Genomic DNA, 44,143 nt, shown 5'->3' with positions numbered 1-44,143 from the left:
CCCCCCCCCCCCCCCCCCCCCCCCCCCCCCCCCCCCCCCCCCCCCCCCCCCCCCCCCCCCCCCCCCCCCCCCCCCCCAAAACTCTAAAAGGAGCTCAAACATGCCGCTCAATCAGGGCTAAATCGGTCAAAAATATCTACTTTTGTCCCATGTTAGAAATTCTTTATCGTGACGAGCATCTTATTGCCATCAATAAACCAAGCGGATTACTGGTTCATAAATCGTATTATGCAGGAGAGGCAGATACCTATGCCATTCAGGAATTGAGAGATCAGATTGGGCAATATGTTTATCCTGTACATCGTTTAGACCGGAAAACGTCGGGTGTTCTGTTGTTTACTTTAGATAAAGATTCTTTGAGAATAATGAGTGATCAGTTTGCAGCGCGGACGGTGGAGAAAAAATATTTAGCCATTCTTCGCGGTTGGGCAAAAGAAGAAGAAACGATTGATTATGATCTGACTAACGAAGACGAAATTCAGCAGAATGCCATTACTTATTATCATCGTTTACAGACTTCGGAAATAGATCTGGCTTTTGGAAAACATCAGACTTCCCGCTACTGTTTGGTAGAAGCTATTCCGGAAACAGGCAGAATGCATCAGCTGAGAAAACATTTTAAACATATTTTACACCCTATTTTGGGATGCCGTCCTTATGGCTGTAATAAACAAAATAAACTGTGGCTGGAAACTTTCAATATGAGTAAACTGATGCTTCATGCTCATCAATTGGTGTTTAATCATCCCATTACAAACGAAAGAATTACAGTAAACGCTACGGTAAATGAAGAATTTAAAAGAGTAGGAGCTATTTTGAATTTCGATTTGAGTTCCTATTTGTAATAATTTCACGCAAAGATTTCTATGATGTTGCGTTTATTTTAGGAAAGCAAAGGAAAGAATCAATTTTTAATTGATTTGATGAAGCTTGTGGATAAAGCCTTCGCTTATTCAGTGGCGTAGCCACGACTCTTTGCTCACCTTGAAGCTAGGAGATTTAGTATGAAACTTTGCGTGAAAAACACTCACAGATTAGCAGTTTGTGCTATTCGTGAAAAACATTAGTGCAATTTGTGTTTAAAACTATCTTACATCAAGATTCATTTAATTTAAAATGAGTATTTTTGTAAAACTTTTTTTCAATGTACAAAAGTATCATCAGACCCATTCTCTTCAAATTTGATCCCGAAGAAGTTCATCATTTTACATTTTCAATGCTTAAAAATTTTGGATTTCTCACCCAACTATTTTTTCCAAAACCTATTGAAGACAAACGTTTGGAAAGAGAAGTTTTCGGATTAAAATTTAAAAATCCTGTAGGATTGGCAGCCGGCTTTGATAAAAATGCCGTCCTGTTCAACGAGTTGGGAGATCTTGGTTTCGGATTTGTAGAAATCGGAACCGTAACACCAAAAGCTCAGGCAGGAAATCCTAAGAAAAGACTGTTCCGCTTAATTGAAGATGGTGGAATTATCAACAGAATGGGATTCAATAATGATGGTCTTGAAGCAGCGATCGAAAAACTGAAATCCAACAAAGGAAAAATAATCATCGGAGGAAATATTGGAAAAAACACCGATACAACCCCGGAAAATTATACCCAGGATTATCTGGATTGTTTTGAAGGACTTCATCCCCATGTAGATTATTTTGTACTGAATGTAAGCTGCCCGAATGTGGGAAGCCATGCCAAGCTGGAAGATGTAGACTATCTGCGCGAGCTGATTACGGAAGTAAAGAAAATCAATCAGTCAAAATCGGTACGGAAACCTATACTACTTAAAATTGCCCCGGATCTTAATAACGATCAGTTAGATGAAATTGTCGAGCTGATTGCAGAAACAAAAATTGATGGAGTGATTGTTTCCAATACCTCTGTCAATCGGGAAGGTCTGGAAACCTCTCCTGAAGTTTTAGAACAGATAGGAAATGGCGGACTGAGTGGAAAACCCATCCGTGAAAGAAGTACAAAAATGATCAAATACCTTTCTGATAAAAGCAACAGAGCTTTCCCGATCATTGGAGTAGGAGGAATTCATTCGGCTAAAGATGCGATCGAGAAACTGGATGCAGGAGCAAGTCTGATACAGCTTTACACCGGATTTATTTATGAAGGCCCGGAACTGATCAATGAGATCAACAAAGAAATTTTAAAGAGAGCCAGCAGGCTTCCAAGATAATGTAAAAAGAGAGCTTAAGGTTCTCTTTTTTATTTTGCCCTTATTACAGAGGCATTTTTTATATCTACGGTAAGACTGTACGCTGCTGTAGATGAGGACTTTTTAATTTTATACTTTAAAATTTTCCGGTCCTGGGATTTTGTTTCTGTGGTGTCGTAAATGTTTTCCAGGCAGCTTTCAGTGAGGAATTCTTCGTAGGTTTTATAATTCCAGTCTTTGGTAAAGTACAGAATTCTGTAGCCTTTTTCCCCTTCACTGGCCCCGCATCTTCCGCATGCATTGAAATTGGAGGAATGCTCAAAGTATAGTAAAATACGGTTCCCACTGTCTCCCGATGCATAGGAAATCAATTGATTTCCTCCATGTTTATTAATGAAATCAAACGTATTGATCTTTTTGTTGTTGGGTAAAGTCAGATAATTGTTATAACGGTAAATCATATCATTCCCGGTAAACAGTTTTGCCGGTTGGTTTTTTTTATCCGCATAAAAGTTCCCAGTGATAGAATTTTCTTTAGGATTATCTGTCATAAAAATAATAGACTCTTTGGGATTCAGAGCTTCCGCAATTTCTGCAGTTTTTTCCACTTTCTGAGGAGAAGTGATCTGATCTTTCAACAGTTGGGAATTCTGCTTCTGTTTGTTTCCAAAATGATATAAAGACAGTTTCCCATAATCATAAATGCCTGTCAGAGGGATCTTTTTCTGATATTTATCGTAATAATACCAGCCATCTACAAAATACTGATACAGGCTGCAATCTGCAATTCCCGCGAAATGAAGCTGCATAGTAATGGGAACTCCTGCAATCTCGCCTTTGAAAACCTGTGAAGAATCTGTTACGGCCTTGAGTTCAACTTTCTGGCAGAAACAGAGGACAAAAAGAGGGAGGAATAATGTAATAAAGAGTTTTTTCATGGTTTGGTAGTGAATAGTTTTTTAAATGAAGAAGTTGGCAATGGTGTAGATGATCAGTCCTACCAATCCGCCGACGAGTGTTCCGTTGACCCGGATAAACTGCAGGTCTTTTCCCACTTCCAGTTCCAGTTTTTCGCTCAGTTCTTTTCCCTGCCAGTTTCCAACGGTTGAGCTGATGAGGTTTCCGAACTGATGGGTGTTTTTAAGGATATATTTGTATGCGGTGACTCTTACCCAATGATCGATTTTATTCTGAAGATTTTCGTCCGTTTTCAAATTTTGGGAAAATTCATTCAGGTTTTTAGTAAGATACCCTTTTAATGAAGACTGATCGTCCTGAAGCTCTTTCATTAATGTTTTCTTGATGGAAATCCAGATATCACTGGAATATTCGTCCAGTTTATCACTTTTCAGAAGACCATTTTTGATGGTTTTAAATTCATCATCCCATTTCGGATCTTCTTTCAGATCGGCAGAGAATTCATGGATTTTTTGAGTAATCAGATTACGGATTTCATGTTCCGGATTTTCTTCAATTTCTTTGAAAAAATCAGAAAGTCCGCTGGCAATTTTATCAGCAATTTTATTGTCAACAAAAGAAGGAATAAATGAATAGCTTCCCTTTTCAACGCGCTCTTTGATCATTTCATCATTCTCGATAATATATTCTTTGATCTGTTTGGAAAGATTGGTGATGATTCTCTGATGATCATTTTTCTCCAGAATATAGGTGATCCCGTTTCCAACCACTTTATTCAGCTTGATGTCATCCGTCATTTCAGAAACTTTCTTGCTGATAAACTGACTTACCGAAGTATCATCAAGCTTATTGAGAATGTCCAGAACAATGTCTGAAAGATTCCTGATCAGGATGTCCTGGCTTTTTTCCTTCGCGAGCCATTCGCCAACAAAGTTTGAAATTTTAAGTTTCTGGATGTAAGGACGGATATTCTGTGGCGAAAGAAAATTACTTACCACAAAGCTTCCGAGATTATCACCTAATCTCTGTTTACTGTTTTCAATAAGATTCGTATGTGGAATCGGAAGACCCAGCGGATGCCGGAATAAAGCGGTTACAGCGAACCAGTCTGCCAGAGCCCCTACCATTGCAGCCTCAGAAAAAGCCCTTACATAACCTAACCAATGCGAAGGGTTCGATTTCTGAAGGAGGCTGGCGACAATGAAAATAACGGCCATCAGGACAAATAATCCCGTGGCAAATGCTTTATATTTTCTCAGCTGTTTTCTTTTGGCTTCATCATTCATATTCTCAAATTTACTAAATTTGGTCATGAGATGAGTTTAATTGAAAGTAAAACTCATCATGAAATGTTTAACTTTCATTATATTATTAATCATTCTGCAGGCGTGTCCGCAGAAGTTTCAGCCTGTTAAAACTGTTCCTATGGAAAATAAAGAAGCAAAAAACAATCCATACTACTCCAGAACCGATACTTCAAAACTGGATATTCCCAACGAAGAATGGAAAAAAATCCTTGCTCCCGACTTATATGCAATATCCAGAGAAGCTGCCACGGAAAGAGCTTTTACCGGGAAATACAATGAATTTGATGAGATCGGAGACTATTATTGTGCCGTTTGCGGTAATCATCTGTTTCGTTCCACTTCTAAATTCAGCAGCAGCTGCGGATGGCCAAGCTTTTTTGAAGCCGATAAAAAAGGCGTTTATTATAAAAGAGATACAGCCTACGGAATGGAAAGGGTAGAAGTGCTCTGCAAACGTTGTGATTCCCATCTGGGACATGTTTTCGATGATGGTCCAAAACCTACGGGACTGCGGTATTGTATGAATTCTGTGAGTCTGGAATTTATTGGAGATTCAGAGAAATAAACCCTTTTAATTCACGAAATCAGGAAGTTAAAGTTTCTTAAATTCAGTTAAACTTTCCGGATTTATAACAGGCTGGTAGTTATGTTTTTATAATTTTGCCTCACTAATTTGGAATTTAATATTATTGAATGAGAGGAATTTATAGTGTATTAGGCCTTGTTTATATGGTCACGACTTCATTCTATCTTTCGCCGGGTAAGGCAGCAAAGAGCGAGAATGTCAATACAGCAAAAATTGAAAAAGTAGCTGATACGAAATCTGAGAAGACTGCCGCTAAAGCATCTTCATCAGAAGAATTGTACAAATCAATTCCATTTGATCCTGAACATGAATTGAATTATGAAGTATTCTCAAAAGCATTAACAGGATTTGAAAATTTAAAAAAAGCAGGATTGCTGAATCAGGACTCGCATTTATTGACTATCTGCGATTTTTCTATGTCTTCGAATACAAAAAGACTTTGGGTTATCGATACCAACGAGAAAAAGGTACTGTTCAATTCACTGGTAGCACACGGAAAAAATACAGGCGAAGAATTTGCTGCGAATTTTTCTAACACGGAAAGTTCGCTGCAGAGCAGTTTGGGATTTTATATCACGGATGCCACTTATCAGGGAGACAACGGATATTCTTTGAAACTGCTGGGAATGGATAAAGGGTTTAATGATGCCGCATACAGAAGAGCTATCGTAATGCACGGAGCGGATTATGTAAGTGATGAATTTGCATCAATGCACAAAAGAATCGGAAGAAGCTGGGGATGTCCCGCCGTACCGAAAGCATTGACACAGCCTATCATTAATACCATAAAAGGGCGTAACTGTCTTTTCATCTATTACCCCGATCAGAAATACCTTTCTTCTTCGGAATGGCTGAGATCTTAATTCAGAGTAATCATAGTATAAAAAAATAGTATAATTTGAAAAGCACAAGTGATTCTATACCTGCCATAAGGTTACTTAATAATCCCGATGGGACCAGTAATTTCGAAATAGGAAAAATTCCTACTTTGAAGCAGATGAACACAAAGACTTTTTGGATAAGTACTACTACTGAAGAGTGGGAAAAAGAGGTGCACACTGCCCCGCGAAAGCAATATGTAGTAACGCTGAAAGGCAAGATCAGGTTTAAGGTAAGTAATGGTTCCACATTTCATATCGAACCGGGAATTATCCTTTTAGCGGAAGATGTAGAAGGCGAGGGGCATAGTTGGGAAATAGAAGAAGGAGAACAATGGGAACGGTTATATATTCCAATGGCAGACAATGCGGAGGAATTTTTTATACAGGATTCTGAGTAAGAATCTGCCATCTAAAGTAAGAAAGATAAAAGCAAAAAGCAGTCAGTTTTGACTGCTTTTTGTTGTTTTATTGAGTTTCTATTTTGATGATTTTCTTTCCATTTTCTCCCAGGTAGTGAGGAAGTAGTTTGTCGAATACTTTATAACCGTCATCTGCATTGGTGAAAATCAGAAGTCCCTGTTTGGTTTTCGGAAAAATGATCGTAATACAAAATGTTCCTGAATCAGAACCACCATGTGACAATGCATATTCTCCATTACCCAGGTCATAAATGACAAAACCTAATCCATAGTATTTGTTTTTCCTTGTTTGAACCTGTCTTTTTATCAGCTGCAGATAAAGATCATTGTTAAGATGTCCTCCGTTAAGAATATCAGCGAGAAAGTTTCCATAATCTTCTACTGTTGTATGAAGATCATCAGCTGCATTTGCTAATTTATTTTCCTCTGTTTTATACGGTTTCCCATTTTTGTCATAGCCTGCGGCAAACCTGTTTTTATCTGTATTTTCATCCCAAATATAATTGGTGTCCTTCATTTTTAGAGGCTGAAATATCAGTTCTGTTGCTAATTGTTCCAGTGGTTTTTTGAACTTGTTTTCAATTGCTTTTCTCAAATATTCGAAACCTTCTCCTGAATATTGAAATTTTGTTCCCGGATCAAAATCAAAACTTAATTTTTTGTTTTCTTTCATGTATCTCCAGTTGGGAAAGCCTGTTTGATGACTTAAAATTATTCTTGTCGTCAACTGTTTGTTCCTTGGGTCATTGGCTATATCCGGATCGGTCCAATATGTATAAACCGGTTCATCAAGATCCCATTTTCCCATATTCACAAGATGTAATGCTACCATTGCCGTAATTGGTTTGGTAAGTGATGCTACATTAAAAATTGTATTGTAAGGGGCTGAGATATCGTCTTTAATTTTTCCGAATACCTTAATCTGTTTTAATGCGCCGCCTTCTATAATGCCGAGCCCAAGAATGGGAATTTTAAGTTCGTGGAGCCAGTTTTCAATTTCTTTATCACGATCAAAAATTGAATCTGTAATGTAATGGCGGTTTACTTTTTCTGCCTGAGCATTGGTATTCGTGGAAAACAGAAGGAGAAATAATAGTGTAAAATAAAAGAGTTTTGTCATTGTCTTATTTTTTTTGACAAAGATTAGGTTTCTTATTTTTAGCACAAAAAATAGAACCTGACAAAAACCCGACAATCATCTGACAAGGTTATATGAGGCTGAAATTCAGTTTGTAAAGAAGTTCTTTGTTTCTGTCTATTTCAGCTGAGTTTCTAAGGATAATAAATATATTGGCCAAGAAAATCAATATGATAATGATAATCGTAAGCGCAGGTCCGGGTTTTAAAAAGATTCCCAATAGAAATGTAACGGGTGCGAATATGGTCCAAATGATCTGAACAGAAATTATTTGCTTTACTATGGTGTTTTTCTGTTTTAGTTTAAACATCAGAAGAAGAGGAACCAAAATATTTAATGGCGGTAGCAACATACAAGGGATAGAAGAAAGATTGATCACTTTTATTAAAGAATAATTCGCAGGAATTTGATCTTCTTTAATTTCAAGATCTTTTGTTTCGGTTTCTATGTTTTGAAGCTCGCTTTCTGTTGTTTCTAAAGCTTTAGCCAAAACCCGAAGCGTATGACCTTTTGGTTGAGTTCCTGCTTCTATCCGTTGTATTGTCCTGACAGAAATACCAGAGCTCTCGGCCAACTCTTCCTGAGTCAGATTTTTTCTCTCTCTTATTTCTTTCAATTTGGACATGTTACTGTATTTGTAGTACGAAATTAATTAAATTTCTTGAAAACCAAAGTCGCATTGTGTCCCCCGAATCCAAAGGCATTGCTTAGCGCGAAATTGATGTTCTTTTCTTTAGCTTCTCCAAAAACGATATTCACATCCTTCGGAATGCTTTCGTCGATATTGTGAAGATTAATGGTAGGAGGAATAATTCCTTTTTCTATCGCTTTAATAGAAAAAATAGCTTCAGCCGCACCTGCCGCACCCAGTAAGTGTCCGGTCATGGATTTTGTAGCACTGATATCAAGGTTTTTATTTCCTCCGAATAATTTGCTGATCGCTTTTAATTCGACCAAATCTCCAAGTGGAGTAGATGTAGCATGAGGGTTAAGATAATCAAGATCTTCTAAATTAGCTCCAGCTTCTTTCATGGCCAGCTGCATCGCTTTGATGGCACTCACTCCATCCGGATGAGGTGCTGTCATGTGATAAGCATCTGCGGTCATGGCAGCACCTGCTAGTTCAGCGTAAATTTTAGCGCCTCTGGCTTTGGCGTGCTCATATTCTTCAAGGACCAGAGCTCCGGCACCTTCGCCCATGACAAAGCCATCTCTGTCTGTATCATAAGGACGGCTTGCGGTGGCAAAATCATCATTTCTGGTAGACATGGCCTTCATAATAGAGAAACCGCCTACAGAAGCCGGTGTGACAGCCGCTTCAGAACCACCACTGATGATTACTTTTGCTTTTCCAAGACGGATATAGTTGAAAGCATCCATCAATGCTGTATTTCCCGTTGCACAAGCTGAAATAGTGGTATAGTTGATTCCCTGAAGACCAAACTTCATAGAAATCATTCCCGAAGCCATATTGGCGATGAACTTAGGAACAAAGAAAGGATTAAACCTCGGGGTTCCGTCGCCTTCTGCAAAATTCATGACCTCGGTTTCAAAGGTGAGCATGCCGCCCTGTCCGGTTCCCCAGATCACTCCGGTATCGAACGGGTCCATTTTTTCCAGCTCCAGTCCGGAATCCTGGATAGCTTCTGTGGAAGCATACATGGCATATTGTGAAAACCGGTCGCTTCTTTTTATTTCGTTGTGGGTCAGATGAATTTTCGGATCAAAGTTTTTCACTTCACAGGCGAAGTGTACCTTAAATTTTTCTGAATCAAAATGGGTAATTAAACCTGCTCCGCTCACCCCGTTAATGCTATTTTGCCAAAAATCTTCGACATTGTTCCCCAAAGGCGTCACAGCGCCCAGTCCTGTAATGACAACTCTTTTCATATCTAGTTATTAATTTTGAATAGATTAGAGGTTCCTCTGGCAATCAGTCTTGTTTTGTCTGCGTTCCATATTTCGCATTGCGCATTGACAAACTGCCGGCCTCTTTTTATAATTTTCGTTTCGGCTACAATATTATCATTTTCTTTTGCAGTTGAAAAATAATCAATCACATTATTGATGGTTGTTATGAAAGAATTTTCGTTCAGGGAGAACATGGTGGCCCCAATAATGTCATCAACGATGGCAGCGGTTACTCCGCCATGAAGATTTCCGATCGGGTTCAGCCATTCCGGTCTTACCGTATATTGAAACTCAAGATGTCCTTCTTCTACAGAAAGTACAATAGGATTGAGCCATTTCATAAACGGTGATGGTGACTGGTCAAACTCCTTTCCGATGAATTGCTGCAGTTGTGCTAATCTGTCCATATTTTTTGTTTTATTTTTCTAAAATCATAGTAACCCCCTGTCCGCGTGCTGCGCAGATAGAGATAAAGCCTTTTCCGCTTCCTTTTTCGTGGAGCAGTTTGGCCAGAGTACCGATAATTCTTCCGCCTGTAGCTGCGAAAGGATGTGCTACGGCAAGACTTCCGCCTTTTACATTCAGTTTATTCCTGTCAATTTTCCCCAATGCTTTTTCTAAACCGAATTTTTTAGCCAGATCATCATTTTCCCAGATCTTGATGGTGGCAAGAACCTGTGCAGCAAATGCTTCATGAATTTCATAATAGTCAAAATCTTCGAGACTCATTCCTGCTTTCTTAAGCATTCTATCGGCTGCAAAAACAGGAGCCAAAAGTAGATTCTGTTTGTTTTCGACATATTCTATTCCCGCGACTTCAGAAAAAGTTACGTAGGCTAAAATAGGAAGGCCATTGGCGTTCGCCCATTCTTCGCTGCCCATTAAAACGGCTGAAGCTCCATCTGTAAAAGGGGTGGAATTTCCGGCAGTTAATGTTCCGTTCTCTTTATCAAAGGCGGGTTTCAGCTGCGAAAGTTTTTCAATACTGGTGTCTCTTCGGAGATTATTGTCTTTATCCAGACCGAAAGCAGGAATGATCATATCGTCAAAAAATCCTTCATCATACGCTTTAGACATATTCTGATGACTTTTTAAGGCCAATTCATCCTGTTCTTCGCGGGAGATATTGTAATATTTGGCGGTGATTTCTGTGTGTCCGCCCATTACCAGACCTGTTTTAGGCTCCTGTCCTTTGTAGGGAATCGGCATCCAGTCTTTCAGTTTTGGGCTTAAAAGCTGTTTTAATTTTCCAAATGCTGATTTTTCTTTATTAGCCTTTAACAGAGCTTTTCTTAATCTTGGAGCAGATTCAAACGGGATGTTACTCATGGCTTCAACACCACAGGCAATTCCGCTTTCTATCTGTCCTAATGCAATTTTATTTCCAATATAAACCGCAGCTTCAATTCCTGTATCACAGGCTTGCTGAAGATCGCATGCAGGAGTTGCGGGATCCAATGCTGTATTCATCACAGATTCCCTGATGAGGTTACTCTCGGAAATGTGTTTGATAACGGCTCCTCCAGCTACTTCACCCAGGAGTTTCCCCTGTAAATGGTATTTATTGATCAATCCGTTGAGCGCAGCTTCCAAAAGTTCCTGATTATCCAGGTCCGCATAGGCTGTATTGATTCTTGCGAAAGGAATTCTGCTGTATCCTACGATAGCCACTTTTTTTGTTTCCATATTGAAAAATTTATGAGGGAAGTATTTTTAATTCTTTGTCGATCATGAATAATATCCTGTCTAAAGCCAGATGCAGATATTTTTCGTCCTCTGTAGTTTTAGCAAGCAGGATTCCGCCTTCTACCATCATGATGAATAAGGATCCATATTCGTCTGAATCTATTGTATGATGGATCTCTCCGTTATCTTGCCCATCTTTAATAACGGACGCTATCTTTTTGATCCAGCCTTCAAAAGATTGGGTAACCTGCTTTTTCAAGCTGGGAAAAGTATCATCAGCTTCTGTAGCTGCATTCATCAAAGGGCAGCCTCCGTTTTCAAAGACCGTTTTCCAGTTTTTCCGGTAAAAATTGACAAATGCATATAATTTATCAATCGTAGTTGGAAACTCTTCTCCTAAAGATCTGGCCATGTTTTTGGATAAAAGGCTGGAATTATATTTGTAAACTTCCAGTGCCACTTCATCTTTGTTGCCGAAGTTTCCATAGATGCTTCCTTTGGTCAAACCAGTAGCTTCCGTGATGTCCGATAAAGACGTAGACGTATAGCCTTTTGTATTGAACAAAGACGCTGTTTTCTCAATGATAAACTGTTTGGTCTTTTCTGCTTTTGACATTTAAGTGTTTAATTTCAATGCAAATATACAAAAATATACCGATTGGTATATTTTATTTTAAAACTACCTGAGTTCGAAATAAGAAGTTAAGATTAAAAGATTGGAAGACGGAAGTAACTATTGGACATTAAGTATTTAACAACTCCTTTTAAATGTATTGAAGTCGTCTTAAAAAGATCTAAGGAAAATTCTAGTGCTAAGTTTCGGCTAAAGCCTTTTCCGATGCGTATAACTTGTAAGCGGGCTTAAGCCCGCCCCTATTGAATATAAATGACATCTTTATTCATCATTTTTACCTCGAACTCAGATTAAAACTGTTTTTTAACCATAAAGACGAGAGTTTTTAACATTTAAGATTTCTAATAAAATCTGTGTAATCCGAGTGATCTGCGGGAAAAAAGTAAACCATTAAGAATCTTTTAAGTAGATAAGAAGAATTAAGAAGAAGGCATTCTGCTTAAAAATATCGTTTGATATTCCCTTAATCTTCCTTAAAAGCTTAACATAGAATCTTAATGGTTCAAAAAGAATTTTGCTGTCATTAAGCTAAAGTAGCATTCAAAGTAATTTCAAAATTAAAAGCTGCACTCACCGGGCATCCTTCCTCAGCAATTTTAGCGAATTTCTGGAATTCTTCTTCTGAAATTCCCGGAACTTTTGCCGTTAAAGTCAGTTCAGATTTTGTAATTTTCCCTACGCTTGGATCAAGAGTGATCACAGAAGTTGTTTTTAATTCTTCAGGAGTGAAGCCGGCCTGAGAAAGTTCAGCACTTAGTTTCATCGTGAAACATCCCGCGTGCGCTGCAGCCAGCAATTCTTCAGGATTGGTTCCCACTCCGTCTGCGAAACGGCTGTTGAAAGAATACTGAGTTTCGTTTAAAGTTGTACTTTGAGTAGTTAAATGTCCTTTACCTTCTTTGATGTTACCGTTCCAAACGGCTGTTGCGTTACGTCTCATAATGTTTGCTTTTTGTTGTTTTTAATATATTGATTTTGATGATACAAAGATAGGGTGGTTGAAAGCCAGATTCAATAGATAAAAAGGCTTAAATATTGTACTTTTTTCCCGACGAGTAGTTTTTCTTGAAATTGGCAGGTGTATTTCCTGTTTTATTGGTGAAAAGCCGGTTGAAATAAGCCGGATCCTCATAGCCAAGATCATACGCGATTTCTTTTACGGGCTTGTCCGTATAAAAAAGAAGTCTTTTGGCTTCCAGTAAAATTCTGTTGATGATCAACTGGTTTGGAGATTCTATATTCAGGTTTTTAAATTTATGCGTTAATGTTTTCGGAGCGATATGAAGGAGTTCTGCATAATCTGCTACATTATGTTTTTCCCTGAAATGAATTTCGAGATACCTGCTGAAATCTCTGAAAACATCCAATTCACTTCCTGGAATTTTCACAGTATCACTATTAAGATGCTGTTTTTTCCAGTTTCTGGTCGCACGGATGATGATTTGTTTTACATAGGTACGGATCATTTCTTCGGCGGAAGAATCTTTCCATTCAAGCTCGTTTTTTATATGTTGGAATAAATTTTTAATATCAGAAGTTTCCGCCTCGGTAAGCTCTACGAAAGGAATTTCAAATACATTGTGGAAAAGGAGTCCGTCACAGGCGACTTCTTTGTCATGAATCTGAATACAATAAAAATCACGGTTATAATAGAGAAGCATAGATTCCTCTTTTCCTTTTTCTATTTTCAGATGTTGGCTGGTGAGAAAAAAAAGACTAGGTTTTGATACCTGATAATGATTGAAATCTACGGTTAGTTCATAGCCTTCCGGAATGAAAAGGATTTTGATGTCATATCTGAATTGAGTTCCATTGACCTTCTCCAGATTTTCCTGGGAGAATAGTTCGAGCCCGAGTTTTTTGTAGTGATCTTCAAAAATAAGCTGCTGCTGCATACAATTACTTTAGCTTAAAGATACAAAAAAGAAGGTTTTCACGGTATTAATAAATAGGAACCTCTTTTCATGATGACCCGATTTTCCAGAATCTACATGATTTTTATTATCTATTATGGACCTCATTTTCATTTTTCGTGTTGCTTTTAAATTAAAAACAGAAAAAAAATAAAAATTATATATTAGTTGATTGGTTTTTTATCAATTTTGTAAAAACGTACTGTATTGAATGATAACTTTAATTTCTTCGAAGATTAGATGAGCAAGCTAGAAAATATTTTGAGAGAAATAACCCCATTATCTCCCGAGGACAGTTTTCTTGTGTTTGACAGGATAAAAGCATCTTTCGACTTTCCGTACCATTACCACCCGGAGATCGAGATCAATTTTATCAGCAAGGGAAAGGGATACCGCCGGATGATCGGCGACCACACAGGAGAGATTGGTGACATTGAACTGGTGTTGGTGGGTCCGAATCTCCCACACTGCTGGGCTAACCATAAGTGTAAAAACCGGAAAACGCATGAAATCACCGTGCAGTTCAATCAGGATTTTTTTAATCAGTCGATGATGGACAAAAATATTCTGAAACCCATCAGCAACCTGATGAAGGACTCCATCCGGGGCATTCTTTTTTCTCAGGAAACGGCAGAAAAGCTTAAAGATTCCTTTTTCAATTTATCCAAAATGAACAGTTTTGAATCTTTCATTGAGATCATGAAAATTCTGAATGAACTCGCAATTGCTGAAGATAAAACGCTTTTGTCCTCGTACAGTATAGAATCGGAAACCTTTGCAGATAATGATAAAATGAAGATCGTTCACGATTTTGTGCATAAAAATTTTGAAAGTAAAATAACACTTCATGACGCGGCTTCACTGATCAATATGAGCAGTGTCACTTTTAACAGGTTCATCAAAAAAAGAACAGGTAAGACTTTTGTGAATTATCTGAATGAAATCAGGATAAGCTATGCCGCCCGATGGCTTATGGAGAAGAATCTGACAGTTTTTGAGACTGCTTTTGAAGCCGGTTTTAATAATATCGCCAATTTCAACAAGGTTTTTAAATCCATTAAAAAAGCAACACCTACAGAGTTTAAAGAACTTTTTAAAGGGGTGAAGAAAATTGAGTAACTCATTTTGAATTAAAGAAATACATTATATATTCTCAAAATCCGGATACTTTTATCCGGATTTTTTTATGAATATCAGATGCATTTTAATCAAAAAGTGTTAAAAAAATGTCACATCAAGGACTGAAAAAGAATAAGTTGTAAAATGGTCTATTTTACTGCAAATCAGGATGTAAATAGAACGTTGAAAAAAGACCTGAATAAATAATATCGTTTTATGATAAAATAACATTATATCCAGCTGTCAACAAAATTTAGATTTGCTAATATGAATTAAATCTTAACAAAACTTTAATTATTTGATGTGCGTAGAACATAATCTTGCGAAAAGAATAAGATAAATATTGTTTTATCCAGTAAATAACATTTAAAGGGATGTGATTGATTCTCAAATAAATCTTAATAAAACTAACCTTATGAGAAAAACTGTTATACCGGTTTTATTAGCTATTTCTTTATCTGCCCATGCACAGGAGGCTAAAAAGGCAGATACTGCTAAAACAACCAACATCGAAGAGGTGGTTGTGACCTCTTTGGGGATAAAAAGGCAGGCCCGTTCTTTAACGTACTCCAGCCAACAGATAGGTGGGGATGAACTGACGGAAGTGAAAACGCCCAATTTTTTAAACTCTATCAGTGGAAAAGTTTCCAACGTACAGATCAATAGAACTAATGGTGTAGGAAGTTCGGTGAGGGTTTTAATGAGAGGAAATAAATCAGCCAACAGTAGCCAGCCACTTTATGTGATAGATGGCATACCAATTATTAACGGGGTTGGAAAGTCCGCGGAAGCCAGCCAGTATTCTACAATGCCGGATGCAGGAGATGTTTTAAGCTCCATCAATCCGGATGACATTGAAAGCATGAACTTCTTAAAAGGGGCTTCTGCTTCTGCTCTTTATGGCTCTATGGGAGGCAACGGGGTTATACTGATCACCACTAAAAAAGGGAAATTAGGGAGAAGCTCTATAACTTACAATACCAGTCTGACGGTAGATCAGGCATATAGTCTTCCCAAGCTGCAGCATAGCTATCTTTCTTATGATCCTGCAGTTTCTGGTCAAGCTCCTGGTATTTCCAATGAAAGCTGGGGCGCAAAAGGTGCTTCTAAGGATCACCTGAAAGATTTCCTGCAAAATGGAACGACATGGGTGAACAGCCTTTCTTTCCAGTCAGGAACTGAAAAATCAACGAATTATTTCTCGATAGGAAATACCACGAATAAAGGGATTATTCCTTCTTCTTATTTCGATCAATACAATGTTTCTTTTAGAAATTCCAGCAAATATCTGAATGATAAGTTAACGTTGGATGCTAATTTTATTGGCTCTTTACAGAATAGTGTCAACAGACAAACTCCCGGTATTTCTTTTTCACCTTTAGTGAGTTTATATTGGCTGCCAAGAGGAGTAGATTTTGACCAATACAATAATAGCAACTACTATTATATAGACAAATCGAGATTATTACCTGGTCAAAACTGGTGGGCTGTAGGACCAGACGGGAAATTCAACGGAAATCCTGCAACACAAAATCCTTACTGGATATTAAACAGAAATAGAGTTACTGTTAATAACAAAAACACGTATACCGCTGTATCCCTGGCCTATCAGATCAATCCGTGGTTATCTGCAAGGGTAAGAGGAAACTATAGCTGGAATATTACAGACAGTCAGAGAGGGGTCGCAGCATATTCAGATCCGAATCTTATAACTAGCAACGGAATTAATGGAAGACTTCTTCAAAACAAATACGAAAACTCTTCTACTTATGGTGATGTTTTATTAATAGGTAGCCCAAAACTGAGCGAAGATATTTCATTAGACTTTACAGTTGGGGGAAGTATTAATACCTCACGAAATAGAGTAACTGAAATTGATAATGCTTATTTGGCGATTCCGAATTTGTTTACCAACAGTAATCTGCTGTGGAATGTAGACAGGAGCGTAGGAGATGGGTTTCACAATATAAGCTACAGTACCAAAAAACAAATACAGTCGATTTTTGCAAGTGCATCATTAGGCTATAAGAATATGGTGTATGTAGACATGACCTTTAGAAATGATTGGGACTCCACATTGGCTTTAACAGGAACTAACGGGTACGATTATGAATCTGTAGGGGTTAATGCTGTATTATCCTCCATCTTCAAACTGCCTGAAACCATTAATTTTTGGAAAATAAGAGGGTCTTATGCTACAGTAGGATTAGGATTGCCTGCCAATTTAACAACTGCAACAAATCCATATGATACTGTTTACGGATATAACGTGGATGCCGGTCAGATTGTAAAACCTAAATACTCACTTGTGACAGATCCTGCTTTCAAGGAATTATTTGTAAAGCCGGAACTTAATAAAACTTTTGAAGCCGGAACTGAGTTAAGATTGTTCAAAAACCGTTTAAGTTTTGACATTACGTATTACAATTCAAATGCTTCCAACCAGCTTTTGGCGCTTGATATTTCTTCTAACTTAGGAGGTTTACCATCCGGTTCCTATTATGTAAACGCTGGAAAAATACAAAATAAAGGTTTTGAATCTTCTCTGTCCTATAAAATATTTGATTCGGAAAAATTCGGTTGGACGGCTAATTTAAATGGGTCTACCAACAAAAATAAAATTGTAGAATTATTTCCATCCAGCATAAGTGTTCCGGAAAATCAACTTCTTGCACTTACAGGTGGTGGCGCTTATACGAAACTTAAATTGGGCGGATCATTCGGAGACATATATGGTATTAAATTTCTAAGAGATGACCAGGGGAGGATTTTAGTTGATGCTGATGGAAAACCTATGGCAGATAAAAACCTTGGGTATTTAGGTAATCCGAATCCTAAATTTATGTTAGGGTTTGGCAACTCTTTCAACATAGGGAAATTAGGGATTTCTTTCCTGATTGATGGGAAATTCGGAGGTAAAGTTCTGTCTCTTACAGAAAAAGCAAATGATCTGCTTGGGGTAAGCCAGAACAGTGCTTCTGCCAGAGATGCAGGCGGAGTAGCTATCCCGAACGCTGTATATGCACCGGGAACTCCGAATGCAGGAGCTGCATACACAGGGCTAACCGATGCTAAGGCTTATTACAAAACTGTAGGAGCGAACCAGGAAGGAGCAGGAATTGATGAAGCTTATATGTACAGTGCAACCACTGTAAGGCTGCGTCAGGCGTCTATATCATATACTTTTGATATTAAATCCAGTTATCTGAAAAATGCAACTGTAAGTATCGTGGGAACAAATCTATTTTTCTTTTATAAAAAAGCACCGTTTGATCCTGAACAGGTTTCAGGAAATACACCTGGTGGTGTAGGAGTGGATTCTTTTGGTATACCAATTACCAGATCTATCGGATTATCATTAAAAGCTAACTTCTAAATATACAATACTAAAATGAAAATAATTAATATTAAAACATATATACTTGGAGTAGCCGTGCTTTTTTCTGCCTCCAGTTGTATCGGAGACTTTGAAGAGTTTAATCAGCAAAAAGTGGGAGGGCCGGAAAATTTTTATGCAGATTTTACAGCTATTACAGATCCTATGAAAGCCATACAAAGAGGTTTTCAGGCAGATTATCAGTTAGCGACCAACCTCAATGCAGATATGTTTAGTGGAATGTTCAGTACAGCATCACAATTTAATGGGGGAACAAATAATCTTACTTATTTAATGATGGATGGCTGGAACAATAGAATCATCGCAAGACAGAGGGATGCTTTTAATAATTCTATTGTCATTGATGATGCTGCAAAATCCTACTATGCCGGGATAGATTTCACAGCAACTTTTGCGATGAAAAAAGTATTAAAAGTTCTTATGGCAGCAAGAGTTTCAGATCGTCACGGACCCGTGGTGTACAGCAAGTATGACACCCCTAATTCAAACGGTATTACGGATTTCGATTCTCAGCAGGACGCTTACAACAATTTCATTCATGATCTTACCATTGCCATTGCTGATTTGCAAAAAGTACAAAATACTCCAGCAACGCAGAATGTAGAAGATAAAGCTGTTGTGAAAAAATCAGACTTGATTTATGGTGGAGATATAGCCAAATGGGCAAAATTGGCCAACTCTCTTAAACTGAGATTTGCATTGCGTATGAGCTATGCCGATCCCGCAAAATCAAAACAGTATGCTGAAGAAGCGCTGGCCTCATCCGCTGGATTGATATCTGATAATGCAGACAATGCTTTGATCAGTGTTGGGCAGCACGAATTAAGTTTTATTATCTATTCGTGGGGTGATTGCTCTATAGGAGCACCCATCATGGCTTATATGAATGGATTCAAAGATCCCAGACTTCCTGCGTATGCCAACCCGGCAACTGATCCGGCAACCTATATCAATGGTAAACCTCAATATATAGGAATACGTCAAGGGATTAATTTAATAAATGGACAGCCTACCTATGGCGGTTATTCTCAACCGGCAGCAAGAGCTGCCAGCGGTGATTACTTTTCCGGCGTAAGCGGAAAGTTCAAATTGTTTACTGCTGCTGAAACCTGGTTTTTAAAAGCTGAGGCAGCCTTGAGAGGTTATTCAGGGGCAGGTGATGCACAAGCCAATTATCAGGCTGGTATCAGTCAGTCTTTTGGGGAATGGGGTAAAAGTTCTGATGTAGCTACTTATCTTGCGGATGGTGTTTCTACAGAAGCTCCTTATATTGACCCTAAAAATGCAGATAATAATGTACCTGCCGGAAATTCACAATTAAGTACAATTACAATTGCCTGGAACAGCAGCGATTCTAACGAAAAGAAATTGGAAAGAATTATCACTCAAAAGTGGTTAGCTCTTTACCCTGATGGTCCTGAAGCATGGGCAGAACAGAGAAGAACAGGATATCCGGTTTTATTCAAAGTCAGAAAAAATGATAGTGGCGGATTAATTAATACAGATCAGATGATTAGGAGAATTCCGTTCACAAATGATACAAAAAATTCAACTTTTAATTACACACAGGCAGTTCAGCAATTAGGCGGCCCTGACAACGGAGGAACCAAGCTATGGTGGGATAAAAAGTTATAATTTTAAGCAGATCAATGATAAAGATATAGAGGCCGTCTCAAAAGTTAGATTTAATTTGGTTTTTTTCATTCCGGAAGGAGAAATTTCTTAAAACGTTTGTTTCAGAATTCTTCAATTTTAGTTTCGTTTCAATCCGGAATGACCCTTTTGAGAGGTCCTCTTTTCTTTACTATTTTAATTTGAATATGGGAAACAACAAGTCTGAAACTCGCTCAGTAAAGCCGATCTTCTGGATCTCTACATTATATTTTGCAATGGGAATACCCTTTGTGACCATCAATGCAGTTTCCGGAATTATGTATAAGGATATGGGTGTTTCAGATTCCAAAATTACATTCTGGACAGCACTTATTATGTTTTCCTGGACATTAAAACCTCTCTGGAGCCCTTTTCTGGAGATCTATAAGACCAAAAAGTTCTTTGTTGTTGCCACTCAGTTTGCTATAGGAATTCTGTTTGCTTTGGTTGCCTTAACGCTTCCTTTGCCGGATTTTTTCAAATACAGCATTGCTCTATTTGCGGTGGTTGCATTTTGTGGCGCCACGCATGACATTGCTGCAGACGGAACCTATATCAATTTTTTAACGAACAAAGAACAGGCAAAATACATTGGCTGGCAGGGAGCTTTCTATAATCTGGCCAAAATCATAAGCAGCGGAGTTCTGGTTTATTTTGCAGGCGTTTTAGAAAAAACAAAAGGAGTTGTCAATGCCTGGATGATTATCATGGGTATTTATGGCCTTCTGTTTTTTGTGTTGGCTATTTATCATTACGCTGTTTTACCAAAAGAAAATAAACAGGAAAAAGAAACCAGAAAAGCAGGAAATGTCCGTAAAGAGCTGTTGGAAGTGATCATCTCTTTCTTCAAAAAGAAAAATATTATGTGGGCCGTACTCTTCATTATCCTGTACCGTTTTGCGGAAGGATTTGCGATAAAAATTGCCCCTTTATTTTTTAAAGCTCCGAGAACGTCAGGAGGATTAGGATTGTCTACCTCGGATATCGGACTTATTTATGGGACTTATGGTTCAGCGGCATTTATTTTAGGATCTGTACTGGCCGGTTATTTCATTGCCGCCAGAGGACTGAAAAGATCGTTGATCTGGCTGTGTTCGGCCTTTAATATTCCATTTGTAGTCTATGCATTACTGGCCTATTTCCAGCCAACAGAACTGCTTCCGGTAGGAATTGCCGTCGTAGTGGAATATTTTGGCTACGGATTCGGTTTTGTAGGGCTGATGCTTTACATCATGCAGCAGATTGCACCGGGCGAACATAAAACCGCTCATTATGCTTTTGCAACAGGAATTATGAATCTGGGAGTAATGCTTCCCGGAATGTTCAGCGGAATGATCAGCGACTGGATAGGATACAAAATGTTTTTTATCTGGGTACTCGTCGCTACCATACCGGCTTTTGTCGTGACATTACTAGTTCCGTTTTCTTATCCTGATCAGCCGAAAGAACACTAAATCATTCATTAAACATACAAATAAAAGTAAAAATACTTTATGACATTTCAACCAGCAAAGATCCCTTGGCAGGATCGTCCGGAAGACAGCCGGGATATCATGTGGCGTTACTCTGCAAATCCTATTATCAACAGATATGCAATACCTACGTCCAACAGCATTTTTAACAGTGCGGTGGTTCCTTTTGAAGATGGGTTCGCGGGAGTTTTCCGTTGCGATAATAAAGCCGTGCAGATGAATATTTTTGCAGGCTTCAGTAAGGATGGGATCAATTGGGAGATCAATCATGATCCTATTGATATGAAAGCCGGAAATACTGAAATGATAGAATCTGACTATAAATACGACCCCCGTGTTGCCTTTATAGAAGACCGGTACTGGATTACATGGTGTAACGGATATCATGGCCCGACTATCGGAATAGCCTATACTTTTGATTTTAAAGAATTCTTTCAGTGCGAAAATGCATTCCTTCCCTTCAACAGAAACGGAGTTCTTTTCCCTGAGAAAATAGACGGAAAATATGCCATGCTGAGCAGACCGAGTGATAACGGACATACGCCTTTCGGGGATATCTACATCAGCTACAGCCCGGATATGAAATACTGGGGCGAGCACCGTTGCGTAATGAAAGTAGCACCGTTTGAAGACAGTGCGTGGCAGTGTACAAAGATAGGAGCCGGACCTGTTCCGATTAAAACAGATGAAGGATGGCTGCTTTTCTATCACGGAGTGATCAATACTTGCAGAGGGTTCCGTTACTCTATGGGAGCATCACTGCTTGATCTTGAAGATCCGTCAAAAGTACTGTACAGAACGAAACCTTATTTACTGGCTCCGGCAGAACTATATGAGCTTACAGGAGATATTCCCAATGTGGTATTCCCGTGTGCTGCCCTTTCGGAAGGAGATAAGGTAACCGTATATTATGGAGCAGCGGATACCGTTGTGGCCATTGCGTTTGGATATATTTCTGAAATTATTGATTTTATGAAAAAGAATTCGCTGTAAGCTGATTCAAAATATAAAGAATATGCCGGTCAACTTTATTTTCCTGCTCGTTGAAATCATTGTTTCGGTTTTTATATTGTTAAATAAACTCCTATCTTGAGAAATTTTTAAGATTTCCCTATTATGATTATGAAAAAAGAACTGCTTATATTTTTATCAATGATCCTGTTTTCTCATGTGGGAAATGCCCAGCAACGGAAGGATGATGTCCTTTCATGGGTAGATCCTTTCATAGGAACAGAAGGACACGGCCATACCTTTCCCGGAGCGACTACCCCTTTTGGAATGATCCAGCTCAGTCCGGATCAGAATACCAAAAGTGGCGACTGGGACTGGTGTTCAGGGTATCATTATAGCAGTAAAACCATTATGGGATTCAGTCATAATCATCTCAGCGGAACAGGCTGGGCAGATCTTGGAGATATTTTAGTAATGCCAACCGTCGGGAAAATAAAGATGCTTCCGGGCTCGGAAGAAAAGCCGGAAAGTGGCTACCGTTCGACATTCAGTCACGAGAAAGAAACAGCTTCACCGGGATATTATTCCGTGATGTTGGACAGCTACGGAATTAAAGCTGAACTGACCGCTTCTCCGAGAGTAGGTTTCCATAAATATACCTTCCCAAAGAGTGAAGAGTCCAATGTCATCATTGATCCAACCAATAAAATCTTCGGGAATATTTACCATACACTAGTAAGCATAGAAGGAAACAATAAGATCAAAGGATACTGCTACAGCAACGGCTGGGGCGGAAAACGTTTTGCTTATTTCGTGATGGAATTTTCAAAACCGTTTAAATCCTATGGAACTTATTCTGAAGGAAAAATAAAAGAGAACGAAAAAATTGCTCTTGCTAAAGATGCCAAAGCTTTCGTGAGATTTTCAACTGAAGAAAATGAAAGCATTGAAGTAAAAGTTTCTCTGTCTCCGGTAAGTACCGAAGGTGCTCAGGAAAACTTTGATGCAGAAGCTAAGAACGTAAATTTTGCTCAAGCTAAAGAAACGGCTCAGAATACCTGGAGAGATCTTATCAACAGATTCCAGGTGACTGGCGGTACAGATGACCAGAGAAAAATCTTCTATACCGGAGTGTATCATACATTTATTGCACCTAATCTGTATATGGATACCAATGGAGATTATATAGCCGCTCAGGAAAACATGAATACCAAATGGTTTACGAACTACAGTACATATTCCTATTGGGACGGCTTCAGAGCAACGCACCCTTTGCTGACCATTATGGATCAGAAACATACAAAAGAATTTGCCAACTCTCTGATCAGCAGATACACAGACCGTAAAGACCACATGCCTATCTGGGAATTGTGTGGATATGATAATTTCTGTATGCTTGGTTACCACAGTGTTTCGGTGATTTGGGACGCAATTTCCAAAGGGGTGCCAGGAATTGATCAGGAGAAAGCATTTGCAGCAATGAAAGATGCTTCCTTAACGGACAAAATGAGCAGCAGCGATGGCGGAGGAGGCCTTAATGATTATATTAAATTAGGTTATACTCCATCAGAAAACGGAGCTTCAGTTTCTGCAACGCTGGAATACGCGTATGACGACTGGTGCATTCAGCAGCTTGCTGAAAAATTAGGTAAAAAAGAAGAAGCAGAAGTGTATAAAAAGCGTTCTATGAGCTTCCTTAACACCTTTAATAAAGAAAATAAACATTTCTGGCCAAGACAGAAAAACGGAGAATTTTTACCGGATTTCACTTTAAATGACTGGAAAAAGTTACAGCCGAACTGGGTTTCCGGAAATATATGGGCGTATGATTTCTTCGTTCCTCACCAGATCGATGAAATGATGAATTTATACGGCGGAAAAAAAGGATTTGAAGAAAAACTGGACAAAACCTTCACCGAAGAACTTAAAATGATCGGTGAGCAGCACGTGGATATTTCAGGATTCATCGGTTCTCTGGGATTCGGTGATGAGCCGGGACATCATGTTCCTTATCTGTATAATTATGCGGGAGCTCCTTACAAAACCCAGAAAATGATCAAGTTCATCCGCGATAATATGTACGCAGCAAAACCGGACGGCATTGTCAACAACGAAGACTGCGGCCAGATGTCTGCATGGTATATTTTCTCTTCACTGGGATTCTATCCGGTGACTCCCGGAAAACCTGTATACGCTATTGGTGCACCACAGTTTCCGAAAGTAGCCTTAAAACTGGAGAATGGAAAAACCTTTACGGTCATTGCAGAGAAGATCTCGGATAAAAATATCTACGTTCAGAAAATGTTCCTGAACGGAAAAGAATTCAAAAGCTGGGAAATCAACCACAGTGATATTATGAATGGGGGCGAACTGAAATTTGTCATGGGAAGCAAGCCTGTAAAATAGATCAAAAAAATAACGAAATATAAAAGTATAATGGAAAGGAGAAAATTTATAAAGACAAGTGCACTGGCAGGAGCAGGATTGATGTTTACTCAAAATGTTTTCGCAAAAACGTTGAGCGTAGAAAATTTCCCTGTAGTCCGCGTTTCGAAAGATAAAAGACATTTTACGAGTGAAGCGGTAGAAAGTGCAATTGAAGCTTTTAAAAAGAAAGTGAAGAATAAAGAGCTGTCATGGCTATTTGAAAACTGCTTTCCCAATACTTTAGATACTACCGTTTTTTATAAAGAAATTAATGGAACTCCGGATACCTATGTTATTACAGGAGATATTGATGCCATGTGGCTTCGGGACAGTTCTGCACAGGTTTTTCCATACCTGCAGTTCTCGAAAAAAGATGAAAAACTTCATCAACTGATCTCCGGAGTTATTCACAAACAGACCGAATTCATCCTGAAAGATCCTTATGCCAATGCTTTTTATAACGATAACAATAAAATAAGCAAGTGGAAAGAATACGATCATACCGATATGAAACCCGGAACCCACGAAAGAAAATGGGAGATCGATTCACTGTGCTATCCAATCCGTTTAGCTTACCACTTCTGGAAGACAACGGGAGATACAAAACCTTTTGATAACAATTGGTTAAAGGGAATTAAACTGACTTTACAGACTTTCATAGAGCAGCAGAGAAAAACAGGTTTAGGTCCATACCAATTTGAGCGTACAACTGCCTGGGCTACAGACGGAATTCCAATGGGAGGTTACGGTTATCCGACAAAACCTGTAGGATTGATCAATTCTATGTTCCGTCCGAGTGATGATGCTACGATCTATGCTTTCCTTATCCCTTCCAATTTATTTGCAGTCGTGAGTTTACGCCAAGCTGCGGAAATGGTTTCGCAGATCAAAAATGAAAAAGCTCTTGCTCAGCAGCTTAATAGCCTTGCTGATGAGGTAGACGCTGCCATCAAGAAATACGGAATTTACAATCATCCTCAATACGGAAAGATCTATGCTTTTGAAACCAATGGATTTGGGAGTTATAATTTAATGGATGATGCGAATTGTCCAAGCCTTTTAGGCCTTCCTTATCTGGGCGCTGTAAAAGCGGATGATCCGGTTTACATAAATACCAGAAATTATGTTTGGTCAGAAGACAATCCATTCTTTTTCAAAGGAAAACTGGCAGAAGGAATCGGTGGGCCGCACATCGGTCTTGATATGATCTGGCCAATGAGCATCATTATGAAAGCCCTTACAACCAAAGACAGAAAGGAAATCAAGTGGTGTATAGACACTTTACAGAAAACCCATGGAGGAACAGGCTTTATGCATGAGTCCTTCCATAAAGACAATGATAAAAAGTTTACCCGAGAATGGTTTGCGTGGGCCAATACATTATTCGGAGAACTGTTATGGAAAACCTTTAACGAGAATCAAGATTTACTGACTTAGACTCGATATTTGCAGAAGGTGGCAGCATGCCCTTTATTCCCGTTTTTTTAGTTGCAGTGTTTTACAAAGAATTCATTGAGGGAAAACTTTATGAAATTCTCAGTCCGTAGCTGATCATTTTCTTCTTTTTAAGAGAGAATGAATAGATATAAATACATCAAAATAACTTAAAAAAAACATTATGAAAAAAGCCATTACTACTTTGATCCTCATGATCATCCATGCTATGCCTGTGCTCAATGCACAGCAGCTTAACCCTACGGGAATATGCTATGTAGAGGTGAACAATAATAACATCCTGAATGCCGGAGCCTATAAGTTGCAGACATCGGGTAATTATCTGTTTAATGTCGTGAATATTTTTGCTGCCAATATCAATTACGATACAGGCCGTGGAAGAGCCTATCTGAGCAATAATAACAACGTAACCAAAGTGCTCACCAATGCCAATACGTATATAAAACCGCTTCAGGATAAAGGGATGAAAGTCGTTTTAACCATTCTTGGAAATCACCAGGGAGCAGGTTTCTGTAATTTTCCAACCCGTGAAGCAGCGCGTGATTTTGCACAGCAGCTTGCCCATACGGTAAATACTTACGGTCTGGACGGAATCGATTTTGATGATGAATACTCAGATTACGGGCAAAACGGAACAGGTCAGCCCAATGACAGCTCTTTTGTGATGCTTGTTCAAGAGTTAAGAGCGCTGCTTCCGGATAAGATTATCTCATTCTATTATTATGGACCCGCCGCTTCAAAACTTTCCTGGAACGGATTAAGAGTGGGCGATTATATCAATTACAGTTGGAATGCCTCATATGGAACTTTTTCCGCACCTAATGTTCCGCCTCTTACGAAAGCACAGATTTCTCCTGCAGCAGTCTGGATGGGAAATACCTCTAATGCTACAACAACAAGTTTAGCCAATCAAACCAAAACCGGCGGATACGGACTTTTCCTTTGGTATGATCTTCACGGAACCAATGAGACAGCACAACTTTCTGCCGGAACACAAACTTTATATGGACAGCAAACGGTTTTAAGCACTCCTTTGCAGTCATGGACGGCCGGAGCCAATTGTGATGCCCCAATCGGATTATTCACCAGCAACCTTACCGGAACAAGCGCAAAACTAAACTGGTCCGCCGTAGGAACCAATACCTATGATGTAGATTATAAATTATCTTCAGCTACCACATGGACTACTGCGGCAACGGCTACTGCGACTACATCCGTTACGATATCAGGATTGACGGCCAATTCAGAGTATGACTGGAGAGTCAGAACAAATTGCAGCGTTAAAAGCACCTATATTTTCGCTCCGAGATTCAAAAGTGTGGGCGGAACAATTCCATCCGGATCAACATCGCTTTCATTAGACGGGACCAGTGAATCCGGTTCTGCCGGAAGTATCAATTTAAACGGTTCAGCATTATCTTTTGAAGGTTGGATTAAACCATCATCTTTCAAATCAGCAGCTCCTTACATTTCTTCCGTAATGGGAACAGAGGTGAGCGACAGTAATTCAGCATTTTTAAGACTTGGAGATGCAAGTCTTGCCAACAACAGACTTCAGTTTGTGGTAAGTATCAATAATGTTCAGCAAAAACTGGCATCAGCTACAGCATTAAATGCCAACACCTGGTATCACGTTGCTGCAACGTATGACGGCTCTGCTATGAAGATTTATATCAATGGCGTTCTTGATGCAACCAAATCCCAAACCGGAAATATTGCTTCCAACGGAGCTTTCAATGTAGGATATTTATACAATACATCCAGAAATTTCAGTGGTAAAGTAGATGAAGTCAGAGTTTGGAAAAGAGCATTGACCCAGACAGAAATCAGCCAGAATATGTGTAATGTAACACTGCCGGCTACATCTCTTGCTGCGTATTGGAAATTTAATGAAGGGAGTGGTTCTTCAGTTCAGGACAGTTCAGGGAACGGATTGGCATTAACATTGACAGGGGTGGATGCCTCCAATTGGGGAACAGATATCCCATGTTCGACAGGCACTCAAAAGACTTCGTCGAATGCAAAAAATAAAAAGGCAGGCCCGGAGCAAATAGCCGCCAAAAAGCAGATCAAATTGTACCCTAATCCTTTGGGTTCATCTGCACCGCTTACGGTTTCTGTTCCTGAAGAATATAACAGAGGAAAATTATCGGTTTATAATTTTAATGGAGGTGTTGTAGAAACCCAGGCATTACAGTCCGGAGATCACCAGTACAATCTGTCGAAACTTTCGATGGGTAATTATATCATTCAGTTTGAATCTCCGGACGGAGGTTTGAAGCAGACAGAAAAACTAATTATAAAATAAAACAGCAGCCATTGGGCTTCGGCCCGATGATTTTACCGACCATTAAAATGAATAGACTATGAGAAAAAAATCCATTCTTACTGCCCTGATCGCACTGGTCATTCAAGCGGCATCCGGACTTCATGCACAGCAGCTCAATCCTTTGGGCGTATGCTATGTAGAAGTGAATAACAGCAATATGCTGAATGCAGGATCTTATACCCTACAGAACACGAACAGACAGCTTTTTGATGTCGCCATTATTTTTGCTGCGAACATCAATTACGATGTATCCAAAAGCAGAGCTTACATTTCCAATAATAATAACGTAACCAAGGTATTGAATGACGTCAATACGTACGTAAGACCTTTACAGCAAAAAGGGATTAAAGTGTTACTGGATATCTTAGGAAACCACCAGGGAGCAGGAATCTCCAATTTCCCGAATCGTGAAGCGGCCCGTGATTTTGCCCAACAGCTTGCCCATACCGTTTACACCTATGGCCTCGATGGTGTTGATTTGGATGACGAATATGCAGGCTATGGAAATAACGGGACAGGACAGCCGAACAACAGTTCTTTTGTTATGCTTCTGCAAGAACTTAAGTTAGCGATGCCGGATAAGCTGATCACTTTTTATTACATTGGTCCAGCGATATCAAGACAGAGTTACAATGGCGATGCAGCCGGGAATTATATCAATTACGCCTGGAATCCGTATTATGGGACATATAATGCTCCTTCAGTACCACCGCTTGCCAATTCCAAACTTTCAGCGGCGGCTACCTGGATACAGAACAGTAATCCACAGTCAACGTCTCCTGCAACTCTTACAACGCTTGCCACCAACACCATCAATGATGGGTACGGAGTGTTTATGTGGTATGATCTTAATGCGGCCAACAATGCCAGCTACCTGAGTACGGGATCCAATATTCTGTACGGTGAAAATACTTTGCTTAGCGGCCAGCTTTATTCCTGGACTCAGGGAGATGCCTGTGACCCGCCTTTAGGACTTGAAGTAACGAATACCACAGGAACTTCAGCGAAATTAAACTGGACAGGCAATGCTTCCCAGACTTACAATATTGATTACAAACCAGCGAGTTCAACCACGTGGGTGAATGCAGCGACCAATTTGTCCGGAAATAATACCATTATCAGCGGACTTACCTTGAATACTGAATATGACTGGAGGATACAGTCGAATTGTTCTGCCACCATAAAAAGTACCTATCTTTTTGCGCCCCGTTTTAATTCCGGGAGTGCATGCGGAACACCATCAGGCATGAAGTCTGAAAGCTATCTGGGAACTTCCACTAAATTATCCTGGGACGCCGTAGCAACAGCTTCTTCTTACAATTTACAGTACAAAACATCTGCAGCAACAACCTGGACAGATGTTCCAAATATTGCAACAAATTCTTATACGCTTCCGGCTTTAACGGAAAATACAAACTACGTATGGAAAGTACAGGCCGTATGCGGGGGAGCAAATACCAGCGTATATTCTGGTGAATCAACGTTCAATAGTGGATTTACTCCTGTACAAAGCCCTGGTGCGAGATCACTTTCGTTTAATGGTAGCACGCATTATCTGAATGCAGGGCAGTTTAACCTAAGCGGAAATGCCGTAACCTTCGAAGGATGGGTGAAAGTGAATGCATTCAAACCCAATTTTCCCTATATCTCATCGGTAATGGGTATTGAAGTAGGGGACAGTAATTCTGCAATGCTGAGGTTTGGCGATGGAAATTTGGCTAATAATAAACTACAATTTATATTAAGCTTCGGATCTTCTCAGATAAAGCTGAATTCTGTGAGCACATTCAATACCAATACATGGTATCATATCGCGGCTACTTATGATGGTTCGGCTATGAAAATATATGTCAATGGTGTTCTGGATGCAAGTGTTCCCGCCTCCGGTAATTTCACAGCAAACGGTATTCTTTATCTGGCCAGAAATTATGAGAATGGCAGAACCCTTAATGGATTCTTAGACGAATTCAGAGTGTGGAAAAAAGCATTAACCCCAACGGAACTTCTTGCCAACAACTGCAGTGTTCCTGCCAACTCACCGAATCTTGAAGCGAACTGGAGAATGAATGAAGGCAGCGGAAACGGAGCTTTGGATGCTACAGCCAACACACACTTTGCGACTCTGATCGGGATGAGTAATACCAACTGGAGAACAGATGTAGCCTGTACTGCGCTGTCAACACAGGATATTTCTTCGGAAAAAAATCAGGTGGGTTATGTGTATCCAAACCCTGTTAAAAAAGGAAATGACATCCACTTTGTCATCAAAGACAAATCTGCCAGCGAAATCACATTGTATGATATGGCAGGAAAATTAATAATCAATAAAAAAATAGATAAAAATGATATGGTGATCAGCAGCCAGAATTTATCTGCAGGAACCTATATCTATACCATACATTCAAAAGAAAGTAAGACACCATCTTCCGGAAAAGTGATTGTAGAATAAAAGAGTAATCCTCATTAGGTAAATAAAAAGTAAAAATAAATTAGGGGATTTTTATTATGGGCAGACAGGGAGCCAACCGGCTTTCTTGTCTGTCTGTTTTAATAGTAAAAAGTATAGTTTTGGATCTTAGAACGATGCTCGTCTGATATCTGACGTCTGAAATCTAGTATCTGAAAAAAAATCATAGAATAATGCAAAATATAGTAGGAATAGACATTGGCGGTTCGCATATTACCATGGCGCAGGTAGATCCGGAGAAGCGCGAAATCATCAGTTCTACATATGTGAGAGAACATGTGGATTCTTTCGGGGCAAAGGAAACTATTTTTTCCGCCTGGGTCTCTGCCATTGAAAAAGTGACCCATGATTTGGTTAAAAGTAAACTTCTCATCGGTATTGCGATGCCCGGTCCTTTTGATTATGAAAACGGGATCTCACTGATGCAGCAGGGGAAATTTATCGATATGTATCAGGTCAATATCAAACAGGAACTGATTGAAAGACTTTCCATTTCTCTCGATCAGATTTATTTTGTGAACGATGCTGGAGCTTTTCTTGAAGGAGAAGTTTTTGGTGGCTGCGTACGGGAGTACAGCAAAATTTTTGGAGTTACCTTGGGAACAGGCTTGGGGACAGCTTTTTATGATGGAAAAGTAGCCTCAGATGAAGATTTGTGGGATTCGCCTTTCAAAGAATCTATCTGTGAAGACTATCTCGCTACACGTTGGTTCGTGAATCATTATAAAGCTTTAACCGGTGGAGAAATATCGGGAACGAAAGACCTTTTGGATCAGCCGGAAGACATACAAACGAGAATCTTTGATGATTACGCAGATTCTTTTGCAGACTTTATTGTACAATATGTCAAAAGCTACAATCCTGAAGTTTTGGTCATAGGCGGAAATATTGCGAAAGTCTATCCTTATTTTAAAAAGAGGTTAAATCAACATCTGGAAGCTCATAAAATCAACCTTCCTATTAAAATTTCCGCTATTTTTGAAGATGCGGCCATTCTGGGTGCTGCAGGTTATGCTTTGAAGAAAAGCAACAGATAAATTAACAAAACGATATCATGAAGTCTTTATTTTCAACTTTTTTTATTGTACTCAATATCTTTGCGCTGGGCCAGGGAATATCGCCTGCAGATTATGTGAATCCTTTAATGGGAACCCAATCCAAACCGTCGCTGTCCAACGGGAATACTTATCCCGCCATAGGACTTCCCTGGGGAATGAATCTCTGGACACCACAAACCGGAAAGATGGGTGACGGATGGGCATATACCTACGATGCGGATAAGATCAAAGGCTTTAAGCAGACCCACCAGCCATCTCCATGGATGAATGATTATGGTGCTTTCGCCATCATGCCGGGAGTCGGGAAACTAAAATTTAAGGAAGAAGAACGTGCCAGCTGGTTCAGCCATAAAGCAGAGAACGCAAAGCCTTACAGCTACAGCGTTTATCTGGCTGATATCAATGTGACGACAGAGCTTACTCCAACGGAAAGAGCCGCTTTTTTCAAATTTGATTTCCCTAAAACAGACAGTGCGTATGTAGTGATTGATGCTTTAAACAAAGGATCCTACATTAAAATCCTTCCCAAAGAAAGAAAAATTCTGGGCTATACCACAAAGTATTCCAGAGGGAAATACAATAATTTCAAGAACTATTTTGTCATCCAGTTTGATAAAGATTTTGATTTAACGACCACTTGGAAAGACAGCGTTTTTGTGAAAAATCAGTTGGAAATTACCAGCGACCATGCCGGAGCAATTGTTGGATTTAAACTAAAAAATAAAGAAAGCGTTTATGCAAGAACCGCTTCTTCATTCATCAGTTTCGAGCAGGCAGAGCTCAATCTGAAAAGAGAAATAGCAGGCAGAAATTTTGAACAGGTAAAAGCAGATGCTAAAAATATCTGGAATAAAACTTTAGGCAGAATAGAAGTGAAAGGCGGAACAGATCAGCAGATGAGAACATTTTATTCCTCACTGTACCGGACATTGTTTTTCCCTCAGAAATTATACGAAATCGATGCTGAGAACAAAGTAAAACACTGGAGCCCTTACAACGGAAAAATCCTGGATGGAAAAATGTTTGCAGGAACAGGTTTCTGGGATACTTTCAGAGCTTTATATCCTTTCCTGAATCTGGTCTATCCAAGTATCAATATTGAAATGCAGGAAGGTTTGGGTAATACATTCAAGGAAGGAGGATTTCTTCCGGAGTGGAGCAGCCCGGGATATTCTGACATTATGATCGGGAACAATTCAGCCTCAGTGGTAGCAGATGCATACATCAAAGGACTTCGAGGATATGATGTGGAAACCCTTTGGCAGGCCGTCAAACATGGAGCGAATAACGAAGGCCCGATTGATGCAGTCGGTCGCAGAGGAGTAGAATATTACAATACTTTAGGTTACGTTCCTTACGATGTTAAGATCAATGAAAATGCGGCCAGAACCCTGGAATATGCATATGATGATTTCGCCATTTATCAGTTAGGAAAAGCATTAGGAAAACCCGCTTCAGAAATTGATATTTATAAGAAAAGAGCAGACAATTATAAAAATGTATTTGACCCGGAAACTGGTTTAATGCGTGGTAAAAATAAAGACGGAAAATTCCAATCACCATTCAATCCGTTTAAATGGGGCGATGCCTTTACAGAAGGAAACAGCTGGCATTATACCTGGTCGGTTTTCCAGGATATTGACGGTTTGTCTAAATTAATGGGTGGCAAAAAGAAATTCGAAGCCAAACTGGATGAGGTTTTCTCTCTTCCGCCTGTCTTTGACGACAGTTATTATGGAAGCGTTATCCATGAGATCCGTGAAATGCAGATCATGAATATGGGACAGTATGCCCACGGAAATCAGCCGATTCAGCATATGATCTATTTATACAACTATGCCGGAGCACCGTACAAAACGCAGTACTGGACGAGACAGGTGATGGATAAGTTGTATTATGCAACACCGGACGGTTATTGCGGTGATGAAGATAACGGCCAGACTTCTGCATGGTATGTATTTTCAGCATTAGGGTTTTATCCGGTAACACCAGCCACAGATCAGTATGTTTTAGGAGCGCCGCTTTTCAAAGAAGCAGTGATTCACCTTGAAAATGGTAAGAAAATTGAAATAAAAGCACCGGCCAACAGTGCTGAAAATCTATACGTTAAATCGTTAAACGTAAATCTTCGGTCTTATTCAAAAAACTGGCTCAGTCACAAAGAACTGATGAATGGAGCCGTACTGGAATTCCAGATGGACAGCAAGCCGAATAAAGAGAGAGGCTCACAGGAAAAGGATTTTCCATACTCCATGTCGAAGGAATAATGATCAACAAACTTTATATTTGAAAATAATTTTAGAACACGAATAAATTATGAGTGCAGAGAAAACAGAAATATTCGATAAAGTAGCAAAAATGCTGGAAACCCAGGGTTTTACTATGGCGGCAAAAGATGATGCAAGACCTTGGGGTGGCTTTTTTGTGATCGATGAAAATCAGGCTCAGGATTTTGCCAATCAGTATTTTGACGGAATCGATGTAGAAAGTCTGAAAATAGGCGGAAAACTGAGTCCTAAAATCCTCGTGGTTGCTCCAAATGCCCGTCTAAGCTGGCAATATCATCATCGCAGAGCTGAAATCTGGCAGGTGGTGGAAGGTACGGTTGGGATCAAAACAAGCAATACCGATGAAGAAGGCGAGTTGAAAGAATACCATCCAACAGATCAGATCAAACTTCAGCAGGGTGAAAGACACAGACTGATTGGACTTGACGGTTGGGGTGTAGTAGCTGAAATCTGGCAGCATACCGATGCTTCCAATCCGTCGGATGAAGATGATATTGTAAGAGTACAGGACGACTTCGGAAGATAATCTTCTATGATATAAAAAGTAAAAACAGCATCGGTTTGATGCTGTTTTTTTATGTTGTGAGGAAATATAAACCTTATAGGTTTCGAAAACCTATAAGGTTTGTTTGTAGTAAGTATATCGGCTCCTTTATCAAATCAACTTTGTATTTAAAAAAGAGTTTAATCATTAGAAAGTCACATCAAGACCCACATAAAAATTAGCCTTCATAATAGGCGCATACACCATCCCGCCATCAAAATAATTTCCAAAAGGATTTCTGAAATCAACAATGGCATTTTTCTGATAATAAGACGTAAGGTTTTCACCGCCTACATAAGCTCTGATCTTTTTATTAAAGTTCCTTGAGATCTGTGCATTCAATACGGCATAAGAATCAGAATATACCGGTAACTGGAATTCAGCTGGATTGCTTGAAGTATCCGGAAGTCTCTGTTTTCCTACCCAGTTCAGGGTCGTGTCGAAACTCCAGAATCCTCCATTGTTATTTTTATTCGTTGCATAGGCAAGATTCACAAAACCTCTATGCTTGGCCATGAAAGGAACTTCTCTTCTGCCATCGATATAATCTGCCTGAACATCATAATATTTATAAGCCAATCTCACATCAAAGTTCTTGAAAGGCGTAAAATCCCACTGCGTCTGGAAAGAGTTCGCAAAAGATTTTCCTTCCAAATTATAGAAGGTCAGCTGCTGTGGAGAACGGTCAAGATCAACAAGCACCTGATCCTGGAAATCTGTTCTGAAAAAATCTGCAACAATGGATGATTTCCTTCCGAAAAGTTTGAATTCCTGCTGTAAGCTGGCTCCATAGTTCCATGCGATTTCAGGTCTTAATCCATAAATATTTCCACCGTTCTGAAGGATTTGAATACTTCTGTTCGATGCAAAATACTGTTGGTTTTCTGCAAAAACATTAGCCGTTCTGAATCCTCTACCCGCAGAAAGCCTTAAAATCGTCTGAGGCGTGAAGTCATATTTAAAATTAAGTCGTGGCGTAAACTGAGTGCCTGCAAGATTGTGGAAATCTGCTCTGGCTCCAGCGACTAAAGTATATTTTAATCCTGTTAAAGTATACTCTGCAAAAATTCCTGGCACGATCTCATTTCTCTTCATATCATCCTGTAAATACGTTTCCTCGTAGCCGTCATACAAAAAGCTGGCTCCGGCTTTATACTTGTGATTTGTATTCCCGATGATGCTTTCAAAGATTAAATTTGAATAATAGGTATGTTGTTTTCCGGCATAATTTCTCAGTCCGAAAAAGCTGTCCTGCTGGTGATACACATACTGGTTCATCCAGCCTAAGCTCTGGTATGGCTTTCCTTTAAATACATATCCTGTTTTATTCCAAACCTGGAATCTGGAAATATCAATTCCGACACCATAGGCACCTTGCTTGTCCTGAGGCAGTTTTTTGTCAAATCCGATCTGTCCGGCTGTTCTCTCATCTTTGATGAAATTAATCCCGAAATGAGATCCGAATCCCGATTTTTCAAGATCATTATAATTAAGGAGATAAGCTGCATTAATCTGCGTTCCTTTCGGTCTGTCCAGGAAAGTATCATGATTCATATCCGTATCTCCGAAAGTTCCGTTTCCATGCAGTAAAAAGGTCTGAGACCATTTTTCGTTGATAGGAGAGACGCTCGTGATATTGGCTTCCGCTCTTCCGTTGAAATCAGCGAAAATATTTAATGAAGTTTCAGGTTCTTTAGCATTTTTCAAAAGTTCAGTATTGATCTGTCCTGTAATGCTTTCATAACCATTCGTTACCGTACTTCCACCTTTTGTCAACTGAATACTTTCAATCCATCTTCCGGGAATGAAATTCAGTCCATAAGCAGAAGCCAAACCTCTGATCTCAGGTAAAAGCTCCTTCGTTAAACTGGTGTATTTCTGATCCAGACCCAGCATTTTCAACTGTTTGGTTCCAGTAACGGCATTGCTGAAGGAAACGTCAACTGTGGCGTTGGTTTCAAAGCTTTCTGACAGATTACAGCAAGCCGCTTTCAGTAATTCCTTTTTATCAATATTAAAGACAAGTCCTGCTTCTTTTTTGCTTAATGCAGTAGCCGCTTTTGAACCGGTAATGGTAACGCCTTCAATGTTTTTTTCAGACGGTTGATGATCTTCAGTCTGAGCAGCCGGCTGATGCTCTTTGTGGTCGTTCTGCTTTGTTCCTTCTTCGAAATGAACATTCGGGTTCGCTTCTCCAAGTGGAATATCTCTATCATACAGACAACATCCCGGAAGGTTTTTGTAAACTGCATCCGTTGTTTTGTATTTTTCATTGTCATGACCTGCATCGGCAATAGCTTTCAAAACCTGGTCTGATGAGGTTTTTGAAGGGTCAAAATCTAAAGTGACCGTTTGCTTTTCTGCACTCCATTCTGCGGAATCCGCACCGGCTGTTTTAGCTGCTTTTTCGATTCTTGCTTTGCACGAAGCACAGTTTCCTTTTACATAAAACTCATTTTCGTTTTTAGCATGTTGCTGATGATGAGCTTCTGTGGGAGAAGGCTGAAGGTCCCTTTTGTAATGACAACATCCCGGAAGACCTGTATAAGCATTGTCCGGTGATTTGAATTTTTCATTGTCGTGACCTGCATCGGCTACTTTCTTTAAGATTTCGTCTGTGGAAACTTTACCGTCGGTTTCAAGGGTTAAAGTCTGCAGATCAATAGAATAAACCGCAGTTTTAGCACCTGCTTTTTTGGCCGCAGTTTCTATTCTGGTCTGGCACATTTCACAGTTTCCTTTTACTTTGAACTGGTTTTTTGAAAGATTTTGTGCTGATATAAAGTGTACAGACAGGATCATTAGACCAAGAATAAACTTGGAAATATATAATTTCATTTTGTTTAAAAGTTTTGATTAATTAAAAACGGTCCCTTAAAATGCTTAACGGACTCACTGTTTGAGAATTAACCTATCTTAGGCGGTTGCCAGATCTCTTTTAAACGGTCTGATAAATGAGGCGGTGAATAATGGAACTGAGGATTCTTATTGGCTTTGTAATAAGACAGTTCGAAATGTAGATTTTTAGAAAACGGTGTTTCTATATACGTGTAGCATGCCACACACGTTGAACAGCAGTCATCATTGCATGAGGACTTTGTATCGTGATTTTTGTGGTCTTTGCTGTCTTTTGAAGTATGATTTTTGCAGCAGTCGCTCTTTTCGGACTTTTCTTTACAGCAGGTATCCTGCATAGATTGAGAGTAGAAACTGTCTTTAGGAACTAAAAAAATTCCTAGACAAAAAATAACTGCAAGAATGTGAAACAGCTTCATCTCTGCAAAAATACAAAAATTATGACAATGGATCACCAACTTTTAAAGCACAATTGTGCCAAGGTTCTCCGTGTGCCGGGTTCAGTTTCGGTTTTGGCCCCGTTGGCGCTGGTGCCGTTACCGGACCGGGAACGTTTTGTGCACTTTGAACAGGTTGTGGTGCGGGTGTTGGGGTTGGTACCGGTGCAGGTTTGCTGCTTAATGGCTGTCCGACAGGGATATCACATCTGTGACCTGGTTGCCCGTGTGGAGGGTTCATGCCTGGAGCAGTTTTCACCTGTTTTGCATTATTGTCAACCACTACTTTTCCTGCCGACATCGAGTTAGCATCTATTTTAATGGGATTGTTTGGGTTTTGGCCGGGAGCAGTCTGTATTGCCGTTGGGCTTACATTAAGCGGCTGTCCGACAGGAATATCACATCTGTGACCTGGCTGTCCGTGAGGAGGGTTCTTGATTCCCGGTGCTGCTGCAATAGGAGCAGGATTTGGATTGGACTGTACGCCTGCCTGATCCAGCAGAGAAGCTTTAGAAGCTGAGTTAACGGTTACATTGGGCTGTTGAACAGCGGCTTCTTCCTTTAAATAAGTCGCCTTTTCGTCTTTATTACATGAAACGGCCAGTAAAGAGATGGCGATAACGCCTAAGAATGTATTTTTCATATCCAATCGTATGAAACAAAATTAGCAAAACATTTTCAATTGTTTTGCTAATTTTATATTTATAATCTGAATTCAGGACTAATTTTTAACCAAAAGCCTGAATCCTTCCCCGTGAACGTTGATAATTTCCAATCCTTCGTCGTCTTTTAATAACTTACGAAGTTTTGCGATATACACGTCCATACTTCTTGCGGTAAAGTAATTTTCCTTTTTCCAGATCTTTCTCAAAGCCAGGTCTCTTGGCATGAAGTCGTTTCTGTGGATACAAAGAAGTTTCAACAGCTCATTTTCTTTTGGTGAAAGTTTGTATTCTTTATCACCTACTTTCAGCTGTCTCAGCATTGAGTCGAAGAAAATGTTACTGATCTTGAACTGCTCCTGTTCTTCATTTTCTAAAGTAGAGCTTCTCTGCAGGATCGCTTTGATCTTGTATAAAAGAAGTTCAGTATCAAATGGCTTTGTGATATAGTCGTCCGCTCCCAGTTGGTACCCTTTCAGGATATCTTCTCTCATATTTCTTGCTGTAAGGAATATGATAGGGGTATTTTTATCGATTTTTTTTACGTCTTCCGCTAATGAAAATCCGTCTTTTTTAGGCATCATTACATCAAAAATACAGATGTCAAATTCATTTTCTGTAAATTCTTTCAATCCCTGTTCTCCATCTGTGGCAAGGGTAACCTCAAAGTTATTGATGGTCAAATAATCCTTCAGCACTGCCCCGAAACTCTGATCGTCTTCTACTAATAATATTCTGTTGCTCATGATTTTAATAATTAAAAATTAATGATTAAAAATTAAGAATGAACGTTCTCACTCTATCTTCTATATTTTGTTATTTGGTTCGATATTTTATAATTGATGAATGATTATTGATCTGTCTTATCATTCATCGCTCATCATTCATGACTTAGGTTATTGGCAATTTTATCGTAAACGTACTTCCATTACCTTTATTGGAATCTACGATGATTTGCCCTTTGTGCAATTCTGCAATTTTCTTTACATAAGAAAGTCCCAGTCCCTGTCCTTTTACATTGTGGATATTTCCGGTTTCTTCTCTGAAGAACTTTTCAAAGATTTTGGTTTTGTTCTCCGTTTCCATTCCCATTCCTTTATCTGAAATCTCTATGATGTACCAGTTTCCTTCATTTCTTGTTTTCACATGGATCTCAGGAGCTTCGGGAGAATATTTATTGGCATTGTCCAACAGGTTCACCAGCATATTGGAGATGTGGAATTCGTCTATTTTAAAAGTGTAATTGGACGCATTGAATTCCTGGGTCAGCGATCCGTTTCTCTGCTTTACAATAAGATTGAAAGATTCTGTGGTTCTCTTGATCAGCTCACGTACATTGGTTTCCCTTAAGAACAGCTCTACTTCATTTCTTTCCAGTTTAGACATATTCAGGACATTTTCCACCTGCTTCTTCATCCTTAAGTTTTCCTGCTTGATCAGTTCCGAGTAGTATTTTACCTTCTCAGGATTGGTCGCGATCTTGTCATTGGCCAAAGAATCTGTAGCTACAGAAATGGTTGCGAGCGGCGTTTTAAACTCGTGAGACATATTATTGATGAAGTCTGTCTTTACTTCTGCCAGTTTCTTCTGCCTCATCATATAATTAATGGAAATAATATAAATTCCAAGAATCGTCAGTAGAGAAAGAAAGGTTCCCAGAAGCATCGGCCAGTTGTTCATGGCTAGCGAGTATTCTTTTTTAGGAAATACCAAAGCCAGACTGTACAAAGTCCGGTTTTTTATATCTGTAAAAAGAGGGTAGGTATAGGTACTGTTGTCTTTTTTCTCTTTGTATGCTTTATTGGCAACACTGGTGAGCTTGTTGTTCTGGTCTATAACTCCATACCCGAACTTGGCAGTGATGCCTTTTATTTTCAGCTCTTTTGCGATGACTGAATCAAGAATTTTTGGATCCACTCTTTTAGCGATCGGAAGATTGGTCCCTACCACTTTTACGAATTCCTTCACTGCATAATCTCCGTTTTCAATATCGGTGTTAAGCTCTGAAGTCAAAAGTTCCCGGTTGGTGGTATCCTTTTTTACCTTGTAGGCGGCGTTGTCCGTATATAAAGTAGTCAGCTTCAGAGTGTCCCCTTTTTGAGAAATCGGAAGCTGTGTCTTTGATATAATATTTTTGGAATAGATGATTTGGCGCTGGGTTCCGGAATCTTCTACCTGTTGAATGGTGGTTAAAGAAGGTTGGTCTTTACCGGCAGTGATATTGTTTCTTAAATTACTATAGCCTTGATTCAGGTATTTATCAGCTTCAATTTCCTCAATATTTTTTGAAGTATTTTCTAAAACAGAGTAGACTTTATTTGAGAATTCCTGCTCCAGAGCACCGTAATAACCTTTCAGCCAATAAAATTGGAGCGTAACAAAGACAATCAGTGAGATTGTCATAAACACCGAAATTATTGGGATGAATTTATTATTCATTATTTAATTGTATATATATTGAGAAAAATGAATGTTAAAATTAATTATTTTAAGACTTCATAAACAAAAAACGAGCCAAAAAATTGTTTAATTTCTCTTAAAAGGGAGTTTTTTAACAATTATTTATGAATTTTAAATTACTTGTCCTATGGAAAGTCCTCCAAACTGAGAAATTAACTAGCTTTGGTAAAAATAATTACTTATGGAATCTAATATCGTTTTTAACAAAGATTTTGACTCGAACACAGTTTATGTCATGACAGTTTATGATTCTGATGTTTCAAAAGTGTGGGATTATTTTACCCAATCTGAATTACTGGATCAGTGGTGGGGCCCAAAACCCTGGAAATGTGAAACCGTAAACCAGGACTTTAAAGAAAGTGGAATCTGGCATTACGCAATGGTTGGCCCGAACGGTGAGAAATCATACGCACAGGTTCAATACGGCGAAATCATGGAACACCGAAGTTTTGACGGGCTGGATTCTTTCGCTGATGAGAAAGGAAACATCAATGAAAATTTTGGACAATCGAAATGGCTGTTCGGATTTACAGGGATAGAAGAAGGAGTAAAAGTAACCGTCAATATTCATTTTCCATCTCAGGAAACGATGAAACAGCTTCTGGAAATGGGTTTTGAAGAGGGATTTAAAACGGGGCTGACACAGCTTAGGGATGTGTTGATTAGCTGATGTGATAATTTGTTGATAAGATGATACGATGATGTTTTGATTTGATGATTGGGAAATTTGAAAATTTGACAAAGCCGGAGATGTTATCTTTTTTATGTTTTGGCTAAAGCCTTTGGATTTTTTGTAAAAGAAAAGACGGGCTAAAGCCCGTCCCTATTGAATTTTTATATGATTTTAATATTATTGTTACTATGAATCTTAGAGTTGTTCCAATGTACATCATCCTAATCATCTCATCAACAAATCGTCACATCAAATCAATTCTTCCTCCTGAAAATACTGTATAATCGCTTTTTTCATTAGGAGAGACTGTTCGTTGGGTCTTAATTCCGGAAGTTCTTCCAGTTTGTCATATTGTGGCCATCCGTCTTCATAGTGTGTAAATTTGTAGTACCCGAACGGTTCCAGCAGTCTGCATACCGCGATGTGGATCAAATTTACTTTGTCTTCTTTTGTGTATTTTTGTTGGCCGCTTCCAAGTTCCTGTAGTCCGATCAGAAACAAAAGGGTTTCAATCGGAGGATTTTTTTCAGTGTCGAAAGTATCTATAAAGAACTGTTCTATTTTTTTCCAATAATCTCCTTCGTTAACCATAATTTATAAATTATCATTTATTTTCAACAGAAACGCATATTCCAGCGCGTCTTCCTTTAATGATTCAAACCTTCCGCTTGCTCCGCCATGGCCTGAGCTCATATCTGTTTTGAATAATAAAAGGTTGTCATCTGTTTTCAACTCTCTCATTTTTGCCGTCCATTTTGCCGGTTCCCAATATTGTACCTGAGAATCGTGAAGGCCTGTGGTAATAAGCATATGAGGATAATCTTTCGCTTCTACATTGTCGTAAGGCGAATAGTCTTTCATATACTCATAATATTCCTTGTCATTTGGATTTCCCCATTCGTCGTATTCTCCGGTTGTCAATGGAATGGTTTCATCCAGCATCGTCGTCACTACGTCTACAAATGGAACCTGTGCTACAATTCCGTTAAAAAGCTTAGGTTCATAATTAACCACAGCTCCTACCAAAAGTCCGCCGGCGCTTCCACCCATTGCATACATATGGTTGGATGATGTGTAGTTTTCCTTAATCAAATGCTTTCCTGCATCGATGAAATCGAAGAACGTATTTTTTTTGTAGAGCATTTTTCCATCTTCATACCATTCTCTTCCCAGATATTCTCCACCACGGATGTGAGCGATGGCATAAATGAATCCTCTGTCCAAAATAGAAAGCCTTACATTCGAGAAACTGGCATCCACCGTATGTCCGTAACTTCCATAACCATATAACAGTAATGGGGTGTCTGCGGTTTTTTTCGTGTCTTTGTGATAAACCAATGAGATAGGGATTCTTGTTTCTCCATCTCTTGATTCTGCCCAAATTCTTTCCGATACATAATTTTCCGGAAGGAATTTTCCACCCAGTACTTCCTGTTGTTTCAGAAGCTGAGTCGTTTTCTCCTTCATATTATACTCATAGGTTGAGCTTGGCTGCGTCAGCGAGGTGTAGCCATATCGGAGAACTTCGGTATCAAATTCCATATTGATTCCGATATAAGTGGTATATGTTGGATCAGAAAAAGGGAGATAGTAAGATTCCTGAGTTTTTTCGTCAATGATCTTGATTTGAAGAAGTCCTTCTTCTCTTTCTTCCAGAACCAGATAATCTCTGAATATTTCAAAACCTTCCAGCAGAACTTCAGCGCGGTGTGGAATAACGTCTGTCCAGTTTTCCATTCCGCAATTATCGATTTTGGTTTTTACAATCTTGAAATTGGTGGCATCGTCTGCGTTGGTGATGATATAAAATTCATCTTCATAATGTTCAACAGAATATTCCAGATCATCTATTCTTGGCTGAATAATTTTCCAATCTGCAAAAACATTGTTGGAAGGAATGAATCTGTGTTCATCAGAAATCGTACTGGAACTTGCAATGAAAATATATTCCATCGATTTTGTCTTGAAAACATTCACATCAAAAGTATCATCCTCTTCGTGGAAGATCAGGATGTCCTCTGAATCATCCGTTCCCAGCTTATGTCTGTATACCTGAAACGCACGTAGACTTTCATCTTTTCTGATGTAAAAGACATGTTCATTGTCATTCGCCCAAACAGCTTTTCCTGTAGTGTTCAGAATCTGATCCGCGAAAACTTCTCCTGTTACAAGGTTTTTGAAATTGATCGTGTAAATTCTTCTGCTGACATTATCCGATGAAAAAGAAACAAGCTCATTGTTTGGAGAGACAGCTACGCTTCCTACTTCAAAGTAAGTTTCGCCTTCTGCCAAAACATTCACGTCAACTATTATTTCTTCAGCATTGTCAAGACTTTTGTGC

The 44,143-nt window shown here is 39.2% G+C and carries 35 protein-coding genes (1 of these 35 only partly in view); 18 read left to right on the top strand and 17 right to left on the bottom strand.

Annotation, left to right across the window (positions count from 1 at the left end; all coding sequences use genetic code 11):
- The first annotated feature begins 149 nt into the window (after nucleotides 1-149).
- Both N0B48_RS15340 and N0B48_RS15335 read left to right on the top strand, forming a co-directional pair.
- Nucleotides 150-845 carry a pseudouridine synthase gene (locus N0B48_RS15340; RefSeq protein ID WP_259839649.1) on the top strand — a complete coding sequence of 232 codons (696 nt, stop codon included), beginning with the start codon at nucleotides 150-152 and terminating at the stop codon, nucleotides 843-845.
- Between the two features lie 299 nt (nucleotides 846-1,144).
- Complete coding sequence (locus N0B48_RS15335) at nucleotides 1,145-2,182, top strand: quinone-dependent dihydroorotate dehydrogenase (protein ID WP_259839638.1); 1,038 nt, start codon at nucleotides 1,145-1,147, stop codon at nucleotides 2,180-2,182.
- A 29-nt stretch (nucleotides 2,183-2,211) separates the two neighbouring features.
- Here N0B48_RS15335 and N0B48_RS15330 read toward each other — a convergent pair whose 3' ends face one another.
- Complete coding sequence (locus tag N0B48_RS15330) at nucleotides 2,212-3,099, bottom strand: hypothetical protein (protein WP_259839637.1); 888 nt, start codon at nucleotides 3,097-3,099, stop codon at nucleotides 2,212-2,214.
- 21 nt (nucleotides 3,100-3,120) lie between these two features.
- Nucleotides 3,121-4,365, bottom strand: a complete 1,245-nt coding sequence (locus N0B48_RS15325; protein ID WP_259839648.1) for a DUF445 domain-containing protein — start codon at nucleotides 4,363-4,365, stop codon at nucleotides 3,121-3,123.
- A 58-nt stretch (nucleotides 4,366-4,423) separates the two neighbouring features.
- Between N0B48_RS15325 and msrB the strand changes: the two genes are divergently transcribed.
- The 3 genes from msrB (at nucleotide 4,424) to N0B48_RS15310 (ending at nucleotide 6,251) form a co-directional block, all read left to right on the top strand.
- Nucleotides 4,424-4,951 carry a peptide-methionine (R)-S-oxide reductase MsrB gene (gene msrB, locus N0B48_RS15320; protein WP_371830619.1) on the top strand — a complete coding sequence of 176 codons (528 nt, stop codon included), beginning with the start codon at nucleotides 4,424-4,426 and terminating at the stop codon, nucleotides 4,949-4,951.
- A 128-nt stretch (nucleotides 4,952-5,079) separates the two neighbouring features.
- Nucleotides 5,080-5,835, top strand: coding sequence for a murein L,D-transpeptidase catalytic domain family protein (locus N0B48_RS15315; RefSeq protein ID WP_259839635.1), 756 nt, complete (start codon nucleotides 5,080-5,082; stop codon nucleotides 5,833-5,835).
- A 35-nt stretch (nucleotides 5,836-5,870) separates the two neighbouring features.
- The gene (locus N0B48_RS15310; protein WP_259839634.1) at nucleotides 5,871-6,251 is read left to right on the top strand and encodes a cupin domain-containing protein; all 381 of its coding nucleotides are present in this window, start codon (nucleotides 5,871-5,873) and stop codon (nucleotides 6,249-6,251) included.
- 67 nt (nucleotides 6,252-6,318) lie between these two features.
- Here N0B48_RS15310 and N0B48_RS15305 read toward each other — a convergent pair whose 3' ends face one another.
- The 8 genes from N0B48_RS15305 to N0B48_RS15270 all read right to left on the bottom strand — a co-directional run bounded on the left by N0B48_RS15305 (nucleotide 6,319) and on the right by N0B48_RS15270 (nucleotide 13,536).
- The gene (locus N0B48_RS15305) at nucleotides 6,319-7,392 is read right to left on the bottom strand and encodes a serine hydrolase domain-containing protein (RefSeq protein WP_349644557.1); all 1,074 of its coding nucleotides are present in this window, start codon (nucleotides 7,390-7,392) and stop codon (nucleotides 6,319-6,321) included.
- A gap of 88 nt (nucleotides 7,393-7,480) precedes the next feature.
- A complete protein-coding gene (locus tag N0B48_RS15300) occupies nucleotides 7,481-8,035 on the bottom strand; it encodes a helix-turn-helix domain-containing protein (protein ID WP_259839633.1) in 555 nt (184 codons plus the stop codon).
- Between the two features lie 23 nt (nucleotides 8,036-8,058).
- Nucleotides 8,059-9,300, bottom strand: a complete 1,242-nt coding sequence (gene fabF, locus N0B48_RS15295) for a beta-ketoacyl-ACP synthase II (RefSeq protein ID WP_259839631.1) — start codon at nucleotides 9,298-9,300, stop codon at nucleotides 8,059-8,061.
- A gap of 2 nt (nucleotides 9,301-9,302) precedes the next feature.
- Nucleotides 9,303-9,728 carry a PaaI family thioesterase gene (locus tag N0B48_RS15290; protein ID WP_072924627.1) on the bottom strand — a complete coding sequence of 142 codons (426 nt, stop codon included), beginning with the start codon at nucleotides 9,726-9,728 and terminating at the stop codon, nucleotides 9,303-9,305.
- A 10-nt stretch (nucleotides 9,729-9,738) separates the two neighbouring features.
- Nucleotides 9,739-11,007, bottom strand: coding sequence for an acetyl-CoA C-acetyltransferase (locus N0B48_RS15285; RefSeq protein ID WP_259839629.1), 1,269 nt, complete (start codon nucleotides 11,005-11,007; stop codon nucleotides 9,739-9,741).
- Nucleotides 11,008-11,017: 10 nt separating this feature from the next.
- Nucleotides 11,018-11,623, bottom strand: coding sequence for a TetR/AcrR family transcriptional regulator (locus tag N0B48_RS15280; protein WP_259839627.1), 606 nt, complete (start codon nucleotides 11,621-11,623; stop codon nucleotides 11,018-11,020).
- A 541-nt stretch (nucleotides 11,624-12,164) separates the two neighbouring features.
- On the bottom strand, nucleotides 12,165-12,581 hold the full coding sequence (locus tag N0B48_RS15275) for an OsmC family protein (RefSeq protein ID WP_047450849.1): 417 nt from the start codon (nucleotides 12,579-12,581) through the stop codon (nucleotides 12,165-12,167).
- Nucleotides 12,582-12,669: 88 nt separating this feature from the next.
- On the bottom strand, nucleotides 12,670-13,536 hold the full coding sequence (locus tag N0B48_RS15270; RefSeq protein WP_259839625.1) for a helix-turn-helix domain-containing protein: 867 nt from the start codon (nucleotides 13,534-13,536) through the stop codon (nucleotides 12,670-12,672).
- A gap of 258 nt (nucleotides 13,537-13,794) precedes the next feature.
- Here N0B48_RS15270 and N0B48_RS15265 point away from each other — a divergent pair, with 258 nt between their 5' ends.
- The 12 genes from N0B48_RS15265 (at nucleotide 13,795) to N0B48_RS15210 (ending at nucleotide 34,696) form a co-directional block, all read left to right on the top strand.
- Nucleotides 13,795-14,673 (top strand): AraC family transcriptional regulator, encoded by an 879-nt coding sequence (locus N0B48_RS15265; RefSeq protein WP_259839622.1) that lies wholly within the window; start codon nucleotides 13,795-13,797, stop codon nucleotides 14,671-14,673.
- Nucleotides 14,674-15,088: 415 nt separating this feature from the next.
- Nucleotides 15,089-18,049 (top strand): SusC/RagA family TonB-linked outer membrane protein, encoded by a 2,961-nt coding sequence (locus N0B48_RS15260; protein WP_259839621.1) that lies wholly within the window; start codon nucleotides 15,089-15,091, stop codon nucleotides 18,047-18,049.
- A gap of 15 nt (nucleotides 18,050-18,064) precedes the next feature.
- On the top strand, nucleotides 18,065-19,705 hold the full coding sequence (locus N0B48_RS15255; RefSeq protein ID WP_259839618.1) for a SusD/RagB family nutrient-binding outer membrane lipoprotein: 1,641 nt from the start codon (nucleotides 18,065-18,067) through the stop codon (nucleotides 19,703-19,705).
- Between the two features lie 185 nt (nucleotides 19,706-19,890).
- A complete protein-coding gene (locus N0B48_RS15250; RefSeq protein WP_259839617.1) occupies nucleotides 19,891-21,177 on the top strand; it encodes an MFS transporter in 1,287 nt (428 codons plus the stop codon).
- Nucleotides 21,178-21,216: 39 nt separating this feature from the next.
- Nucleotides 21,217-22,188: a glycoside hydrolase family 130 protein gene (locus tag N0B48_RS15245; RefSeq protein ID WP_034724069.1), complete on the top strand. Its 972-nt coding sequence runs from the start codon at nucleotides 21,217-21,219 to the stop codon at nucleotides 22,186-22,188.
- 129 nt (nucleotides 22,189-22,317) lie between these two features.
- On the top strand, nucleotides 22,318-24,552 hold the full coding sequence (locus N0B48_RS15240) for a GH92 family glycosyl hydrolase (protein WP_259839616.1): 2,235 nt from the start codon (nucleotides 22,318-22,320) through the stop codon (nucleotides 24,550-24,552).
- A 30-nt stretch (nucleotides 24,553-24,582) separates the two neighbouring features.
- A complete protein-coding gene (locus N0B48_RS15235; RefSeq protein WP_259839615.1) occupies nucleotides 24,583-26,010 on the top strand; it encodes a glycoside hydrolase family 125 protein in 1,428 nt (475 codons plus the stop codon).
- A 181-nt stretch (nucleotides 26,011-26,191) separates the two neighbouring features.
- Nucleotides 26,192-28,336 carry an endo-beta-N-acetylglucosaminidase H gene (locus N0B48_RS15230; RefSeq protein WP_259839614.1) on the top strand — a complete coding sequence of 715 codons (2,145 nt, stop codon included), beginning with the start codon at nucleotides 26,192-26,194 and terminating at the stop codon, nucleotides 28,334-28,336.
- Between the two features lie 58 nt (nucleotides 28,337-28,394).
- Complete coding sequence (locus N0B48_RS15225) at nucleotides 28,395-30,806, top strand: endo-beta-N-acetylglucosaminidase H (RefSeq protein WP_259839613.1); 2,412 nt, start codon at nucleotides 28,395-28,397, stop codon at nucleotides 30,804-30,806.
- 191 nt (nucleotides 30,807-30,997) lie between these two features.
- On the top strand, nucleotides 30,998-31,861 hold the full coding sequence (locus N0B48_RS15220) for an ROK family protein (protein WP_259839612.1): 864 nt from the start codon (nucleotides 30,998-31,000) through the stop codon (nucleotides 31,859-31,861).
- Between the two features lie 17 nt (nucleotides 31,862-31,878).
- Nucleotides 31,879-34,149: a GH92 family glycosyl hydrolase gene (locus tag N0B48_RS15215; protein WP_259839611.1), complete on the top strand. Its 2,271-nt coding sequence runs from the start codon at nucleotides 31,879-31,881 to the stop codon at nucleotides 34,147-34,149.
- Nucleotides 34,150-34,198: 49 nt separating this feature from the next.
- On the top strand, nucleotides 34,199-34,696 hold the full coding sequence (locus N0B48_RS15210) for a cupin domain-containing protein (RefSeq protein ID WP_259839609.1): 498 nt from the start codon (nucleotides 34,199-34,201) through the stop codon (nucleotides 34,694-34,696).
- A 165-nt stretch (nucleotides 34,697-34,861) separates the two neighbouring features.
- Here N0B48_RS15210 and N0B48_RS15205 read toward each other — a convergent pair whose 3' ends face one another.
- The 5 genes from N0B48_RS15205 to N0B48_RS15185 all read right to left on the bottom strand — a co-directional run bounded on the left by N0B48_RS15205 (nucleotide 34,862) and on the right by N0B48_RS15185 (nucleotide 41,108).
- Entirely contained in the window at nucleotides 34,862-37,552 is a 2,691-nt protein-coding gene (locus N0B48_RS15205; RefSeq protein ID WP_259839608.1) for a TonB-dependent receptor domain-containing protein, read from the bottom strand.
- 68 nt (nucleotides 37,553-37,620) lie between these two features.
- Nucleotides 37,621-37,989 carry a hypothetical protein gene (locus tag N0B48_RS15200; protein WP_259839607.1) on the bottom strand — a complete coding sequence of 123 codons (369 nt, stop codon included), beginning with the start codon at nucleotides 37,987-37,989 and terminating at the stop codon, nucleotides 37,621-37,623.
- A 19-nt stretch (nucleotides 37,990-38,008) separates the two neighbouring features.
- Nucleotides 38,009-38,650 (bottom strand): hypothetical protein, encoded by a 642-nt coding sequence (locus N0B48_RS15195; RefSeq protein WP_259839606.1) that lies wholly within the window; start codon nucleotides 38,648-38,650, stop codon nucleotides 38,009-38,011.
- A gap of 78 nt (nucleotides 38,651-38,728) precedes the next feature.
- Nucleotides 38,729-39,415 (bottom strand): response regulator transcription factor, encoded by a 687-nt coding sequence (locus N0B48_RS15190; protein ID WP_002982671.1) that lies wholly within the window; start codon nucleotides 39,413-39,415, stop codon nucleotides 38,729-38,731.
- 145 nt (nucleotides 39,416-39,560) lie between these two features.
- Nucleotides 39,561-41,108: a sensor histidine kinase gene (locus N0B48_RS15185; RefSeq protein WP_259839601.1), complete on the bottom strand. Its 1,548-nt coding sequence runs from the start codon at nucleotides 41,106-41,108 to the stop codon at nucleotides 39,561-39,563.
- A gap of 202 nt (nucleotides 41,109-41,310) precedes the next feature.
- On the opposite strand from N0B48_RS15185, the gene N0B48_RS15180 reads away from it, so the two are divergent.
- Complete coding sequence (locus N0B48_RS15180; protein WP_259839600.1) at nucleotides 41,311-41,799, top strand: SRPBCC family protein; 489 nt, start codon at nucleotides 41,311-41,313, stop codon at nucleotides 41,797-41,799.
- A 252-nt stretch (nucleotides 41,800-42,051) separates the two neighbouring features.
- On the opposite strand, the gene N0B48_RS15175 is transcribed toward N0B48_RS15180, so the two are convergent.
- Nucleotides 42,052-42,393 carry a hypothetical protein gene (locus tag N0B48_RS15175; RefSeq protein WP_259839599.1) on the bottom strand — a complete coding sequence of 114 codons (342 nt, stop codon included), beginning with the start codon at nucleotides 42,391-42,393 and terminating at the stop codon, nucleotides 42,052-42,054.
- 3 nt (nucleotides 42,394-42,396) lie between these two features.
- Nucleotides 42,397-44,143: the 3' portion of a S9 family peptidase gene (locus tag N0B48_RS15170; RefSeq protein WP_259839598.1), read on the bottom strand. 299 nt of this gene lie beyond the right edge of the window; the window shows 1,747 of its 2,046 coding nt (coding positions 300-2,046); the start codon falls outside the window, past its right edge — the gene reads right to left on this strand; the stop codon is at nucleotides 42,397-42,399.

The organism is Chryseobacterium herbae (genome assembly GCF_025154075.1).
GTDB classification, from domain to species: Bacteria; Bacteroidota; Bacteroidia; order Flavobacteriales; family Weeksellaceae; genus Chryseobacterium; species Chryseobacterium herbae.
The sequence above is the reverse complement of the archived record's forward strand: the minus strand, read 5'-3'. Positions and strand labels throughout refer to the sequence as shown.

Coding starts and splice junctions, on each gene's coding strand:
- N0B48_RS15340 (WP_259839649.1), top strand. CDS start 150: ATGTTAGAAATTCTTTATCGTGACGAGCATCTTATTGCCATCAATAAA.
- N0B48_RS15335 (WP_259839638.1), top strand. CDS start 1,145: ATGTACAAAAGTATCATCAGACCCATTCTCTTCAAATTTGATCCCGAA.
- N0B48_RS15330 (WP_259839637.1), bottom strand. CDS start 3,099: ATGAAAAAACTCTTTATTACATTATTCCTCCCTCTTTTTGTCCTCTGT.
- N0B48_RS15325 (WP_259839648.1), bottom strand. CDS start 4,365: ATGAATGATGAAGCCAAAAGAAAACAGCTGAGAAAATATAAAGCATTT.
- msrB (WP_371830619.1), top strand. CDS start 4,424: ATGAAATGTTTAACTTTCATTATATTATTAATCATTCTGCAGGCGTGT.
- N0B48_RS15315 (WP_259839635.1), top strand. CDS start 5,080: ATGAGAGGAATTTATAGTGTATTAGGCCTTGTTTATATGGTCACGACT.
- N0B48_RS15305 (WP_349644557.1), bottom strand. CDS start 7,392: ATGACAAAACTCTTTTATTTTACACTATTATTTCTCCTTCTGTTTTCC.
- N0B48_RS15300 (WP_259839633.1), bottom strand. CDS start 8,035: ATGTCCAAATTGAAAGAAATAAGAGAGAGAAAAAATCTGACTCAGGAA.
- fabF (WP_259839631.1), bottom strand. CDS start 9,300: ATGAAAAGAGTTGTCATTACAGGACTGGGCGCTGTGACGCCTTTGGGG.
- N0B48_RS15290 (WP_072924627.1), bottom strand. CDS start 9,728: ATGGACAGATTAGCACAACTGCAGCAATTCATCGGAAAGGAGTTTGAC.
- N0B48_RS15285 (WP_259839629.1), bottom strand. CDS start 11,007: ATGGAAACAAAAAAAGTGGCTATCGTAGGATACAGCAGAATTCCTTTC.
- N0B48_RS15280 (WP_259839627.1), bottom strand. CDS start 11,623: ATGTCAAAAGCAGAAAAGACCAAACAGTTTATCATTGAGAAAACAGCG.
- N0B48_RS15275 (WP_047450849.1), bottom strand. CDS start 12,581: ATGAGACGTAACGCAACAGCCGTTTGGAACGGTAACATCAAAGAAGGT.
- N0B48_RS15270 (WP_259839625.1), bottom strand. CDS start 13,536: ATGCAGCAGCAGCTTATTTTTGAAGATCACTACAAAAAACTCGGGCTC.
- N0B48_RS15265 (WP_259839622.1), top strand. CDS start 13,795: ATGAGCAAGCTAGAAAATATTTTGAGAGAAATAACCCCATTATCTCCC.
- N0B48_RS15260 (WP_259839621.1), top strand. CDS start 15,089: ATGAGAAAAACTGTTATACCGGTTTTATTAGCTATTTCTTTATCTGCC.
- N0B48_RS15255 (WP_259839618.1), top strand. CDS start 18,065: ATGAAAATAATTAATATTAAAACATATATACTTGGAGTAGCCGTGCTT.
- N0B48_RS15250 (WP_259839617.1), top strand. CDS start 19,891: ATGGGAAACAACAAGTCTGAAACTCGCTCAGTAAAGCCGATCTTCTGG.
- N0B48_RS15245 (WP_034724069.1), top strand. CDS start 21,217: ATGACATTTCAACCAGCAAAGATCCCTTGGCAGGATCGTCCGGAAGAC.
- N0B48_RS15240 (WP_259839616.1), top strand. CDS start 22,318: ATGAAAAAAGAACTGCTTATATTTTTATCAATGATCCTGTTTTCTCAT.
- N0B48_RS15235 (WP_259839615.1), top strand. CDS start 24,583: ATGGAAAGGAGAAAATTTATAAAGACAAGTGCACTGGCAGGAGCAGGA.
- N0B48_RS15230 (WP_259839614.1), top strand. CDS start 26,192: ATGAAAAAAGCCATTACTACTTTGATCCTCATGATCATCCATGCTATG.
- N0B48_RS15225 (WP_259839613.1), top strand. CDS start 28,395: ATGAGAAAAAAATCCATTCTTACTGCCCTGATCGCACTGGTCATTCAA.
- N0B48_RS15220 (WP_259839612.1), top strand. CDS start 30,998: ATGCAAAATATAGTAGGAATAGACATTGGCGGTTCGCATATTACCATG.
- N0B48_RS15215 (WP_259839611.1), top strand. CDS start 31,879: ATGAAGTCTTTATTTTCAACTTTTTTTATTGTACTCAATATCTTTGCG.
- N0B48_RS15210 (WP_259839609.1), top strand. CDS start 34,199: ATGAGTGCAGAGAAAACAGAAATATTCGATAAAGTAGCAAAAATGCTG.
- N0B48_RS15205 (WP_259839608.1), bottom strand. CDS start 37,552: ATGAAATTATATATTTCCAAGTTTATTCTTGGTCTAATGATCCTGTCT.
- N0B48_RS15200 (WP_259839607.1), bottom strand. CDS start 37,989: ATGAAGCTGTTTCACATTCTTGCAGTTATTTTTTGTCTAGGAATTTTT.
- N0B48_RS15195 (WP_259839606.1), bottom strand. CDS start 38,650: ATGAAAAATACATTCTTAGGCGTTATCGCCATCTCTTTACTGGCCGTT.
- N0B48_RS15190 (WP_002982671.1), bottom strand. CDS start 39,415: ATGAGCAACAGAATATTATTAGTAGAAGACGATCAGAGTTTCGGGGCA.
- N0B48_RS15185 (WP_259839601.1), bottom strand. CDS start 41,108: ATGAATAATAAATTCATCCCAATAATTTCGGTGTTTATGACAATCTCA.
- N0B48_RS15180 (WP_259839600.1), top strand. CDS start 41,311: ATGGAATCTAATATCGTTTTTAACAAAGATTTTGACTCGAACACAGTT.
- N0B48_RS15175 (WP_259839599.1), bottom strand. CDS start 42,393: ATGGTTAACGAAGGAGATTATTGGAAAAAAATAGAACAGTTCTTTATA.